This is a genomic window from Sphingomonas azotifigens NBRC 15497, assembly GCF_002091475.1.
Taxonomy (GTDB): domain Bacteria; phylum Pseudomonadota; class Alphaproteobacteria; order Sphingomonadales; family Sphingomonadaceae; genus Sphingomonas; species Sphingomonas azotifigens.
Genome location: NZ_BCTR01000053.1, coordinates 1 through 53,377, shown reverse-complemented (window position 1 = coordinate 53,377; position 53,377 = coordinate 1). Strand labels below are relative to the sequence as shown.

The following is a 53,377-nucleotide window of genomic DNA, read 5'->3' as shown; positions in this document are numbered from 1 at the left end:
CAGACCCTTCCGCTGGCTGGGAGGCAGTCTCCGACCAGTTCATGGCGATCCGCTCACAGATCGGCGCGGCATTGGTTTGCGCCTGGGCGAAGGACCGCTTTCCCGGCTCAGCTGCAATCCTGGACATTGGCTGCGGCTCCGGCGTGCCCATCGCCCGAGCGCTGGTGGATTGCGGCTTCTCGGTTTGGGGTGTCGACGCATCGCCCTCGCTGGTCGCGGCGTATCGACGCGCCCTTCCCGAGATGCCCGCCGCCTGCGAACCGGCGCAGGACAGTCCTTTCTTCGGCCGGACCTTCGTCGGTGCCGTCGCGATCGGGCTCCTCTTCCTGCTCGACGAGGGCGAACAGCGGAAGCTTCTAACCAACGTCGCGAACGTGCTGGAACCCGGCGGGCGCTTCCTGTTCAGCGCCCCTCGCGAGATCTGCCATTGGAACGATGCGCTGACCGCCCGAACATCCATGTCGCTGGGCGAGCATGCCTATTCCGAGCATCTCGCCAGCGTGGGGTTACGGCTAGACGGCTGCCGGTGCGATGAAGGCGGAAACAACTATTACGAAGCGGTCAAATCCCTCTGATAGTGCTTTTCCGTTCTGGCCCAGTCCATCAGAGACTCCAACCTTCGTTGGGGTGACGGCGGGTGGAGAGGCTGCCATGCGCCGATGGGTTCACATCGACGCATGGCGGTATGCTTCTTCGGCATGTCCCTGTCGTGATGGAAACCTGATGTCAGGAACGCGGCCTACTGGTTTTCCTCCTCGTCTGCCTTCGCAGCTGGCGCCGGCGCAGGCTTGCCACACGCGCATCGGGAGGCACCGGGGGGCCGCCGCTTTGGCGCGGTGCTGGCGAATTCGGTGCGGGTCAGCGTGCCCGACTTGTCGGCATCGGCGTCGGTGAACTTGGTGATCGACTTGGCCGCCCATTCCTCGAAGCTCAGCCGGCCGTCGCCATTGGTGTCGAGCTTCGCAAACGCCTTGTGCCGCGCGGCGAAATATTCATCGCGGCTGATCGCCTCGTTGCGATCCTTGTCATAGCGGTCGAAGCGCTTCTGCTCGCGGGTCTTGGCGTCGGCCTCGGGGGCAGCGTCGGGCAGCGGGGCCGCCGCGCTGGCATTGCCCGGCATCGGCGGCAGCACCGCCGCAAGCGGCGTGTGCGCCGGCCCGTGCTGGAACAGCAGAAATCCCCCGAACGCCAGCAATAGCGCCGCCCCGGCGCCCACCGCATATCGCCACATGGCAAGCCTCCCCCCGAAGGTTCGGGCAATCTACGCCGTCAGGGGAAGCCCGCCAAGCCCCTAGCGGCCGCTCAGCCGATGCCAGAGCAGCCGCGCGACTCGCTTGGGCGCGCCGATCGGCAGCGGGCTGGTGGTGGGCACATCCAGATCCATGCGGGCGCGGTGCACCATTGCGCCGAGCGCCCGGCCGCCGCGACTCCAGCGCTTGCCCAGCGCGTCGGCGAGCCGGGGCCGCGCGGCTGCACGCGCCGCATCCGCTTCCGCGCCATCTCCGAGATGCCGGGCGAGATCGGCCAGCGCCCAGCCCTCGCCGCCCAGCGCCAGCGGGTCGCCCGTGGCACCGAGCGCCGTCCCAGCCGCGACGAACAGACTCCCCCGCCCGGCCGCATAGCGGGCCAGCGCAAGGCCATCGAGCGCCTCCTCCTCGACCAGCACTTCCCAGCCATGAACGATCGGCACCAGCGACACGCCGGTCACGCCGCGCGGCAGCAGCTCGGCGGCGAGGCCACGCAGCACCGGCTCCGCCGGTGGCGGCGCGGTGTCGAGCTTGGCCAGCGCCTCGCGCCACCAGGCGAGCCGCAGCTGGCCCACCGCCGGCTGGCTGGTGGTGCGCAGCAGCTGCGCCAGCGCCTCGTCCAGCGCCAGCAGCGCCGCCAGCGCAGGACGGCCGGCAGCGGGCGCATAGGCGAGGATCAGCGCGCGCTCGGGATCTTCGGGCAAGTCGTTCGGGGAAGCGGTCACCCCTCCCCTCTATGGTCTTGCGGGCGAAGGTGGAAGGGGCCGCGCGCTCACGAAAAAGGCCCGCCCGAAAAGTGTCGGACGGGCCTGTTTTCTCGTCAGGAGACGAAGATCAGCGATAGGTGACCTTCTTCACCGTGGCGACGACCTTGTCGGCGTTCACCAGGGCGAGCTTCTCGAGGTTCGCGGCATAGGGCAGCGGCACGTCCTCGTTGGCCACGCGCAGCACCGGCGCGTCGAGATCGTCAAAGCCCTCCTCCATCACGAACGCGGCGACTTCCGACGCGATCGAGCAGGTGGGCCAGCCTTCCTCGACCACCACGATGCGATTGGTCTTCTTCAGGCTCTCCAGCACCGTCTGCTTGTCGAGCGGACGCAGCGTGCGCAGGTCGATCACCTCGGCATCGATGCCCTCGGCCGCCAGCTTCTCGGCGGCTTCGAGCGAGACGCCCACGCCGATCGAGTAGCTGACCAGGGTCACGTCCTTGCCCTCGCGCATGATGCGGGCCTTGCCGATCGGCAGGACATAGTCGTCGAGCTTCGGCACCTCGAAGCTGCGACCGTACATCAGCTCGTTTTCGAGGAACACGACCGGGTCTTCCGAACGGATCGCCGCCTTGAGCAGGCCCTTGGCATCGGCCGCGTCATAGGGCGCGATCACGATCAGGCCGGGGACGCTGGCATACCACGGGCCATAGTTCTGGCTGTGCTGCGCGCCGACGCGGCTGGCAGCGCCGTTGGGGCCGCGGAACACGATCGGGCAGCGCATCTGGCCGCCGGACATGTAGTTGGTCTTGGCCGCCGAGTTGATGATGTGGTCGATCGCCTGCATGGCGAAGTTGAACGTCATGAACTCGATGATCGGCTTCAGGCCGCCCATCGCCGCGCCGGTGCCGACGCCGGCAAAGCCGTATTCGGTGATCGGCGTGTCGATGACGCGCTTGGGACCGAATTCGTCGAGCAGGCCCTGGGTCACCTTGTAGGCGCCCTGATACTCGGCGACTTCCTCGCCCATCACGAAGATGCGCGGATCGGCGCGCATTTCCTCGGCCATCGCATCGCGCAGCGCTTCGCGGACGGTGGTCTTCACCATCTCGGTGCCGGCGGGCACGGCGGGATCTGCCGGGCGGGTCTTCTCGACGGCGGCGGTCAACTGGGCGGTGCCGGTTTCCGGTGCCTTTGCCGGCGCCGGGGTCGACTCGGCCTGCTGGCTGGCGGGGGCCGGTGCGGCGGCGGCCGAGGACGCATCCTCGCCCTCGCCCGCGATCATCGCGATCACGGTGCCGACCTTCACGTTATCGGTGCCCTCGGCGACCAGGATCTTGGCGATCGTGCCCTCGTCGACGGCTTCGAATTCCATCGTCGCCTTGTCGGTCTCGATCTCGGCGAGGATGTCGCCGGACTTCACGACATCGCCTTCCTTGACCAGCCACTTGGCGAGCGTGCCCTCTTCCATGGTCGGCGAGAGCGCCGGCATCTTGAGTTCGATCGCCATCTCAGTAGGTCTCCACCAGCACGTCGGTATAGAGTTCGGCCGGATCGGGCTCCGGCGTCTGTTCGGCGAAGTCCGCCGATTCGTTCACGATCTTGCGGATCTCGGCCTCGAGCGGCTTGAGCTGCTCTTCGGTCACGCCCATCGTCTCGAGCTCGCGCTTCACCGCCTCGATCGGGTCCGACTTGTCGCGGACCGACTGGACTTCCTCGCGGCTGCGATACTTGGCCGGATCGGACATCGAGTGGCCGCGATAGCGATAGGTCTTCATCTCGAGGATGATCGGGCCCTTGCCGGCGCGCACCCAGGCGAGTGCTTCCTCGGCCGCGCCGCGGCAGGCGAGCACGTCCATGCCGTCCACCTGGATGCCGGGGATGCGGAAGCTCTCGCCGCGCTTGTACAGCTGGTCTTCCGCCGAGGAGCGGTTGACGCTGGTGCCCATGGCGTACTGGTTGTTCTCGATCACGTAAATGATCGGGAGCTTCCACAGCTCGGCCATGTTGAACGATTCGTACACCTGGCCCTGGTTCGCGGCGCCGTCGCCGAAATAGGCCATGGCGACGCCGCCATCCTCGTTATACTTGTGCGCAAAGGCCAGGCCCGTGCCGAGCGAGACCTGGGCGCCGACGATGCCGTGGCCGCCGTAGAACTTCTTCTCGGTCGAGAACATGTGCATCGAGCCGCCCTTGCCGCGCGAGATACCCGCGCCGCGGCCGGTCAGCTCGGCCATGATCACCTTGGGGTCGATGCCATAGGCGAGCATGTGGCCATGGTCGCGATAGCCGGTGATCACCGAATCCTTCTCGCCGTCCAGCGCCGACTGCAGGCCGACTGCCACGGCTTCCTGGCCGATGTACAGGTGGCAGAAGCCGCCGATGAAGCCGAGGCCGTAGAGCTGGCCCGCCTTCTCTTCGAAGCGGCGGATCAGCAGCATCTGGCGGTAGAATTCGAGCAGCTGTTCCTTCGAGGCCTTGAACCGTTCCGGTTCGCTGGGCCGCTCGCGATTCGGTACGGCGGGTGGGGTCGGTGCGTTGCGTGCCGGTGCTTTGGCCACGATCAGATATTCCTCATCCGGGGAGGGGAAAGGCGGGTGCCTATACGCGCGTTCTTGCAAAGCTTGCAACCAACGCGCGGGTTCGGCCCACGTTCATCCGCACTAAGGCGGTCCGCCGTGGCTGGCAACAGGTGCCGCTACGGCGATCACTTCTTGTCGAGCGGGATGATCACTTCGTCGGGGCGGACGACGTTGAGCTGCTTGCGGGCAAGCTCGTCGACCATGTCGGGATCGGCGCCATGCTTCGGATCGAGCAGATCGACTCGATTCTTGAGTTCGGCACGCTTCTTGTCGAGCACCGCATATTCGCGCTGCTTGGCGGCAAGCTCGTGCTGCACTTCCTTGGCGGCGACGATCCCGTTGGGCCCCAGAACCGCGTTATAGGCGAAGAAGCCGATGGCGATCAGCGCCGCGGCGGGAAGCCCCGCGCGGCGCAGCAGCGTGGACATGGGCGAAGCGCGCTTCATGCCCGTGTTTTTCGCTGATCGATCGGCGCTTAGCAAGATCGCGGTTCCTACTGGGGGTCAGGCGCGGCGCAGCACCGAACGGCCGGCATAGACCGCCGCGTCGCCCAGCTCTTCCTCGATGCGGATCAGCTGGTTGTACTTGGCGAGCCGGTCCGAGCGCGCGAGGCTGCCGGTCTTGATCTGGCCGCAGTTGGTGGCGACCGCGAGATCGGCGATCGTCGCGTCCTCGGTCTCGCCCGAACGGTGCGACATCACCGCGGTGTAGGACGAACGCTGGGCGAGGCTGACGGCCTCCAGCGTCTCGGTCAGCGTGCCGATCTGGTTGACCTTGACGAGCAGCGAGTTGGCGAGACCCTTCTCGATGCCCATGGCGAGACGCTCCGGGTTGGTCACGAACAGGTCGTCGCCCACCAGCTGCACCTTGCCGCCGATCAGGTCGGTCAGCGCCTTCCAGCCTTCGAAATCGTCCTCGGCCATGCCGTCCTCGATCGAGAAGATCGGATAGTCGGCGGCGAGCTTCGCCAGGAACTCGGCGTTCTGAATCGAGGAGAGCGTCTTGCCCTCGCCCACCATCTTGTAGGCGCCGTCCTTGAAATATTCGGTGGCGGCGCAGTCGAGCGCGAGCATCACGTCGTCGCCCGGCTTGTAGCCGGCGGCCTCGATGCTCGCCATGATGAAGTCAAGCGCTTCGGTGGTCGAGGCGATGTTCGGCGCGAAGCCGCCCTCGTCGCCCACGCCGGTCGCCAGACCCTTCTCGTGCAGCTTCTTCTTCAGCGTGTGGAAGATTTCCGAACCGCAGCGCACCGCCTCGACGATGTTCTCGGCGCCGACCGGCACGATCATGAATTCCTGGAAGTCGATCGGGTTGTCGGCATGCTCGCCGCCGTTGATGATGTTCATCATCGGCACCGGCAGGACGTGCGCGTTGACGCCGCCGACATAGCGATAGAGCGGCAGCCCGCGCGCATCGGCCGCGGCCTTGGCGGCGGCGAGGCTGACGCCGAGGATGGCGTTGGCGCCCAGGCGGCCCTTGTTGGCGGTGCCGTCCAGCTCGATCATGGTGCGGTCGAGATCGGCCTGGTCCTCGGCGTCGAGGCCGAGAACCGCCTCGGCAATCTCACCGTTCACCGCATCGACGGCGCCTTCGACGCCCTTGCCGAGCCAGCGGGACTTGTCGCCATCGCGCTTTTCCACCGCCTCATGGGCTCCCGTGGAGGCGCCCGAGGGCACGGCGGCGCGGCCGAAGCTGCCATCGTCCAGCAGGACATCCACTTCGACCGTGGGATTGCCACGGCTGTCGAGAATCTGGCGGGCGTGGACGTCGATGATTGCGGTCACGTCATGGTCTCCGTAACATGTCAGGAATGAGGCGCGCGGTGCCTCTAGCGGTTCGCAAGGGAACTCGCAAACGGGGCCGTTGTTGTTTCGACGCGACATGGAGGGTTTTTGATCATGGCAGACGAAACGACCAGCATTGCGGGCGATCCGCTCGCAGGGAACATGGGCGCGACCGGCGCGGCAGGCGGCGGCACCGAGGGGGGCAGCGGCCCGGAAGGCAGCAGCTTCACCCGCAGCGCGTCCGACACGATTCGCGAGGAAGCGGCGAAATATGCCGATCAGGCCAAGGAGCACATCCTGGGCTTTGCCGGCACCGGCAAGGAGCGCGCGACCAGCGCGCTCGACGAAGTCGCCGAGATGATGCGCACCGCCGCAGGCGACGTCGATGCCAAGCTCGGCGAGCAGTACGGCCAGTACGCCCGCACCGCGGCGGACGGCATCGCCGGCTTCGCGGAGTCGCTGCGCGGCAAGGAAGTCAACGAGCTGTTCGACGAGGCGACCGAGTTCGTCAAGAAGAGCCCGGCGATCGCGGTCGGCACCGCGGCCGCGCTCGGCTTCGTGCTCGCCCGCGTGATCAAGTCGGGCATCGACGCTTCGGGCACCAGCAACTCGGGCACCCCGACGACAACCGCCTCGACCGGCAACACGCCGTCGACCGACGACCTCAAGATCGAGCCCGCGGGCTTCGGCAGCGGCCCGTCGGCGTCGCCCGGCACCACCCAGAGCTAAGGACGGCAGCACAGGGCATGGACGCCCCCCGAACGGAAGACGCCGGCATCGGTGAGCTGATCGGCCAGCTCACCGAAGACGCCAAGGATTATGCCCGCGCCGAGGTCGACTATGTCAAGGCGGTCGCCCAGGCCAAGGTGGCCGAGGTCAAGGGCGCGGCGATCGCCGCCGTCCTCGCCCTCGCCCTTGCGCTCGCGGCGGCAATCGGCCTGATCGTCGGTGCAATCCTGACGCTGGCGACCCTGGTTGGGCCCGGCTGGGCGACGCTGATCGTAGTCGGCGTCAGCCTCGTCGTCGCCGCCCTGCTCGGCTGGGCGGCGGCGCGCGGCATCCGCAAGGCGATGGGAGCGCGAGCATGACGGTACCCCGCGATCCCGACGCCGCCCGCGCACGCGCCCGCGCGGCCCGCGACAAGCTGATGACGACGGTGGGCACGATCCAGGAACGGCTCAAGCCGCGCAACATCGCGCAGGAAGCGATGGAGAACGCCAAGCAGAGTGTCTCGACCATCGCGCGCGAAGGCACCGAGGCGGTCCGCGAACGCCCGTGGCTCGCCGCCGCGGTGACGAGCGGCATCGGCCTGGTGCTGGCGCGCGGCTGGATCATCGACATTTTCCGCAAGGGCAAACACGAAACCGACGGGCCCAAAAAGGGTTCGGATCCCAAAGACAGCAATGCAGAAGGATGACGCCATGAGCACCGAAACCGAGACCGGATCGCGCCTCACCGAGAACCCCGCGCTGCTGCTCGCCGGCGGCGTCGCGGTGGGCGTGGTGATCGGCATGCTGCTGCCGCGCTTCGAGCGCGAAAAGGCAGCGTTGCAGCCGCTCGGCCGCAAGCTTGCCGACGGCGCCGCCGCGGCGGTGCAGGCCGCGAAGGACAGCGGCCGCGAGCAGATCGAGTCGCTGATCCCCAACAGCGATGCGACCAAGGAACGCGTCTCGGCGCTGTTCGGCACGGTGATCGACGCCGCGAAGGACGCGACCGCCAAGCGGTAACTCGCCTATAAGGGGGTTGAGCGTTATGCTGCAGTGCCGGTAAGGGCTGCGGCATACTCACCCCCCCAGGAGGCGCAATGAGCAAGCTTCACCTGGTCTTCGGCGGCCGCGTTGCCGATCCGACGACCCTTGATTTCGTCGATCCATCGAAGCTCGACGTGGTAGGCATCTTCCCCGATTATGCGAGCGCCGAAAAGGCGTGGCGCGCCGCCGCCCAACGCACCGTCGACGATGCCGAGATGCGCTATGTGGTGGTCCACCTCCATCGCATGCTCGATCCGGACGTTGAAGCCGGCAAGGCCTGAACTCCGGGGCGCGGCGCGCACTCTCCTAATAGGGTGCGATCGCGCAACCAAACCCTTACTCGTCATCCCCGCGAAGGCGGGGATCCATTCGCCTGTGCATTGCAGCAAGAGCCGAGACACCGGCGCCAATGGATCCCCGCCTTCGCGGGGATAACGGTGGTTTGATAATACGGACGTCCGGCCTTCAGGGCTGGAGCACTTACGGTAGCGGCGTCAAATCGGGCTCCACGAAGCCCCGTCGAGCCGCCACTGAGAACAGCCGCCCCCGGCTGTAGAAGCGCAGCGGCCAGTCGCGACGGCCCATTGGCGACGCCAGCAGCCCGTTCACCCGCGCGAGCAGATCGGCTCCGGGCACCTCGGCGAGATACAGCCGCACCCCGGCGACATAGGCGCGCGTGATCGTCTCGTGATAGCCGCTGCTGTCATCGTTGACGCCCCCGACGCTTTCGTTGAAGCGCCGGATGATCCCGCCGATCTCGGCATCCACATCGACATCTGGCCGCTCGCTCAGCAGATACAGGCATGCCGCGAGATGCGCCTCGTGGGTCCAGTCCTCGCGGGAAAGGCTGCAGGCGAGCAGCCCCTCCCCGATCCGGACGATCGCCGCGGTGCTGGCGAAGCACCGCGGCGGAAGGTCACTCCTGTCGCTCAGGCGAGCGCCTTCGCTTTCGGTGCGGCGGCGCGAACGCCGGCTTCGACATGGTCTTCGAACTGCGCGAAATTCTCCACGAACTGGTCGACGAGCTTTTCCGCCGTCGCATCATAGTCCGCCTTGTCCGGCCAGGTCTCGCGCGGGTCCAGGATCGCCGAGTCGACGCCCGGCACCGCCACCGGCACTTCGAAACCGAAATAAGGATCGCGGCGGAACTCGGCCGCGTTGAGGCTGCCGTCGAGCGCGGCATTGAGTAGCGCCCGCGTCGCCTTGATCGGCATGCGGTGGCCGACGCCGTATTTGCCGCCGGTCCACCCGGTGTTGACCAGCCAGCACGCGACATTGCCCTCGGCAATCCGCTTCTTGAGCAGATTGCCATAGACCGACGGGTGGCGCGGCATGAACGGCGCGCCGAAGCAGGTGGAGAAGGTCGCCTCGGGCTCGGTCACCCCGATCTCCGTGCCTGCCACGCGGGCAGTATAGCCCGAGAGGAAATGATACATTGCCTGCTCGGGCGTCAGCCGCGCGATCGGCGGGAGCACGCCATAGGCATCGGCGGTGAGGAAGATCATGTTCTTCGGCACCGGCCCGAGATTGTCGGCCGAGGCATTGGGGATGAAGTCGATCGGATAGGAGCCGCGGCTGTTCTCGGCGAGCGTCGCATCGTCGAGGTCGAGCGTGCGGGTTTCCGGATCCATCACCACATTTTCCAGCACCGTGCCGAAGCGCCGGGTGGTGGCGAAGATCTCGGGCTCGGCCTCGGGCGAGAGGCGGATCATCTTGGCGTAGCAGCCGCCCTCGAAGTTGAAGACCGCGGTGTCCGACCAGCCATGCTCGTCGTCGCCGATCAGCGTGCGACTGGCGTCGGCCGAGAGCGTCGTCTTGCCGGTGCCCGACAGGCCGAAGAAGATCGCGGTGTCGCCCTTGGGGCCGATATTGGCCGAGCAGTGCATCGGCATGATGCCCTGCTCGGGCAGCAGATAGTTGAGCAGGCCGAACACGCTCTTCTTCATCTCGCCGGCGTACGCCGTGCCGCCGATCAGGATCAGCTTGTCGGTGAAGTTGACCGCGATCACCGTCTCGCTGCGGGTGCCGTGGCGCGCGGGATCGGCGCGGAAGCTCGGCAGGTCGATGATCGTGTATTCGGGAACGAAGTCCGCCAGCGCTTCCGCCTCGGGCCGCACCAGCAGCGTCCGGATGAACAGATTGTGCCAGGCAAGCTCGTTGATCACCCGTACCCGCACGCGATGCTCGGGTTGCGAGCCGCCATAGAGGTCCTGCACGAACAGTTCCTCGCGCTTGCCCAGCTCGGTGAGGAAATCTGCCTTGAGCGCGGCGAAATGTTCGGGCGTCATCGCCTGGTTGGTCTTGCCCCACCAGACGCTGGTCTCGGTCTCGGCATCGCGGACGATGAACTTGTCCTTGGCAGAGCGACCGGTGTGCTTCCCCGTAGCAACGACCAGCGGACCCTCGGCCGCCAAACTACCCTCACGGCGCCGGATCGCATGCTCGACCAGCGGTGCGGTAATCAGGTTCCAGTGGAGCGTTGCCGAGGTGGCAATCCCCTGCTCGCCAAGACCATGGCGCGATTGACGCATGCTCACTTCACCCTCCTCAAACACTGTCGCGCGATTTATCTGACAAACCGGACGATTGGCCCGAACCGCAGCTTTATTTCGATCCAGGTCCTGACATGGCGATGCGAAGGGGGTCAATCCGGGTAAGCGTTGTCGGTCTGTTGAGGCGCAAGAAACTTTGGTCTAACGGGGGGCGATGCTGATTTTGCGCCAGCCCCGGGTAGCCGGATGACCGCCACGATCGCGCTGGTCGATGACGACCGCAACATTCTCACCTCGGTGTCGATCGCTCTGCAGACCGAGGGCTTCCTCACCCGCGTCTATTCCGACGGCGAAAGCGCCTTGAAGGCGCTGATCGAGAACCCGCCCGAGCTGGCGGTGCTCGATATCAAGATGCCCAAGATGGACGGGCTGGAGCTGCTCCGCCGCCTGCGCGAGAAGAGCCAGATCCCGGTGATCTTCCTCACCAGCAAGGACGACGAGCTCGACGAGGCGCTCGGCCTCGCGATGGGCGCCGACGACTATATCGCCAAGCCCTTCTCGCAGCGCCTGCTGATCGCCCGCATCCGCGCGATCCTGCGCCGCACCGAGCCCGCCCAGCCGGTGGCCGAGGGCGCCGCACCCGCCGAGCCCGCCGAGGCATTGGAGCGCGGCCGCCTCAGCATGGACCCGGCGCGGCACAAGGTCACCTGGGGCGGCGTCAACGTCACGCTGACCGTCACCGAATTCCTGATCCTGGAGACGCTCGCCCAACGCCCCGGCATCGTCAAGACGCGCAACCAGCTGATGGATGCCGCGTACCAGGACGATATCTATGTCGACGACCGCACGATCGACAGCCACATCAAGCGCGTCCGCCGCAAGTTCCGGCAGGTAGACCCGGAGTTCGACGCGATCGAGACGCTCTATGGCGCGGGCTATCGCTTCTCGGATGAATGACGAGCGCGACCTGGCGCTGCGATGGTCGGGCCGGGTCAGCCTCACGCCGCGGATCCTGGCGGTCAACATTTTCGCGCTGGCGCTGCTGTGCGGCGGCTTCTTCTATCTCGACAGCTATCGCAGCCGCATCGTCGACAGCCGCGTCGAGCAGACCAGCCGCGAGGTACGGCTGATCGCGCAGGCGCTCGCCTCGGCTACCGACAAGCGCCGCGACCTGCTGGTGCTCAGCCTCGCCCGCGACATGGGCACGCGGATCCGCCTCTACGACCCGCAGGGCAAGCTGCTCAGCGACAGCCGCGAGCTCGGCCTGCGCAACCTGGTGCTGCGTGATCCCGACAAGGATCCGGTCGGCCAGACGATCGCGCGCTTCCTCGACGCGGTGATCGACAAGGTCGCCGGTGCCGATCGCGCGCCGCTCTACCGAGAGCGCCCGCGCGATGCCGGGCTCGATTGGCCCGACGTCCGCACCGCACTGGAGACCCATGCGGCGGCAGCATCGGTCTGGCGCGCGCCGGATCGTACCCCGGTCATCACCGCCGCCGCGCCGATCACCGGTCTCGGCGTGGTGATGACCGCCTACAACGCCCGCGACATCACCCAGACCGTCCGGCTGGAGCGCTATCGGCTGGGGGTGGTGCTCGGCATCGTCTCGCTGGTCTCGGTGCTGCTGTCCCTCTTCCTCGCCCGCACCATCGTCCGCCCGTTGCGGCGGCTGGCGCTGGCGGCGATCCGCGTTCGCCTCGGGCGCGCCCGCGAAGTGATCGTGCCGCGCCTCCCCGATCGCCGCGACGAGATCGGCATGCTCGCCCGCGCGCTGTCCGACATGAGCGGTGCACTCCGCGCCCGCATCGACGCCACCGAAACCTTCGCCGCCGACGTCACCCACGAGCTGAAGAACCCCCTCGCCTCGCTCCGCTCCGCCGTCGAGGGGCTCTCGACCGTCAAGGATCCCGCCTTGCGCGACCAGCTGCTCGCCATCGTTCGCGACGATGTCCACCGGCTCGACCGGCTGATCACCGACATTTCCGAGGCGTCGCGCATCGACGCCCAGCTCAGCCGCACCACCTTCGAGCCGTTCGACCTGGGCGACCTCATCGCCGCGCTGATCGGCCAGCGTGAGACCCGCGGCGTGCCCGAGGCAATCCGGCTCCGCTTCGATCGGCCCTATGGCGTCTCGATGGAAGTGATGGGCGACCCGACCCGGCTCGAGCGCGTGTTCGAGAACCTGATCGAGAACGCCCTGTCCTTCTCGCCGCCCGGCGGCCTGATCGCGATTTCGGCGGAGGAGGAAGAGGATACCCTCGCCATCTGGGTGGAGGACGAAGGACCCGGCGTTCCCGAGGAGGCCCGCGAGGCGATCTTCCGCCGCTTCCATTCGGTCCGCCCCTCCAGCGAAGCGTTCGGCCAGCATTCCGGCCTCGGGCTTGCCATTGCCCGCACCATCGTCGAAGGCCATCAGGGAAGCATAATGGTGGAATCGCGGGAGGATCGATCGCAGGGCGCACGCTTCGTGGTGCGGCTGCCATTGGCGGCCCGCGCATGAACCCGCCCATCGACCCGCCCGCGCTCCCGCCCGCCTATAACGAGAGCACCATGCAACGGCGTCGCCCCAAACATATCCTGCTCGTCACTGGCATGTCGGGTGCCGGCAAGTCGACCGTTCTCCGGACGCTCGAGGATCTCGGCTGGGAGGTGGTCGACAACCTGCCCCTGCTCCTCCTCAACCGTCTGCTCGATACCGCGCCGGGCGCCGATGGCGGGGACGACGAGCGCCCGCTCGCGCTCGGTCTCGGCACCCAGACGCGCGGCTTCGATGCCGAGAGCATCGTCCAGCGCATCAAGAAGCTGCGCGAGGACCAGGATCTCGACGTCGGCACCCTCTTCCTCGAATGCAGCGGCGCCGAGTTGCTCCGCCGCTTCTCCGAGACCCGCCGCCGCCATCCGCTGGCGCAAGACCGTCCTGCCGAGGACGGCATTGCCCGCGAGCGCGAGCTGCTCGGCCCCTTGCGTCGCTGGGCCAACCGGCTGATCGACACCACCGACATGAAGGCCAACCAGCTGTCGCAGACGATCCGCGGGATCTTCTCGGCCGACGGCGGCAAGACCACCTTCAGCGTCACCTCCTTCGGCTTCTCGCGCGGGCTGCCACGCGACGCGGACCTTGTCCTCGACATGCGCTTCCTGCGCAATCCGCATTGGGATCCGGCGCTTCGTCCCGGCACGGGACTCGATGCCGACGTCTCGGCCTATATCCGGGCAGACCCCGCCTATGACGCGGCGATGGCGCAGATCGAGTCGCTGCTCCTGCTCCTCCTCCCCCGCTACCAGGCGGAGGGGAAGGCCTATGTGACGATCGCGTTCGGCTGCACCGGGGGGCGGCACCGCTCGGTCCATGTCGCCGAGCGGATGGCGGCTAGGTTGCGCGCCGAAGGATTTTCGCCCACGGTGACCCACAGAGATTTGCAGACCGCGCCACAGGACTCCCTGGAGGGGGCGCCGGTGTCCATGGCTAGGGGCGGAGAATAGAATGATCGGGTTGGTGCTCGTGACGCACGGACGACTCGCCGAGGAGTTCGTCGTCGCGATGGAACATGTGGTGGGGAAACAGGAGCAGGTCGCCGCGATCTGCATCGGCCCCGAGGATGACATGGAGGGCCGCCGCGCCGACATCGCCAGCGCCATCGGCGCGGTCGATTCGGGCGAGGGCGTGATCGTGCTGAGCGACCTGTTCGGCGGCACCCCCTCCAATCTCGCCATCTCGCTGATGAAGGCGGGCAAGGTCGAGGTGATCGCCGGCATCAGCCTGCCGATGCTGATCCGCCTGGGCAGCGCCCGCAAGACCATGTCCGTCACCGACGCGGTGCTCGCCGCGCGCGACGCCGGCCGCAAGTACGTGACGGTTGCGTCGGAAATGCTGGGGCCGCCGCAATGAGCCGGGTGTCGCGCACGGTCCTGATCGAGAACCAGCGCGGCCTCCACGCCCGCGCCAGCATGGCCTTCGTCACCCTCGCCAGCACCCAGCCCTGCGAGCTCACCGTCGAGAAGGACGGCAACAGCGCCGCCGGCACCTCGATCCTCGACCTGATGATGCTCGGCGCCGCCAAGGGCGACACGATCACGATCTGGGCCGAAGGCGACGGCGCGGAAGGCGCGGTGCAGGCGCTGGTCGAGCTGGTCGAAGCACGGTTCAACGAGGAGTGAGGATCTCTTCTTAAGCCCCTCCCCTTCAGGGGAGGGGTTGGGGTGGGGCAGTGTCTCACCGAGACCAACAAGCGTTCTGGAATCCCTCCACCCCAACCCCTCCTCCAAGGAGGAGGGGCTAAGAATGGCCCCAACTAGCCCCCGCCCCCATCCCGCCCTATAGCGGCGCGATGCCACGCGAAATCACCGCCTATTCCAACCCCCTCATCAAGCGCATGCGGAATCTCCGCGACAAGCGCCACCGCCGCGAAGAGGGGCTGTTCCTCGCCGAGGGCCTGCGCATCCTCACCGAGGCGCGCGAGGCCGGCCGGATCCCCGAATACCTGTTCTACACCGCCGAGACCGCCCACCACCCGCTGGTCGTGGCGCTGGTAACCGCCACCGAGGCGCAGGGCGGCGAGGCGATCGAGACCAATGCCGACATCCTCTCGAAGCTGTCCGGCAAGGACAATCCGGGCGCGGTCGTCGGCGTCTATCCGGAGTTCGCGCTCGACCTCGCCGATATCGACCGCAGCACCGCGCCGATCTGGCTGGTCGCCGAGCGCCTGCGCGATCCCGGCAATCTCGGCACCATCCTGCGCACCGGCGACGCGGTGGGCGCCGGCGGGCTGATCCTGCTCGACGACTGCGTCGATCCCTTCTCGGTCGAGGCGGTGCGCGCGAGCATGGGCGCGCTGTTCACCGTCCCCGTCGCCCGCGCCCGCTGGGAGGAGTTCGAGCCCTGGCTGCGCGCCGGCCCCGGCCAGCTCGTCGGCCTCAGCCTCGATACGACCCACGACTATCAGGCCCCGCGCTACGCCCCGCCGACCTTCCTGCTCACCGGCAACGAGGCGCAGGGTATGCCGCCGCATATGGAAGCCGCGTGCGATCTGCTGGTAAAGATCCCCATGCTCGGCAAGGCAGACAGCCTCAATGCGGCAGTGGCAACGGCGGTGATGGCCTATGAAGTACGCAACCAGTTCCGGCGGGGGTGAGGGCAAGGGGGTGACGCCGGCTCGCCCAAGTCCCCCTCACCCTTCCCACTGCCTGCGGCAGCGGGCCCCTTCCCTCTCCCACAAGGGGAGAGGGAGCAACGCACCCCTTCTCCCTCTCCCCTTGTGGGAGAGGGAGGGAGCCGCGAAGCGGCGGAAGGGTGAGGGGGAATTGGGCTGGAGAAATCGCACGGCCCTCCTCCTGGCCCTAACCCTCCTCCCCCTCCCCGCCGCTGCGCAGAGCTCCGAGCCCGCTCCACCCCGCGCCGAAACGCCGCGCCTCGACGCCGAGGAACAGCTCCTCCTGGGCGACTGGCGCATCACTGGCATCGACGGCCACCCGACCGTCCCCGGCAGCCGCGCCCGGCTGAAGCTGGAGGGGCTGCGGATCAGCGGCTATACCGGCTGCAACGCGCTGGGCGGCAACTACCGGGTGGAGCGCGGCTACCTCACCACCGGCGGCGTGATCACCACCCGCCGCGCCTGCTCGGCGGCGCTGATGCGGCAGGAAAAGATACTGCTCGGGCTGCTCGACCAGCGCCTGGCAGTCCGCCAGAGCCATCGCGGGCGGCTGCTGCTGACGGGGCGCGAGGGGAAGACGCTGGTGCTGGTGCGGGCGGCGGGGTGATTCCTATTGAATATTGCGGCGCATAATAACCCTACTCTGCGCCACCACCTTTAAACAAATCGGTGTGCGGACTATAGGTTTTCATCATATTTTCATTGAACCTTATGTAGGTATCAACTTCTTCACCTCCAGCCGGTTCGGCTTTACGAAGATCCGTTTCTGAAATGTTGTTCGACAGGATTGCAGCGTACCTGCCAATCGCTGCAGAAAGCTCATGATCGCACGCTCTCGCAAGAACATTGAACAGGCCTAGTTTGACAAGGAGGTCTTCCGCGCTGAATAGCAAGTGCTCACTTTGTTTTAGCCACGACTCTATCGCCTTGCCCGCCTCAAAATCGCTCAGAACTTCTGTCTCGGTATCTGTATCAGAGATATTATGCCGCTGATCAAATTCGTTGATTCGATCCAATCTTTCGGATCTTGATTCCGAGTTTAGAACTACCTTGAGCCTTTCAAGCCCTAATCCAAGATAAAGCGCGGGGACCAACGCACGAATTTTTGGATTATCGTGAGACCAATACGGGGACACCTCAGCCGCGTACCTGTCCCTTCTTTTCCTCTTACGCTTTGCAAAAAATGATGACACCTTAACCGCGAAGGCAATTCCGGCCGCAATAATCGCAACTGCGATAAATGGATAAGTAGCAGTCCTTAATATTTGAATCAAAAAGGTTCCGGACCATGCAATAGAAGCGATGTTTTCAGAAGGCTTTGCAATATCAGGACGCCCTACTTCGATAGTTTTTAGACCCTCTACTTTTCCAACACTAAAAAATGACAGTTTTGAAGAAATTGGTCGCACTACAAGTAGATCAAATTGAATATAGTCACCTGGATCAATTATAAGTCCCGGTGGCAGGGTGAACGTATTGTTCACCCGCTTGGGCAGCGCCAACTTTCTCAAATGCTCAGAAGTTGCATTGATCCCATATAAACGCACAACTTGACCACCTGACACCGAAAATCCGAGAGGATCTTTTTCTGTAGTATTCCTCTCATTTACACTTATTCCACCATTGTTCCGGATTCGTAGCCGAACGGCAAGCAGATCTCGTTTTGTTAGTGTAAGATCCTGGGAATTCAGCTGCACTGACAAACCAGGAACAGGCTGACGTACTGTAAACACGGGAATCTGGTTCAAGACGTCCAGCGTGAGCGAAACTCGCTTCCCGAACACAAGCTCGGAAACGGGCGGCAAGCTGATAAAAAAGCCCAATATTCCTAAAGCCACACCTAAAGCAGACGCAGCCTGAAAAAGTCTATTCTTAAGTATCGATGTCAGAAACCATCGATCTTCCTGAATATCTGACATTTAGATCATCGCCCCACTTCATACATGCAACGACGACAGGCTTAGCGGGATCAATACAAACAGACATGGCTAAAAAACCGATCGACACGCAGCAGACAACTTCGAGATTGGCACGAGGATTTCTACCGCTGCAAGCCCAAACTCGCGAATCTCACTCCGCCGCAGCCGCTTCCTCCACCTCGCCCCTCTCGGGCGCCGGCAGTTCCGCCGTCGGCGCCCGCGCAATCACGTCGACCGTGTCGATCGTGTCCAGCGTGTTGTTGCCGGTATCCACGTTCAGCGCCTGGAAGCGCCGTGCGGAGACCATCACCCGGCCTTCGAAGCTCGCGACGAACTTGTTGTAATTCTCCACCGCGCTGTTCAGCCCGCCGCCGACGCGCTTGAGGTGGCCCGCCGCCGTCGCCAGCCGCTCGTACAGTTCCTTGCCCAGCTTGCCGACTTCGCGGGCATCCTCGGTCAGCTTCTGCTGGCGCCACATCGCCGCCACGGTGCGGGCGAGCGGCAGGAAGGCCGAGGGGCCGGCGATGATCACCCGGTTGCGCGCCGCGCGCTCCCACAGCTCCATGTCGACTTCCAGCGCGCTCGACAGGAAATTGTCGCCGGGGATGTACATGATCACGAAATCGGGCGCCTTTTCGAACTGCGCCCAATAGGCCTTGCGCGACAGCGCGTCGGCATGGGTGCTCATCGCCTTGGCATGGGCCTTGAGCGCCGCGGTGCGCTCCTCGGCGCTGGTCGCCTCGGCCGCCTGGAGATAGCCGTCGAGCACGCACTTCACGTCGACGATCAGCTGCTGGTCGCCCGGCAGGCGGATGATGAAGTCCGGCCGCAGCATCCCGTCCTCGGTGGTGACCGAGACCTCCGCCGCGAAATCGACATGGCCCGAAAGCCCGGCGATCTCGATCAGGTTGCGGAACTGCTGCTCGCCCCAGCGGCCCCGCGTCTTGGGCGCGGCGCGCAGGGCATTGACCAGCTTGGAGGTTTCCGCGCGCGTCTCGCCCAGGCTGGCATGGACGGCGCTGATCGCCTCGCGCAGTTGGCCGTAGCTGTCGCTGCGATCCTTCTCGACGCGCTGGAGGCCTTCCTCATAGCGCTTGAGCGTGGTGTCGATCGGCTGCAGCAAGGTGCGCAGCCGCTCCTCGTTCTTCTCGCCGGCCTGGTGGAAGCGCGCCTCGGCGCGTTCGAGAAAGGCGCGCTGCGTCTCGTCGAGCATGGTCGAGGCGAGTTCGCGGAACTGGCCGGCCATCACCTCACGCGCGTTGACGAATTCGGTGAGCCGCTCCTCGAACGATCCCGCCTTCGCCTTGAGCTCGGCAAGCTCGATGCGCGCGGCGTCGCGCTCGTTGCGGAGCATCGCGGCTTCCTCGCGCAGGCGGGGGAGCTGGGCAACGCGTTCCTCGGCCATGGCGAGATCGGTGATCGCGGCCTTGAAATCGGCTTCGCGCCGGGCGCTCTCCGCCCGCGCCTCGCTCGTGCCGCGCGCGCCGATCAGCCAGCCGACCACCACGCCCGCAACCAGCGCCACCATCACGAAACCAACGACGAACGGATCCAAAACACGCCTCCCGGGGAACAGGACGCGAACTTACCTGTCTGGGGACGGGGCCGCAAGGGTGGCGGCGGTCGGTTGGGCGCGGGTGGGCGAGGGTTCGGTGGATAAATGGCGCCGCGCCGCCCACCCCTCCGTCATTCCGGCTTTCGCCGGGATGACGGCAATTAGGGAATGGCAGCCCTCAGGCCGCCTTGCGGGCCTTGTTGAGCTTCTTCATCAGCATGTCGCGCTTGAGCCGCGAGAGATGGTCGAGGAACACGATCCCCTCCAGATGGTCCATCTCGTGCTGGATGCAGGTGGCGAGCAGGCCCTCGAACAGCTCGTCATGGGCCACGCCCTTCTCGTCGAGCCAGGTCACCCGGCAGCGCGCGGGGCGCTCGACATCGGCGAACTGGTCGGGGACCGACAGGCAGCCCTCGGTATAGACCGAAAGCTCCTCGGCGGGCTCGTGGATCTCGGGGTTGATGAAGACGCGCGGGTGCCGGATCGGCTTGCCCTCCTCGTCCTCTTCCTCCTGCAGGTCCATCACGATCAGCCGCTTGGGCACGCCCACCTGGATCGCGGCGAGGCCGATGCCCGGCGCATCGTACATCGTGTCGAACATGTCGCCGATCAGCGTGCGCACGTCGTCGTCGATCGCCTCGACCGGGGTGGAGACGAGACGCAGACGCGGATCGGGTACTTCGACGATGGGAAGGATGGCCATCGCCCAAATTTAGGAGAGCAGCCCTCCAGCGTCAAGCAACCGGCCGCCGCGCGCGGAGCGCCTGGGCCAGCGTGCCCTCGTCGAGATAGTCGAGCTCGCCGCCCACCGGCAAGCCATGGGCGAGTTGGGTGACACGCACCGGGAAGGTCTCCAGCCGCTCGGAGACGTAATGCGCGGTCGTCTGCCCTTCGAGCGTGGCGTTCATCGCGAGGACGACCTCGTCGATCCCCCCCGCCCCCACCCGGCGGACCAGCGCGTCGATGCGCAGATCCTCGGGCCGCACCCCGTCGAGCGCGGAGAGCTTGCCGCCCAGCACGTGGAAGCGGCCCGGGAACAGTCGCGCGCGATCGAGCGCCCAGAGGTCGGCGACTTCCTCGACCACGCACAGCGAACGGTCGTCGCGGCGCGGGTCGGCGCAGATCGAACACGGGTCGTGCGTGTCGACATTGCCGCAGATATGGCAGGTCGTGAGCTTCTGGCTGACCGCGCTGAGCGCCGCGAGCAGCGGATCGAGCGTCGTCTCGCGCTTCTTGAGCAGGTGGAGCACCGCCCGCCGCGCCGATCGCGGCCCGAAACCGGGCAGCCGCGACAGGGCCTGGGTCAGCGCTTCGATTTCGGGAGAGGCCATGGCGCACCACATAGGGGCTTGCATGCGCGCCTGCCAAGCGGTTGAGGAGACACATGCGCATCCTCTTCATGGGAACCCCCGATTTCGCCGTGCCGGTGCTCGACGCGCTGGTCGAGGCCGGGCACGACATCGCCGCCGCCTACAGCCAGCCGCCGCGCCCCGGCGGCCGGCGCGGCAAGGCGCTGACGCCCTCCCCGGTCCATGCCCGCGCCGAGGCGCTGGGGATCGAGGTGCGGACGCCGCTGAGCCTCAGGGGCGCGGAAGAGCAGGAAGCGCTGGCGGCGCTCGATGCCGATGTCGCGGTGGTCGCGGCCTATGGCCTGATCCTGCCCAGGGCGGTGCTAGCGGCGCCGCGGCTGGGGTGCCTCAACGTCCATGGTTCGCTGCTCCCCCGCTGGCGCGGCGCGGCACCGATCGAGCGGGCGATCCTCGCCGGCGATGCGGAGACCGGCGTCGGCATCATGCAGATGGAAGCCGGGCTCGATACCGGGCCGGTACGGCTGGAGGGGCGCACGCCGATCGATCGGAAGACGGCGGGCGACCTGCGCGCGGAGCTGAGCGCGCTGGGCGCGCGGCTGATGGTGGAGGTTCTCGCCGACTTCGACGCGTATCCGGCCGTGCCGCAGCCCGAGGAAGGCGTCACCTACGCCGCCAAGATCGACAAGGCCGAGGCGCGCCTGGATTTCACCCGTAGCGCCGTAGACGTCGAGCGCGCCGTTCGGGCGTTCAACCCAGCCCCCGGCGCCTTCTTCGAGCTGGATGGCGAACGCTTCCGTATCCACGCCGCGGATCTGATCGACGCGAGCGGCCCGCCGGGCACGGTGGGCGACGACCTGCTGATCCATTGTGGCGAGGGCGCGATCCGCCCAACCTCGATCCAGCGCGCCGGTCGCGGGGTGATGACGGTCGCCGAACTGCTGCGCGGCTTCCCGATTCCGGCAGGAACCCAGCTTTGACGCGCTTCGCCCTCACGGTGGAATTCGACGGCCGCCCCTTCATGGGCTGGCAGCGCCAGGAGCACGGCCCCAGCGTCCAGCAGGCGATCGAGGACGCGGCCTATGCAGTGACCGGCGAGGACGTGGTAGTCCATGCCGCCGGCCGCACCGACGCGGGCGTGCACGGCCTCGGCATGCGCGCGCATGTCGACATCGCCAAGCCCATCACGCCCTTCCGGCTGATGGAGGCGCTCAATGCCCGCATCCGCCCGCATCCCGTCGCGATCCTCACCTGCGAGGAGGTGCCGGAAGATTGGCATGCGCGATTCTCGTGCCTTAGCCGTCATTATGAATATCGGATCGTAACCCGCCGCGCCCCGTTGACGTGGGAAAAGGGGCTCGCCTGGCGCCTCTCCGGGCCGCTGGACACCGCGGCGATGCAAACGGCCGCGGCGTATCTGGTGGGCCGCCACGACTTCACCACCTTCCGCTCGGCGCACTGCCAGGCGGAGAGCCCGGTGCGCACGCTCGACCGTCTAGACGTGGTGGAAACCGGCGATCGCATCAGCGTGTTCGCGTCGGCGCGGTCGTTTCTGCACCACCAGGTGCGCTCGATGGTCGGCTGCCTGTCGCTGGTCGGCCAGGGCAAATGGACGCCGGAGGACGTACGCGACGTGCTGGAGGCGCGTGATCGCACGACCCTGGGGCTAAACGCCCCGCCCGATGGCTTGTTTTTCCTGCGCGCAGAATATCCTAGCGACTAAACTTTGCAGCCATTTCGACATGGGTCGACCAGCGAAACTGCCCTACCGGCTGCGCCCAGTCGAGCCGATACCCGCCCTTACACAGCATTTCGGCATCCCGCGCGAAGGTACTGGGATTACACGAAACATAGGCCACCACCGGCGCCTTGGCGCTGGCCAGTTCACCGGCCTGCTCGCGCGCGCCCGCCCGGGGCGGATCCAGCACGATCGCATCGAACCGGTCGAGCTCGGCGGCCATGAGCGGGCGCCGGAACAGATCGCGGTGATCGCCGAAGACCTGCCGCCCCGCCGTACCCGCTGCCGTTTTGAGTGACAGGATCGCGTCTCGCGCGGCCTCGCCGGCATAGACCCGCGCCTGGTCCAGCGCGAAGGTGAAGGTGCCGAGCCCGGCGAACAGATCCGCAACCGTCCCCGCCCCGCCAACGATCTCGCGGACCGCCGCCACCAGCGCCGCCTCACCCTCGGGCGTCGCCTGCAGGAAGCTGCCGCTCGGCAGCGGCACGGCGACACCGCCGAGCGTGATCGTCACCGGCACCGGCTCCCAGCGCGCGGTGGGGCCGAAGCCCTCGTCGATCGCGAAACGCGCCAGCTTTTGCGCTTCGGCAAAGGCGGTGATCGCTTCCGCCGCCGCCAGGCCCTCGGGATCGATACCCTCGACGAGCACGTCGCGCCCCTGGTCGCTCAGCGCCAGATGCACGTTCACCCGGCGCGCATCGGGCAGCAGCGTCGCGAACAGGCGGCGCAGCGGCGCCAGCAGCGCGAACAGCGCGGGCGCGAGGACATGGCATTCGGCCAGATCAATCAGCTTGTGGCTGCCCGCCTCGGTAAAGCCGATCCGCACCTGCTTGCCGCGCCGCTCGGCATGGAGCGTCGCGCGACGACGGGTGCCCGGCGGCGAGAGCATGGGCGTGCGGATCTCGGTTTCCAGGCCCTGCGCCGCGAGTGCGGTGCGCACGCGCTCGGCAAGGAAGCCGCTCCACGCCGCATCGTCGAGATGCTGGAGCTGGCAGCCGCCGCAGCCCGGGAAATGCCTACATGGCGGCGGCTGGTGATGCGGTCCGCGGCGGATCTCGCCATTCTCGCCTACCCAGTCGCCCGGCGCGGTGAGCGGGAAGTGCCGGCCGTCGCTGGTCACCCCATCGCCCCGCGCGGCGACGCGCACCACTTCGACTTCGCTCAAAGACATTCCGAACACGCTTCCGCCAGTTGAGCGACGAGCTGATCGGCGAAAAAGGCCGGGCCTGCAAGCTGCGCGGCGCGGCCGTGCAGCCAGACCGCCGCGGCCGCCGCCTCCACCCCGGTCGCGCCCTGCCCGATCTGGGCGCCGAGCACCCCGGCCAGAACATCGCCGGTACCCGCGGTCGACAGCCAGGGCGATGCGCCGGCGTGCACGCGGACGCTGCCATCAGGTCCCGCGATCACCGTGTCGCCGCCCTTGTGAACGACAGTTGCGCCACTCGCCGCAGCGGCCTCGAGCGTGCGGTCGATCTTGCTGCCGCTGCCGCCGAACATCCGGTCGAACTCCCCGGCATGCGGCGTGATCCACACCGGCGCCTCGCGCGCGGCGAGCGCCGCCGCCGCGCCGGTGCCGAGCAGGCTCAGCGCATCGCCGTCCAGAACCAGCGGCTTTTCGGCGGCGAGGCCGGCCCGCAAAAAGGCTTCCGCCCGCCGATCACGGCCAAGGCCCGGACCGAGCACCACCGCATCGATTCGATCACCGGCGAGGAAATCGGCAAGGTCATCGGCGTCGTCGATCGTCCGGCGCACCAAGGCATCCGGCGCCGGGCCAGCGGGCTCCGGACCGGCGAGCATCACATAGCCCGCCCCGCTTGCCATCGCGGCGCGCGCAGCGAGCCGGCCCGCGCCGGGCATGGCGCCCTCCACCACCGCGACCAGCCCGCGGCTGTACTTGTGGCTCTGCGGGCCGGGCGACGCCAGCCTCGGGCGGGCGACCGTCCGCCAGCCAGCATCGACCGGGATGCCGATATCGGCGAGCAGCACATGCCCGCAGCGCGACAAGCCTTCGTCCAGCACGTGCGCAGGCTTGAGCGCGCCCATCGCCACCGTTGCGTTCACCCCGCGCGGAGCGCCGAGGTCCGCGCCGCTATCGGTGTCCATGCCGGAGGGCAGGTCGATCGACAGCGTGAAGTCGGCGCCGCGGACCAGTTCGGCGAACACCGCGGCGATGCTGCGCTCGAGCGGTCGGGTCACGCCGATGCCGAACAGTCCGTCGATCACCACCGGCCGGACGGGGGCGCCGTAGAGCGAGGTGGTCGCCCCTTCCCAGCGCGCGTGCATCCGCTCGGCCGCGCCGGGCTTGGGCGCACCCGCGGCGGCGACCAGCACGTCGAGCCCCGCCGCGCGCAAGAGCCGTGCAACGACATAGGCGTCGCCGCCATTGTTGCCGGGGCCCGCGAGCACCAGCACGGGTCGGCCGGCGGCGAAGCGCACCGCCTCGCGCGCCACCGCGGCGCCGGCGCGCTCCATCAGCTCGTCTTGGGAAACGCCGCGCGCGAACACCGCCTCCTCGGCGGCACGCATCGCGTCGGCGGTGAGAATGGGGGCACCGGGCGGGATCATTGCCCCGCTGTAGCGCGCTTGCCCGGGAGTCGATAGCGCATCCCGCCGATCGTCACGTCGGTGGCGTCGCCAAGATGCTGGACGGTGGCGAGTTCCGCACCATCCGCAGCCGAAATCGTGTTGGCCTCGATCCGCAGCCGGCGAAAGCCGCCATCGGGATGGTGGAGGATCAGCAGCCCGTCCTCGCCGCGCTCGATCGTGCAGACCGGCAGCAGCGTCTCGCCGACCGGCCCGCAGGATATCGTCTCGCCGGCCTGCGCAACGGGCTGCGATGCCGGATCGGCACCGCAGCCCGCGAGGACCAGCAGCAGGGCGAGACTAGATATCCGCGTAGACATGGCGCTCGGCCTTGGCGCCGGGGTGCGTCACCGCTCCCTGATAGGCCGGGCCGACATTCTGCGAATAGCGATAGAGCGCGCCCGACTGATAGTCGTTGACCCGCGGCTGCCACCGCGCGCGGCGCTCGGCGAGCACGTCCTCGGCAACGTCGAGGTCGATGGTGCCCGCTTCGGCATCGATGCGGATGATGTCACCGTCCTCGACCAGCGCGATCGGGCCGCCCTCCGCCGCCTCCGGCCCGACATGGCCGATGCAGAAGCCGCGCGTGCCGCCCGAGAAGCGCCCGTCGGTGATCAGCGCCACCTTCTCGCCCATGCCGAGACCGTAGAGCGCCGCGGTGGTCGAGAGCATCTCGCGCATGCCCGGGCCGCCCTTCGGCCCTTCATAGCGGATGATGATGACCTCCCCTTCGTTGATCTGGCGGTTCTCCACCGCCTGGAAGGCATCCTCCTCACAGTCGAACACGCGCGCCGGGCCGGTGAACTGGAGCCGGTGCATGCCTGCGACCTTCACGATCGCGCCCTCGGGCGCCAGCGTGCCGCGCAGGCCGACGACACCGCCGGTGGGGGTGATCGGCGTCTTCACGTCGTAGATCACCTTCTGGTCGGGGTTCCAGGTGACCTGGTCGATATTCTCGCCGAGCGTCTTGCCGGTCACGGTCATGCAGCTGCCGTCGAGCAGGCCGTTGGCCAGCATCGTCTTCATCAGCATGTAGACACCGCCGGCCGCGTGCATGTCCTTCGCGACATACTTCCCACCCGGTTTCAGGTCGGCGATGTAAGGCGTTGATCTGAAAGCTTCGGCAACGTCATGGAGGTCGAACTCGATACCCGCCTCGTTGGCCATCGCCGGCAGGTGCAGCGCGGCGTTGGTCGAGCCGCCGGTCGCCGCGACCACGCGCGCGGCGTTGATGAAGGCGGCGCGCGTCGCGATGTCGCGCGGGCGCAGGTTCATCTCCAGCAGGTTCATCACCTGCGCGCCGGCGGCAATCGCGATCTCTTCACGGCTCTTGTAGGGCGCCGGCACCATGTTGCTGTTCGGCAAGGACAATCCCATCGCCTCGCCGACGCACGCCATGGTGTTTGCGGTGAACTGGCCGCCGCACGCGCCGTGGCCCGGGCAGGCGACCTTTTCGAGCGCGGTCAGATCCTTGAGCGGACAGTTGCCAGCGGCGAACTTGCCCACCGCCTCGAACACGTCGACCACGGTAACGTCGCGGTCCTCGAACCGGCCCGGCAGGATCGAGCCGCCATAGACGAAGATCGACGGGATGTTGAGGCGGAGCATCGCCATCATCATGCCGGGCAGCGACTTGTCGCAGCCCGCGAAGGCGACCAGCGCGTCATAGCAATGGCCGCGCACGCTGAGCTCCACCGAGTCCGCGATCACCTCGCGGCTGACGAGCGAGGACTTCATCCCCTGATGGCCCATGGCGATGCCGTCGGTCACCGTGATGGTGTTGAACCGGCGCGGCATGCCGCCATTGGCGATCACGCCCTGGCGGGCAGCATCGGCCTGGAAGTCGAGAGTGGTGTTGCACGGCGCGCTATCGTTGCCGGCGCTCGCCACGGCGACGAACGGCTTGGCGATATCCTCTTCGGGAATCCCCATGGCATAGTAATAGCTGCGGTGCGGCGCGCGCTCGGGCCCCACGGAGACGTGGCGGCTGGGGAGCTTGGACTTGTCGAATCGGTTGGTCATGGCGCGCAAGCCTATGTCGCGAGAACACCCTTTTGCGCAAGAGTGTTGCGCAGAAAAAGCGCAAGCGCGTGCAGCCGCTCGGCCCATCGTGTGACGCCGGCGGGGTCGCGGATCAGGTCGTTGCGGATTTCGATGGCGATCGACGGGATACCCTGTGCCTCGGCATGGCGGTTCAGCGTCGCGTTGAGCAGGCGCCCCGAATAGGGTTCGTTGTCGCCGGTCACCAACCCCTGCGCACGGAACCAGTCGACCGCCGGCCGCGCGGCGCGGGCGTCGCGGTTGTAGAGCACGCCGACCTCCCAAGGGCGCGGCGTGCCGCCATGCTCCAGGCACGGCGTGAAGCTGTGGATCGACAGGATCAGTGCCGGCCGCTGGCGGCGCACCTCGTTGCGCAGCAGCCGGTGATAGGGGGCGTGGAACCGAGCGATGCGTGCGGCCCGGTCGACCGCGTCATTACCGGGGATCCAATGTCCGTCGGTCCGGTGCGGGATCAGCCCGGCATGGTCGGGCTCGCGGTGGAGATCGATCACCAGCCGCGAGACGGTGGCGAGGATCGCCGGCGCATCGAGGCGGGCGGCCAACGCCCGCGTCACCTCGGCCGCGCCGATGTCGATGGCGATGTGCAGGTCGAGCAGCGCGGGGTCGACGCCGAGATCGATATCGGCGGGCACCGCGTTCGAGGCATGGTCGCACAGCAGCAGCACGTCCTGCGCGCCGCCGGCCAGGACCTCGGCGACGCTCATCCGAACACCGGCCGCCGACGCGCCTGGAAGGCGGCCAGGCCTTCGGCGAGTTCGTCGCCGCCGAACGCCGCCTCGAACGCGGTATCGAGCGCGGCATCGTCCGGCTGGCGGAGCGCGCGCTTGAGCTGGCGAATAGCGGCGGGCGCATTCTCGGCGATGCGTTGCGCGAGCGCGTTCGCGGCATCGCCGGCCTCGGGCGCGCGCCGTTCGACGAGGCCGATCCGCGCGGCCGCATCGGCATCGATCGCCTCGCCGGTGAACAGCAGTTCGCCGGCCCGCCCCCGCCCGACCTGCGCGGAAAGCCGCGCCACGTCCTCGCGCGGATAGCCGATGCCGAGCCGCGCGGGCGTGACCGCGAACTGCGCGCCATCGCCGGCGATCCGCAGATCGGCGGCAAGGATCAACGCCACCGCAGCGCCGAAGCAGCCCCCGTCGATCGCGGCGATCACCGGCATCGGCAACGCGGCGACCGCCTCAATGCCGGCGCGCATCGACGATCGGAAATGGCGACGCGCCGCGGGCTCGGCTTGCAGCGCGGGAAATTCGCCTATGTCTGCACCGGCAGAAAACACCCCCGGCATATCGGAGCGGAGCACCACCGCCCGCGCCGCGCCGACCTGCCCGGCAGCAGCGGCCAGCGCCAGCCAGCCGGCAATGGATACGGCGTTGCGGGCTCCGCCGCGTGCAAGCGCGATCGTGGCGACCGGCCCATCCCAATGAACTTCGATCATGGCAGGGCTGTGCCCGATCCGGGCGGGCAAGTCACGCGATGGCGCGCGGGTGGACTCCCGATGGAGGAGCGCACCCGCGGGCCAAGGGCGGACGTTCGCGTCGCGTGTGATCCGCCGACGCAATTCTGTCGCGAAACGGTAAAGATTCGCTTAGCACATCAACGCAATCGGGTCGCCGCGCACCACCAGCCGGTGTCGCTGAGCCCCTCGGCAGCGGCATCGCGCGCCGCCGCGCTCTCGAACAGCGCGAAGCAGGTTGCCCCCGATCCCGACATCCGCGCGAGGAGCGCGCCCGGGCATGCGGCGAGCGCCGCCAGCACTGAATCGATCGCCGGCGCCAGTGCGCGCGCGGGCGGCTCAAGATCGTTGCGGCCCGCCCGGGCAACCGCAAGCAGGTCGCCGGTTCCGATCGGCCCGCGATCCACCCCGTCCCAGCCGCGGAACACCGCGGCGGTCGACACCGCCACGCCGGGGTTCACCAGCAGCACCGGCGTGCCGGCAAGCCCCTCGACCGGCGCGAGCTGCTCGCCCCGCCCACGGCCGAGCGCGGTGCGCCCGAGCAGGCAGGCGGGCACGTCCGAACCCAGCCCATCGGCGATGGCGAACAGGCGCGGATCGTCGTGCGCGACATCGTGCAGCGTCGCCAACGCCCGCAAGGTCGCTGCCGCATCGGCCGAGCCGCCGCCGATGCCGGAGGCGACCGGCAAATGCTTGTCGAGCGTGATCGCGTGCGGGCCCCCACCGAACGCCGCGCCAAACCGCGCCGCCGCGCGCGTCACCAGATTGTCGCCCTCGCCCGCAAGCGTCGCGGCAAACGGGCCGGTCAGCGCGAAGCTGTCGGTCTCGGCGGTCGCCACCCGCACCCTATCGCCATGCTCGACAAAGGCGAACAGCGTCTCCAGCTCGTGATAGCCATCCGGCCGACGGTGGCGGACGTGGAGCGCGAGGTTGAGCTTGGCCGGCGCGGGCTCGGCAACGGTACGAAGATCGGACATCGCCGCGCTCCTAGCGCGTTCAGGAGGTGCCCGTCAGCCCCTCGTCGAGCTTGCGGGCGATCCGCGCAGCGTCAACGGGCGCGGCATGCAGCGCCGCCGCCTGCCAGGCATAGCGCGCCTCGAAGGTCCGCCCCAGCCGCCAATAGGCGTCGCCGAGATGCTCGTTGGCGACGGTTCCTGCCGGATCGCTGCGCGTCGCCGCCTCGAGCAGCGGCACGCCACGCGCCGTCTCACCCTGCTGGACATAGGCCCAGCCCAGCGCGTCGGCGACTTCGGCATCCTCGGGCGCCAGCCGCCGGGCGCGCTCGAGCAGCCGCAACGCCTCGACGCCGTCGCCGCCATGCGCGATCAGCGCGACGCCCAGCGTGCGCAACGGCTCGGCCCGGTTCGGCGCGAGATCGGCGGCCCTGCGCAGTTCCGGCAGCGCCTGGTCCCAGCGTCCGGCCCGCTCCAGCGCCACGCCGCGATCGAGATGAAGATCGGCATCGCCCTCGCCGCCGCGCCGCAAGGCATCGGCATAGACGCGCGCCGCCGCGTCATAGCGTCCGGTATCGCCAAGCAGCTGGGCGTAGCGCTCCACCTCCAGCACGGTGGCGCGGCGATCCTCGGCAAGCGCACGGGCGTCCGCAAGCGCAGCATCGGTACGGCCCCTGTCCTGCAGCACCGTCACCCGCACGCCAGCGGCGCGGCGGGCGAACGGGCTGTCCTTGGGGATGACGGCGAGCGTCTGCAGCGCCAGATCCGCCGCCCCGGCACCGTCCACCGCCTGGGCGAGCACGATGCGCGCCCGTTCCTCGCCGGGATCGAGGATCAGCGCACAGCGGCTGAGCACGATCGTCAGCGTCGCCAGCCGGTCGCCGGCGAGATCGCTCGCCATCGCGCGAAACAGACGGGAGAGACTGTAACGGATCGTCACCGGCTGCGGGGCATCGAGCCGGCGCGCCACTGCCTCCAGCTCCGGGCCGCCACCCGCCAGCAGGGCATGCCCCTCGCGCCCGCGCACCACGGCAAGATCGATCCGCGCGTCCGCGTCGCCATCGCCGGCCAGCGCCGCGATCGCGCCGACCGCGGCGGAATCGCCCTTGCCCTGCGCCATCAGCATCAAGGCGCGCTGCGTGCCGGCATAGCGGCGGGCGAGCGCCCCCAGCTCCAGTCCGTCGAGCACCGCCACCCCGTCCAGCCCGCGTGCCTGCGCCAGCCAGGCGGTGAGGACCGGCATCAGGAAATCGAACGGCGTGCCCTTCAACCGCTTCACCGCATCGGCGGCGTGCGGTTGATCGCCGGCGGCGAGCGCGACCGCCATGTCGAACAGCGCGGCATCGGGCGGCGCAACGCCGGCCTTCTCCATCACGGCCGTGGCCCGCGACGCGAGCGCGACATCGCCCGCCATCAGCGCCTGGCGATAGGCGCGCAGCGCGATCACCGGATCGTCGGGGGTTGCCGCCAGCGCGCGGCCATAGCCCTGCGCCGCCAGGGTCGCCGCCCCTGCCGCATCGGCGGCACGCGCACGGACATAATCGGCGAGATCGGCGGGCTGCGCCGCCGCCGGAACCGCGTGGAACGCGGCCAGCAGCAGCGCGATACCGGTGCTACATGTTCGGATAATTGGGGCCACCGCCACCTTCGGGCACCACCCAGTTGATGTTCTGGGTGGGATCCTTGATGTCGCAGGTCTTGCAGTGCACGCAATTCTGCGCGTTGATCTGGAACCGCAGATCATCGCCTTCCCCTACGACTTCATACACGCCGGCCGGACAATAACGCTGCGCAGGCTCGGCGTACATCGGAAGATTGTAGCCGATCGGGATATCCTTGTCCTTGAGCGTCAGATGGACCGGCTGGTCCTCCTCATGGTTGGTGTTCGAGACGAACACCGAGGAGAGTCGATCGAAGGTGAGCACGCCGTCGGGCTTGGGATAGTCGATCTTGGGCGCCTGGTCGGCGCGCAGCAGCCCCTCATTGTCGGGCTTGTGCTTCATCGTGATCGGCCAGCGCAGCCCCAGATGCTCGCTCCACATCGCCGCCCCTGCGAGCAGCGTACCCCAGGTGTCGCCGAACTTCTTGACCAAGGGCGCCACGTTGCGGACGCCGCGCAGCTCCTTGTAGACCCAGCTCGCCTCGTACGCCTGCGGGTAGGCGGTCAGTTCGTCGCCGGAGCGGCCCGCCTGGATTGCCGCGAACGCCGCCTCGGCCGCCATCATCCCGCTCTTCATCGCGGTGTGGGTGCCCTTGATCCGCGGCACGTTGAGGAAGCCGGCGGAATCGCCGATCAGCGCGAGGCCGGGCGCGACCAGCTTCGGCACCGACTGCCAGCCGCCGTCGGAAATCGCCCGCGCACCATAGGAGACGCGCTTGCCGCCCTTCAGCAGCTCGGCGATCTCAGGATGGGTCTTCCAGCGCTGCATTTCCTGGAAGGGCGAGAGCCACGGATTCTTGTACCCGAGCCACACCACGAACCCGAGCGCGACCTGCCCGTCCGCCTGATGGTAGAGGAACCCGCCGCCATTGCTGCCATCGGTCAGCGGCCAGCCCTGGGTGTGGATCACCCGGCCGGGCACATGCTTGGCGGGATCGATGTCCCACAATTCCTTGATACCGATGCCGTAAACCTGGGGCTGGCTCTCGGCGTCCAGGTCGAACTGGCGGATCATCTGCTTCGAAAGATGCCCGCGGCAGCCCTCCGAGAGGAAGGTGTATTTGGCGTGGATCTCCAGGCCCGGCTGATAGTCCGGCTTGTGCTCGCCGTCCTTGGCGACGCCCATGTCGCCGGTGGCGACGCCCTTCACGCTGCCGTCGTCGTTGTAGAGCACTTCGGCGGCGGCGAAGCCGGGGAAGATCTCGACGCCCAGTTCGCCCGCCTTCTCCGCCATCCAGCGGCAAAGATTGCCGAGGCTGCCGGTATAGGTGCCCTTGTTGTGCAGATAGGGCGGCGTGAGGAATTCGGGATAGGCCGACTTGCCCGTCTCGCTCAGCACCCAGTGATGGTTCTCGGTCACCGGCGTGCGCGCCAGCGGACATCCCTCGTCGCGCCAGCTCGGCAGCAACTCGTCAAGCGACTTGGGGTCGACCACCGCGCCGGAGAGGATATGGGCGCCCACTTCGGAGCCCTTTTCCAGCACGCACACCGAGAGCTCGGCACCCGCATCGTTCGCCAGCTGCTTGAGCCGGATCGCCGCGGAAAGCCCGGCAGGCCCTGCGCCGACGATCACGACGTCATAGGGCATTGACTCCCGTTCGCTCATCCTTCTTCCCCTAAGTCCTTCGTTTTGCCGCGACCCGGATCACACTCGTCGCGCGCGCGCAACGTTCCGTCTATCCGGCGATGAAGCCAGATTGACCCCGGCGTCAACAGGGATTCAAAGGATGGGTATGGGGGCGGAACCACACAATAGCTGGCGCGACACGATCGCGAGCGCGCTCGACTGGTGGGATGCCGCCGGGGTGGACATGCTCGTCGAGGACGAGGTGCGCGACTGGTTCGCCAAGCCCGCGCCCCTCCGCGCCGAGCCGCAGCCCGCGCCTGCCGTAGCGGCCGCACCGGCCACGCTACCTCAGACGCTGCCCGAACTGATTGCCTGGCGCACGGGCGAAGCCGCGCCCGAAGCCGGGTGGCACACGCCATTCATCACACCCGTGATCGCCGCCGAGGCCGCGTGGACGATTTTCGTCGACATGCCCGAGCCGGAAGATCGCGAGACGCTGTGGAGCGGTCCGGCCGGCGCGCTGCTCGACCGGATGCTGGCGGCCGTGGGGCTCTCTCGCGACTCGGTGCAGCTGGTGCCGCTGTGCTTCGCCCGCCCGCTGACCGGGCAACTCCCGGCCGACGCAGCGCCGAAGCTGGTCGAACTGGCCCATCATTTCCTGTCGCTCGTGCAGCCGACCAAGCTGCTGCTGCTCGGTCATGCGGCGACACGTGCCGTTCTCGGGCCGGAAGCTTGGCCACCGGAACTTCGTTTGCATGACGTTAACCGCTACGAGACGACAACCCAGGTGGTGGCGACCTATCATCCGCGCTCGCTGATCGAGCGCCCGGCCGCCAAGAGCGAAACCTGGAAACATCTGTTGCTGCTGAGCCGGGGACCGAGCCTTTGACCTTGCGCATCCTGCTTGCCGCCACGCTGATGACGGCGCCGATCGCCACGCCGGCCCTGGCCGCGTTGCCCGACGACACCAGCCCCGCGGTCATCGACGAGGACGCCCCTACCCCCGCCGCCAAGCACAAGGGCGACGGCATCCCGCCCCAGCTCGATGCCGATCAGCGCGCCGATTACCGCTTTGTCTTCGACGCGATCCGCAACGGCCGCTGGGCGGACGCGCAGATCAAGCTCGATTCGATGAAGCCGGGCCCGCTCCATGCGATCGCCCGCGCCCAGCTCTACACCGCCAAGGGCTCGCCCCGCGTCGAAGCCGACCAGCTGGTCGCGCTGATCACCGAAGCGCCGGAGCTGCCCCAGGCCGAACAACTCGTCCGCCTCGCCAAGACGCGCGGCGTCAGCGATCTGCCGATGCTGCCGGTCGCCCAGCGGCTGATCTGGTTCGACGGCGCCCCGATCCGCAAGCGCGCCCGCTCGATCCGCAGCGACAATGCCGCGACCGAAGTCGCGATCCTGATGGCGCCCTATGTGAAGACGGACAACGGCCCCGCCGCCGAGGCGGTGGTCGCCCGCTTCGCCAACGACCTGACGCCCGAGGCGCTGACCGAGTGGCAGCAGAAGGTCGCCTGGATCTATTATGTCGCCGGCGACGATGCCAATGCTCGCCGCATGGCCGCCAAGGCCGAGCAGGGCCTGGGCGAATGGGCCGCGCAGGCCGATTGGGCCGACGGTCTCGCCGCCTGGCGCCAGCAGGATTGCGCTGGCGCCACCGCTGCCTTCGAGCGCGTCGCCACCCGCGCCGGTGATACCGAACTGCGCGCCGCCGGCCTGTTCTGGGGCTCGCGCGCCGAAATGGCATGCGGCCGCCCCGATCGCGTCGCCGCCAAGCTGCGCGCCGCCAGCCAATATGGCGAGACCTTCTACGGCCTACTCGCCCGCTCGAGCCTCGGCCTCGAAGAAAAGCGGCTTGAGGGCGACCGGATGGTCAACAAGGACTGGGCTGCGCTCGAGCGTCGCCCGAATATCCGTGTCGCCGCCGCGCTGGCCGAGATCGGCGAGACCGGGCTTGCCGACCAGGTGCTGCGCCACCAGGCCAAGTTCTGCACGCCCGACGATCACGGCGCGCTCACCCGCCTCGCCGCCGAGCTGAGCCTGCCCCAGACCGAGCTGTGGCTCGCGCACAATGGCCCGGCCGGCGCCAAGCCGATCGTCGAGGCGCGCTATCCGGTGCCGAACTGGTCGCCCGACGGCGGCTGGCGCGTCGACCGCTCGCTGGTCTTCGCCCACACGCTGCAGGAATCGAACTTCCGCACCGAGGTGCGCAGCGCCGCCGGCGCGATGGGGCTGATGCAGGTGAAGACAGGTGCCGCGATCGACGTGGGCCGCCGTCGCGGTGTTACCTATGCCGCCAGCGACCTGACCAAGCCCTCGGTCAACATGGAGATCGGCCAGTCCTATCTCGAGCAGCTGCGCGACATGCCGCAGACCCAAGGGCTGCTGCCCAAGGTGATCGCGGCGTACAATGCCGGTCCCAGCCCGGTCGATGCCTGGAACCAGGCCTCGCGGGACGGCGGCGATCCGCTGCTCTATATCGAGAGCATCCCCTATTGGGAAACGCGCGGCTACGTCATCACGGTGCTGCGCAACTACTGGATGTACGAGCTGCACGACGGCAAGCCCTCGCCCAGCCGCGTCGCGCTGGCGGGCGGCATGTGGCCGCGCTTCCCGGGGCTGCCGGGCGCCAAGGCGGTCAAGCTCAACACCCGGCGTGCGCCGGCGCTGACCTTCCCGGCGCCGCAACCGGTGGAGCCCTCGCCGATCCAGAAGCAGTTCCAACTTCCGGCTACCGGCGCCAGCGTGGCGATCAGCGCCGCCAAGCTGCCGAGCGAGGTCGCGCGTGGCAATTGACGAGAGCATCGCCTTCCGCCCCGTCCGCATCGCCGTTCTCACCGTCTCCGACACCCGCACCCTCGCCGAAGACCGCTCGGGCGACCGGCTCGTCGAGCGGCTGACCGAGGCGGGCCATCTGCTCAGCGACCGCGCGATCCTGCGCGACGATGTCGACGCGATCGCGGCGCAGTTCGAGGCGTGGATCGCCGCACCCGGCGTCGAGGTGATCCTCGCTACCGGCGGCACCGGCGTGACCGGACGCGACGTGACGCCCGAGGCGCTCGCCCGGGTGTGGGACAAGGAAATCCCCGGCTTCGGCGAGCTGTTCCGCTGGCTCAGCTACGCCAAGATCGGCACCTCGACGATCCAGTCGCGCGCCACTGCCGGGGTCGCCCGCGGCACCTATATCTTCGCGCTGCCGGGCTCGACCGGCGCGGTCACCGACGCCTGGGACGGCATCCTCGCCACCCAGCTCGACATCCGCCACAAGCCCTGCAACTTCGTCGAGCTGATGGGACGGCTGCAGGAGCGGTAAGCACGTCTCATCGCGTACGGACAAGCTGCTACCGCTCTTCCACAGATAGCACGTCATCCCCGCGAAGGCGGGGATCCATTGGCGCTAAACCCGCGGTTCCTTCCCCGAAACGCACAGGCGAATGGATTCCCGCCTTCGCGGGAATGACGGTGGATTGGCGATACGCGAAGTCCCTTCCTCTCCAACGAGGGAACTGCGGTCACTCCTCCATCACCCACGCCGCCAGCTCATGCCCCTGCTGATCGCGGAAGTGGAACCGCCGGCCACCGGGAAACGAAAAGATCGGCACCGTCACGACACCCCCCGCCGCTTCCACCGCCGCCAGAGTCGCCTCCAGATCCTCCACCGCGATCACCGGCAGCAGCTGGGTCCGCCCCTGCGCATCGCCGTCGATCCCGACATCGGTATCCCCGCTCATCGTCGCCGCATAGCTCGGCCCGAAATCGGTGAACTGCCAGTCGAACACCGCGCCGTAAAAGCCCTTGAGCGCGCCCACGTCACCCGCAGGCAGTTCGAGATAGTTCAGCCGCGCCATCATCCATTCTCCTCAATGTTCTTGCTTCGTTCTATCGCTCGGCCTAGCATTGAGCAATGGCAAAGAGTCGCCCCGTCCGCGGCGCCACGTTCAACGACGCGAGCGCGCGCTTCAACCTCCCCGCCAGCGAGGCCGACGGCGACTGGCTCGACGCGCAGGAGGCGATCGACGGTGCCCCGCCGCCGCTCCGCACCACGGTGACAGTAGAAACTCCGCGCACGATCATCAGCCGCAACCAGTCGCCCGACATCAGCTTCGAGCAATCGGTGAACCCCTATCGCGGCTGCGAGCATGGCTGCATCTATTGCTTCGCCCGGCCGAGCCATGCCTATCTCGACCTCTCCCCCGGCCTGGATTTCGAGAGCAAGTTGTTCGTCAAGCCGACCGCGCCCGAGCTGCTCCGCGCCGAACTCGGCAAGCGCGGCTATGTCTGCAAGCCGATCGCGTTCGGCACCAATACCGATCCCTATCAGCCGATCGAATCGACCTGGCGGATCACCCGTGGGTGCCTCGAACTGCTCGCCGAATGCCGCCACCCGGTGACGATCACCACCAAGTCGAACCGTGTGGTGAAAGACCTCGACCTGCTCGCTCCCATGGCAGCGCAGGGGCTGGCGGCGGTGATGCTGTCGGTCACCTCTCTCGACCCCAAGATCGCGATGACGGTGGAGCCCCGCGCGCCGCATCCCGAGCGCCGACTGGCGGCGATCCGCACGCTCAGCGATGCAGGCGTGCCGGTGTTCGTCTCGATGTCGCCGGTGATCCCGCACGTCACCGATCACGAGATGGAGCATATCCTCGAACGCGCCGCGGAAGCGGGCGCGCGCGGCGCCTTCTTCCTGCCGGTGCGCCTCCCCTGGGAAGTTGCCCCGCTGTTCCGCGCCTGGCTCGACGCGCATTTCCCCGATCGCGCCGGCAAGGTGATGGCGACGATCCAGTCGATCCGCGGCGGCAAGGACAATGATCCCGGCTTCTTCACCCGCATGCGCGGCCAAGGGCCGTGGGCGGCGCTGCTGCACACCCGCTTCATCCGCGCGGTGAAGCGCTATGGGCTGGACGGCGAGCGGATGCGGCTGCGCACCGACCTGTTCCGCCCGCCGGCGGGGCCGCAGGGGGAGCTGTTCTAGCGCAGCAGCGCCAGCGGGACCGCACCCGCCATCGCCGCATAGCCGGCGATTGACGGATGCAGCCCATCGCCGCTGTCATAGTCCTTGCGCAGCCGCTTGGGATCGGCCGGATCGCGCATCGCCGCGTCGAAATCGATCACCGCGTCGAAATTGCCCGGCGTGCGGATCCAGCGGTTGACCGCCTGGCGATCGGCCTCGTTCTGGGCATCGGGGTGGTAATAGCCCGAACCGGCATAGGGCATGATCGTCGCGCCGATCGCCTTGATCCCGCGAGCATGGGCGCGCGCGACGATCTGGCGATAGGCGTCGATCATCCGCGCGACCAAAGCCGTGTGCGCCGCTGCCGGCACCGGCGCCTCGCGGGTCAGCGTGCCGAGATCGTTGACGCCTTCCAGCACGATCAGGTGCGTCACGCCCGGCTGGCCGATGACGTCATGGTCGAACCGCGCCAGCGCGTTCGGTCCAAGCCCATCGTTGAGCAGCCGATTGCCGCCAATCCCGGCGTTGAGCACCGCCACCTCGGCCATGCCCGGCGCAGCCCGTAGCCGGCGCTGGAGCGCGTCGGTCCAGCGCGCATTGGTGTTGGGCTTCACGCCATAGCCGTCGGTGATCGAGTCGCCGAACGCCACGATCGCGCGGGCCTTGGGCGCCACGGCCTCGATGCCGGCGATCTGGAACCAGTGATCGACCGTCTTGGCGCCGGCCAGGTCCGGATCGGCGCTGTGGTTGCCATGGACGAGATAGGAGGTCGCGCGCGAACCCGGATGGCCGGTCTGCTGCGCCGGCGGCTGGGCGAGGTAGAGCGAGATGGCGAGATCGGCCCCGGCCTGGCTCTTGAAGTCCACCGGATCGCTCCAGTAATCGGCGCCCACCGGGATCGTCACCACCGTCGCGCCGCCGAAACGCAGCGGGCGCAGCGTCGCCGCATCGATGCGCGGGCTGGCGGCATCCACCGCACGCGCGATCGTCGCGCCATCGATGGTCAGCGGGCTGGTGCCGAAGCGGTTGGACAAGCGCACCCGCAGCCGCGTGGCGGGGCCCTGCAGGCGGACCACCTGGCGCAGCGTCGCGTCGGTCAGGTCCGCAGGCGCCAGGGCGTTGGGTCCGTCGAGCGCGAGTTGCGAGGTCCACCAGGCGGTCGTCCAGCGATCCCCCGGCGCCGCCTGCGCCGTGGCCGCCGTGAGCAGCCCCAGCGCGATCCAGCGCATCATCTTCGCCATCCACCCTCTCCTAACCATCTGATAGCGGTACCATAGTAGCGCGCCGCGATAGGGCAAGCGTGCCGGACTAACGGGTGTTCTATTGCAGCAATGCAGTAGGCAACTTAAGCAGCCGCATCCTCCCCATAAGGAACCTCGATGCGTTCGCTGCTCTTCGCTTCCTCCGCCTTGCTGCTCCCCGTCGCTGCCCTCGCCCAGACGCCCGCCCAACCCACCGGCAAGCTGCCGGATGCGGCCACGCCGATCGCCTATCGCCTCGATTTCACCATCCTGCCCGATCAGGACCGCTTCTCGGGCCACACCGAGATCGACGTCGATCTCAAGGCGCCGGCGCGCAGCATCTGGATGCATGGCCATGCTCTGCATGTCGCCAAGGTCGTGGCGCGGGCCGGCAGCAAGAAGGTCAAGGCGCGCTTCACCGAGAAGAACGCCACCGGCCTTGCCGAGCTGGACTTCGGCAAGACGCTGCCCGCCGGCCGCGTGACACTCGTCTTCGATTATGACGCCGCCTTTGCCCAGGGTCTGCAGGGCATCTACCGCCTCAAGGTCGAGAATAGCTGGTACAGCTGGACCCAGTTCGAATCGATCGGCGCGCGCTCTGCCTTCCCGTCGTTCGACCAGCCCGGCTACAAGACGCCGTTCACCATCTCGATCACGACCAAGCCCGGTCTCACCGCCGCCAGCAACGCGCCCGAGAGCGGCACCAGCAAGGTGAACGCGCTGGTGCGCCACCAGTTCGCCCCGACCAAGCCGCTGCCGACCTATCTGGTCGCGCTGGTCACCGGCCCGTTCGCCACCGCCGCGACGCAGATCCCGCCGACGCCGCAACGCGCACAGCCGATGCCGCTCGGCGTGATCGGCACCAAGCCCAACGCCGGGCAGCTCGATTTCGCGCTGCACGAATCGGGCAAGATCGTCGCGCTGCTCGAAAACTATTTCGGCCAGCCCTTCCCCTTCCCCAAGCTCGACCAGATCGGCTCGCCTATCATGCCCGGCGCGATGGAGAATGCCGGCGCCGACATCTATGGCGACGGTATCCTGTTCCTCGACGAGAAGGCGTCGAGCGCCCGCAAGCAGGAATTCGGCATGGTCGTCGCGCACGAGCTGGCGCATCAATGGTTCGGCGACCTCGTCACCCCGGCCTGGTGGGACGATATCTGGCTGAACGAGAGCTTCGCCAACTGGATGGGCTATCGCATCGGCAACGAATGGCGCCCGGGGCTGCAGATCGAGCTCAACGCGATCGAGGAAGGCTTCGACGCGATGGATCTCGACTCGCTCGCCGTCGGTCGGCCGATTCACCAGCCGATCCCGAACGACGGCGATATCGACGCGGCGTTCGACCAGATCACCTATGGCAAGGGCGGCCAGGTCGTCGCGATGATCGCCGCCTATATGGGCGACGAGACGTTCCGCGCGGGCGTGCGGCTGCACATGCAGCGCCACGCCTATGGCAATGCCAGCACCGACCAGTTCTTTGCATCGCTGGCCGATGCCGCGCACGATCCGCGCGTGCTCGCCTCGCTCAAGAGCTTCGTCGACCAGCAGGGCGTGCCGCTGGTGACGCTGCACCGCGCGGGCGATACGCTCACCGCCACCCAGTCCCGCTACAGCTTCTTCGGCACCACGCTGCCCGCCGAACAGTGGATCATCCCGCTGTGCCTGCGCCAGGGCGAGACCAAGAGCTGCGCGCTGCTCGACAAGCCGAGCATGACCGTCTCCGCCAAGGGCAGCGGCGCGCTCGTGCCGAACGCCGGCGGCTGGGGCTATTACCGCTTCGAGCTCGACCCCGCCGATTGGGACGCGCTGATCGCCGCCGCCCCCACCCTGCCGGCGGCCGAGCTGCTGGCGGTGGACGACAGCACCTGGGCGAGTTTCTATGCCGGCCGCAGCCCAGTAACGCGGACCATCGCGCTTGCCCGTGCGACCGCGAGCAACCCCTCGACCAAGATCGTGTTCGACAATGCCGATCGCCTGCGCGACCTGGAGAAGCACGGGCTGATCACCGCCGAGGCGCTGCCCGCCTATCGCAAGCTGTTCGTCGACCTGTACGGGCCGATGCTGGCGAAGCTGGGCTTCGATCCCGCGGCTGGTGTCTATGCCAAGGAGGAAGCCGACCAGCGCGAGCTGCGGCGCGATCTGGTCAAGCTGATTGCGGTCACCGGCCATGACGCCGCCCTGCGCGGCAAGCTGCTGACGGCGTTCGATGCGTTCGTCGCCGGGGACGACAAGGCATTGTCGCCCGCCTTCCGCGGCATGGCGGCGGGCATCGCGCTGAACGAGCGCGGGGTACCCTTTGCCGAGCAGCTGCTCGCGAAGAGTGCCGGCAAGCCGGATCTGTTCCAGGCACTTGGCGAGGGCATCACCGCGTCGAACAATCCGGACGTCGCGCGCTGGTTCCTCAACGACTTCAAGGATCCGCGCCTGGACGATTCGCAGCGCGTGTCCGCCGTGGCCGGCCTGCTGAGCTCGTCCTACACGCGTGACGTCGCCGCCGACTTCATGATCGCGCACTTCGACGAGTATGTGAAGAATGGCGGCGGCGGCGGGGTGTTCTCCGGCCGTGCGGCGCTGATGTTCAGCGCGCTCTGCTCGAATGCACAGGCCGATGCGGTCGACGCGAAGCTGCGGCCGAACACCCAGGGCAGCACCCTCGCGCTCGATCGTGCGATCGAGCTGATCCGCACCTGCGCCCGCACCCGCGACGCCCGGGCGGGCGAAGTGAGCGCGGCGATCCGCGCGGGGAAGTAATGATGATACGCCCTCCTCGACCGGGGAGGGCGCACCGGGCGCCGGGACCACGTAACCCAACCACCAACGTCATCCGCGTGAAGGCGGGGATCCAGCGGCGCTGATGTCGCGGCTCCTTCCGCAAGCGTCCTGGCAAATGGATTCCCGCCTTCGCGGGAATGACGAAGGGGGCGTGACGGGCACCCCGCTCACGCCGCCTGCAGCGAATAATCCTTGTAGCGCTTGCGGATTTCCATCTTGAGCAGCTTGCCGGTGGCGGTGTGCGGCAGGCTGTCGACGAAGTGGATCTCGTCCGGCAGCCACCATTTCGCGACGTGCTGGCCGAGATGCGCCAGGATCTCCGCCGCGCCCACCGCGCTGCCGGGCTTGCGCACGACGAGCAGGATCGGCCGCTCCTCCCAGCGCGGATGATGCACGCCGATCGCCGCCGCCTCGGCGACGCCCGCGCAGCCCACCGCGCAATTCTCCAGCTCGACCGAGCTGATCCACTCGCCGCCCGATTTGATCACGTCCTTGGCGCGATCGGTGATCTGCATCACGCCGTCCGGGTGGAGCACTGCGACATCGCCAGTGTCGAACCAGTTGTCGGCATCGATCGCCGGCTTCTCCTCACGATAATATTGCGCGACTACCCAGGGACCGCGCACCTGCAGCCGACCGGACGTCTGGCCGTCGCGCGGCAGAACATTGCCCTCGTCGTCCACCGTGCGCAGCTCGACTCCCCACGGCACTTTCCCCTGCTTGCTGACCTGGTCGACCTGCGCCTCGAAGCTGAGCTCGTCCCAGTCGGGCGAGGGCGCGCCCATCGTGCCGATCGGGCTGGTCTCGGTCATGCCCCAGGCATGATTGACCCGCATCCCCATGCCCATCAGCCGCTCGATCATCGCACGCGGCGCCGCCGAGCCGCCGATCGTGGCGATCTTGAGATGCTGCGGGGTGATGCCGGTCGCGTCGATATGCTGGAACATCGCGAACCACACGGTCGGCACGCCCGCCGAATGGGTCACCTTCTCGCGGTTCATCAGCTCGCAGAGGATCTTGGGATCGTTGAGCGCGGAGAACACCAGCTTCGCCCCCACCGCCGGCGCCGCCCAGGGCAGCCCCCAGCCGACCGCGTGGAACATCGGCACGATCGGCATCGCGACGGACTGGGTGGAGAGATCGAACTCGGCCGGCTGCAGCTCGGTCAGCGCGTGGAGCACGGTGGAGCGGTGGGTATAGACCACGCCCTTCGGGTTGCCCGTGGTGCCGCTGGTGTAGCAGAGCATCATCGGCTCACGCTCGCTGCCGGTCACCCAAGCATAGTCGCCGTCCTCGGCGGCGATCCACGCCTCGAAGCCCTCGGGGCCGAGATCGTCGAAGCAGATATAATGCTCGATCGTCGTCCAGTGCGGCTTGAGGCGTTCGACCACGGGCGCGAACATCCGGTCGTAGAGCAGCACCCGGTCCTCGGCATGGTTGCCGATAAAGGCGAGCTGGTCGTCGAACAGCCGCGGGTTGATCGTGTGGATCAGCGCCCCCATGCCGGTCGCGCCGTACCAGGCGACAAGATGGCGGCTGTGGTTCATCGCCAGCGTCGCGACCCGGTCGCCCTTGCGGATGCCGAGCCGCTCCAGCGCCTGCGCCATCCGCCGCGCATCATGCGCGATGCCCGACCAGGTCGTACGGGTCTCGCTGCCGTCCGCCCAGCGCGTGACGATCTCGCGAGGGCCATGTTCCCGCGCCGCGTGATCGAGCAAGGTGGATACCCGAAGTTCGAAATCCTGCATGCCGCCCAGCATATGCCTCTCCATTGCGTGGCTATTTTGCGGGCAGGATACGCCTTCATGCGCGGGAGTCGAGAGGGGCAGGCGTTACATCCTGTTGCTGCGCGGGCGCAGCATACCTGTTCGTCGATGCGCGGGATGCCCCCTCCACCACGCCGCTAGCGCGGCGCGGTCCCCCTCCCCCGGCTTCGCCGAGGGAGGAGACGCTCCGTACTGCGTTTCCTCCCTCGGAGCTATGCTCCGGGGGAGGGGGACCATTCGCGCCAGCGAATGGTGGAGGGGGCTAGCGGGCGATCAGGTTACGAGAGTCCAACCTCAGGCCGCGGCCTGCAGCTTCATGCTCGCCGGCACCAGCGACGCCGCCGTCACGCCGGGCATGCCCTCGATCCGCGCCGCCAGCTCGGTATCCAGCCGGAAGCCGCGGCCGAGCATCACCGTCGCCTCGCCACCCTCGATCGGCGCGTGGAGCAGGATCTCGCCCCGCCCGCCGCCGCGCAGCTCGCCGACCAGCTCGGCGAGTTGCGCCGGCACCGCCGGATCCTCGATGCGGATTTCCATCACCAGCTGGGTCGTGCCCGCCAGCGTATCGAACGGCTGCACGCGCTTGACCGCCGCCCGCGGGGTATCCTCGCCGGGGCGTTTGTCGAGCTCCAGCGTCAGGATCGCGCAGCCGGTGCCCTTGGCGCATTCCTCCATGTCCTTGGCGATCAGCTCCTCGAAACACGAGGTCTGGATCTGCGCGCTGCGGTCCGAGATCGTCGCCATCAGATAGCGATTGCCGCGCGCCGAGGTGCGGTAGCGGCAATCCTCGATCAGCGCGGCGATCTGGGCGTTGACCCGCGCACCCTCGGGGATCTGCATGTCGGGGAGGCTCGCGATGTCGCGCACGCCCTGGCCGCGGAACAGATGCTCGTAGCGATCGAGCGGATGCGCCGAGAAATAATAGCCGAAGGCATCCTTCTCGGCATTGATCTTGTCGGACATCGACCAGACCGCGTCCTTGGGAACAGTGATGCCGCCGCCCGCCGGCTCGGCATCACCGAACAGCCCGCCCTGCCCACTCATCCGCGTGGCATGGTCGCGCTGGGCGACCGCCAGGATGGTCTCCGCCGCCGCATGCACGCCCGCGCGATTGGGCTCGATGCTGTCGAACGCGCCCGCCGAAGCCAGCGTTTCGAGCTGGCGCTTGTTGAGCACCCGCGGATCGACTCGCTTGGCGAAATCGTCGAGGCTGGCGAAGCGGCCATTCTTCTCGCGCTCCTCGACCAGCAGCTCCATCGCCCGCTCGCCGACGCCCTTGAGCGCGCCGAGCGCATAACGCACCGCCAGCCCCTCGCCGCTCGCCTGCACGGTGAAGTCGGCCTCGCTGGCGTTGATGTCGGGCGAGGTCGCCTCGATGCCCAGCCGCCGCATGTCGTCGGCGAACACCGCCAGCTTGTCGGTTTGGTGGATGTCGTACGCCATCGAGGCGGCGAAGAATTCGTGCGGGTGGTGCGCCTTGAGCCAAGCCGTCTGATAGGCGAGCAGCGCATAGGCAGCGGCGTGCGACTTGTTGAAGCCATAGCCGGCGAACTTGTCGATCAAGTCGAACAGCTCGTTGGCCTTGGCCGCCGGGATGTCGTTCACTTCCTTGCAGCCCTTGACGAAGATGCTGCGCTGGGCATCCATCTCCGCCTTGACCTTCTTGCCCATCGCGCGCCGCAGCATGTCTGCGCCGCCGAGCGTGTAGCCGGCGAGGATCTGCGCGGCCTGCATCACCTGTTCCTGATAGACGAAGATCCCGTAGGTCTCCTTCAGGATCGGTTCGAGCAAGTCGTGCGGGTAGAGGATCGGCTCGCGACCCGCCTTGCGCGCGCCGAAGGTCGGGATGTTGTCCATCGGACCCGGGCGATAGAGCGAGACGAGCGCGACGATGTCGCCGAAATTGGTCGGGCGCACCGCGGTCAGCGTGCGGCGCATGCCTTCGGATTCGAGCTGGAACACGCCCACCGTGTCGCCGCGCTGGAGCAGCGCATAGACGCCCTCGTCGTCCCAATCGAGCCGATCGAGGTTCACCTCGACACCGCGCTTGGCGAGCAGCACCACCGCCTTTTTGAGCACCGACAGCGTCTTGAGGCCGAGAAAGTCGAACTTCACCAGCCCGGCGCCTTCGACATTCTTCATGTCGAACTGGGTCACCGGCATGTCCGAGCGCGGATCGCGGTAGAGCGGCACCAGCTGCGCGAGCGGCCGGTCGCCGATCACCACGCCGGCGGCGTGGGTCGAGCTGTGGCGCGGCAGCCCTTCCATTCGCATCGACAGGTCGACGAGGCGCTTCACATCCTCGTTGCCGTTATACTCGGCGAGGAATTCGCTCACGCCGTTCAGCGTGCGCTCGAGGGTCCAGGGGTCGGTCGGGTGGTTGGGGATCTGCTTGGCGAGGCGATCGACCTGGCCATAGCTCATCTGCAGCACGCGGCCGACGTCCTTGATCACCGCGCGCGCCTTCATCGTCCCGAAGGTGATGATCTGGGCCACGTGATCGCGGCCGTATTTCTCCTGCACATAGCGGATCACTTCGCCGCGCCGGGTTTCGCAGAAGTCGATGTCGAAGTCGGGCATCGAGACGCGTTCCGGGTTGAGGAAGCGTTCGAACAGCAGGCCCAGCTTCAGCGGATCGAGATCGGTGATGGTCAGCGCCCAGGCGACCGCCGAGCCCGCGCCCGAGCCACGCCCCGGCCCCACCGGAATGTCGTTCGACTTCGCCCATTGGATGAAGTCGGCAACGATCAGGAAGTAGCCCGGGAACCCCATCTGGATGATGATGTCGAGTTCGAACTGGAGGCGCTTGTTATAGACCTCCACTTCCGCCGGATCGGTGATGCCGGCGAAATCGAGCCGGTCCTTCAGCCCCTGCCAGCTCCGCTCGCGCAGCATCGCCGCCTCGCCTTCGCGGTCACCGGCGAGGCTGGGCAGGATCGGCTTGCGCTTGGGCGCGGCATAGGCGCAGCGCTGGGCGACGACGAGGGTGTTCTCGATTGCCTCGGGCAGGTCGGCGAAGCTGGTCTTCATCGTCTCGGCCGGCTTGAGCCAGGCCTCGGGCGAGGAGCGCGGGCGGTCGTCGGTCTCGAGATAGGTCGAGTTGGCGATGCAGAGCATCGCGTCGTGCGCGTCGTAGAAATCGGCCTCGGCGAAGCACGCCGGGTTCGTCCCCACCAGCGGCAGGTTGCGCGCATAGGCAAGGTCGATCAGCTTGTCCTCGGCGCGCGTTTCGATGTCGTTCTGGCGGCGCGCAATCTCGATGTAGAGCCGATCCGGGAACAGCGCCTCGAGCTGGGTGGCATAGGCCTCGGCGGTCTTGTCCTGCCCCTCGGCATAGAGCCGGGCGAGCGCGCCCTCGGCGCCCGCGGTCAGGCAGAGCAGGCCGTCGGTATGCCCCTCCAGCGCCGCGAAGGGCACATGCGCGTCCTCCTCGATCGGGCGATCGAGATGCGCCTGCGAGACGAGGTGGCAGAGATTCTCATAGCCGGTCTGGTCCTGCGCATAGAGCGCGAGCCAGTCGATCGGGACGTTGAGCCCTTCCGCGAGGTTCGAGCGCTTCACCGCCAGCAGCGTGCCGACGATCGGCTGGATGCCCGCCTTCTTGGCAGCGTCCGAAAAGCTCATCGCGGCATAAAGGCCGTTGCGATCGGCGACGGCGATGGCGGGGAAACCGTGGCTCTTGGCGTGCTTGGCGATCGCCTTGGGGTCGATCGCCCCTTCCAGCATGGTGTAGCAGGAGAAAACCCGAAGCGGGACGAAACCGGAATGCGCCATGCCCGAACCTAGGGGCGCAGCACTGAAATTGCCAACCCGGCGACGGGCTTCTCCACAGCTTTTGCGCCGAAGCACAGGATACCGCCGGAACGGATCGATCTAAACCTGCAACATGATGCAGCTATGGTAAACGAAGGACGCGGCCGGGACACTCACACACCTCCCGTCCCGGCCGTGCTTTTTCCCGTCTCTGCGGTGCCTAGAGCAGCTTCTCGATGTCCGTGGCGATGGCGCTGGGCGCGGTCGTCGGAGCATAGCGCTCGACCACTTCGCCCGCGCGGTTCACCAGGAACTTGGTGAAGTTCCACTTGATCGCCTGGGTACCCAGCACCCCCGGCGCTTGTGCCTTGAGCGACTGGAACAGTGGCGCGGCATTGCTGCCGTTCACGTCGACCTTGGCGAAGATCGGAAAGGTGACGTCGTAGCTCAGCGAGCAGAAATTCGCGATCTCCTCGGCATTGCCGGGCTCCTGCGCGCCGAACTGGTTGCAAGGAAAGGCCAGCACCGCGAAGCCACGGTCGCGATAGGTCCGCCAGAGCTGCTCCAGTTCCTTGTACTGCGGCGTGAACCCGCATTTCGACGCGGTGTTGACCACCAGCAGCACCTGGCCGGTGAAGGCCGACAGGTCGCTGGTCGTGCCGTCCGGCAGGGTCACCGGGATCTGCGTGATCGCTTCGCTCATGCCATCTCCTCCAGCCGTCCTTCGTGCAGCCGCACGACACGGTCCATCCGCGCCGCCAGCCGCTCGTTATGGGTGGCGACCAGTGCCGCCGATCCTTCGTTGCGGACGAGGCTGAGGAACTCGCCGAACACCCGGTCCGAGGTCGCCTCGTCGAGATTGCCGGTGGGCTCGTCGGCCAGCACCAGGGGCGGGCGGTTGGCGAGCGCGCGCGCCACCGCGACGCGCTGCTGCTCGCCGCCCGAAAGCTGGTTGGGCCGGTGCGTCAGCCGGTGGCCGAGCCCGAGTTGGGTGAGCAATTCGGTCGCGCGCGCCTGCGCCTCGGCGCGCGTGCCGCCGCGGATCATCTGCGGCAGCACGACATTCTCGGTCGCGTCGAAATCGGGCAGCAGATGGTGGAACTGGTAGACGAAACCCAGCTTGTCGCGCCGCACCACCGTGCGTGCGCTGGCGGAAAGCTTCGCCGCCTCTTCGCCCACGATGCGGATCGAGCCTTCGAACCCGCCTTCGAGCAGGCCCACCGCCTGCAGCAGGGTGGACTTGCCCGAGCCCGAGGGGCCGAGCAGCGCGACGATCTCGCCCGGCTGCACCGCGAGGTCGACCCCGCGCAGCACGTCGATCCGCACCCCGCCCTGCTCGAAGCTGCGGCGCAGGTCGCGCGTCTGGAGAACCGGATCACTCATAACGCAGCACCTGGACAGGATCGGTGCTCGCCGCCTTCCACGCGGGGTAGAGGGTGGCGAGGAAGGTGAACAGCAGCGCCATCGCGCAGATCGCGAAGGTCTGGAACGGATCGGTCTTGGCCGGCAGCTCGGTGAGGAAGCGCATCTGCGGGTCCCACACCTTCTGCCCGGTCACCGCCCCGATCGCCCACACCACCTGCTCGCGGAAGGTGATGAAGAAGAAGGCGAGCACGCCCCCTGCCCCCACGCCCAGCGCGCCGATCGTGGTACCGACGGTGACGAAGATCCGCATCAGCCCGCCCCGCGTCGCGCCCATCGTCCGCAGCACGGCGATGTCGCGGGTCTTCGCGCGGACCAGCATGATCAGCGACGAGATGATGTTGAACGAGGCGACCACCAGGATGATCGACAGGATCGTGAACGAGACGATCCGGTCGACCGACAGCGCCTCGAACAGCTCGCGGTTCATCTGCCGCCAGTCGGTGATCTGGCCGATATTGGCCACCTTGTCGGCCAGCGGTCCGACCACCTGCTGGATCTGGTCGGGATTGTTGGTGTCGATGCGGATCATCTGTACGCTGTCGCCGAGCAGCAGCAGCGTCTGCGCGTCCTGCATCGGCATGATGATATAGGCCTTGTCGTAGTCATAGACGCCGACCTCGAACACCGCGGCGATGCGGTATTTCACGATCCGCGGCATCGTGCCGAACGGCGTCGCCGCGCCTGCGGGATTGATGATCGAGATTTCCGAGCCGATCGTCGCCCCCAGCGCTTCGGCGAGCCGCGAGCCGATCGCGATCTGCTCGCCGCCTGGCTTGAGGTTCTTGAAGGATCCGAGGATTTCCTTCCCCTTCAGCGTCGGGTTGTTGAGGATGTCTTCCATCCGCAGGCCGCGCACCAGCGCGAACTCGACGCGGCCGTTGAAGCTGGCGAACAGCGGCTGCTCGACGAGCGGCGTCGCGGCGGTGACGCCGGGAATCGCGCGTGCCTCGTCGGCGATGCGGCGCCAGTCGCGCAGCTGGCCGTTGTAGCCCTGCACCACCGCATGGCCGTTCAGTCCGGAGATCTTGTCGAACAGTTCGGCACGAAACCCGTTCATCACGCTCATCACCACGATCAGCGCGGCGACGCCGAGCATCACGGCGACCAGGCTGAAGCCGGCGACGACTGCGATAAAGGCTTCGCTGCGCCCGGGCAGCAGATAGCGGCGGGCGATCATTCGCTCGTAGCGCGAGAGTAGCATGGGGATCCTCTAGGGCCGGTTGCGCGGCGTGGGAAGCGTTCTGTTGCCGATTCGACACAGGCTTGCCGCAATCTGCTGACGCCAAGCTGTCGACCGGTGACAAAGGCCGTCCGTGCTTCTACCAAGAAAGCGTCGAAGCGCAGGCGCAAAAAGGCCACGGTTCGGGGAGGTTCCCAGCTCCACTTGCAGCAAAGCGCAAGTGTTCGAAGCGGGATCCTGTTCAAGGGGGCTGACGAGCATTCGTCACGCAGGCGCCCGGGCCGGCAACGGTCCGGGCGTTTTCGTTTTCCGGGCCGCGAGCGCTGGGCTCTACCCTGCGCATACTTTACAACTGCACGTAAGCTTCTCGTACTCCTGCGCCTATCGGGCGGAGCAGGTCGCCCCGCCCCGCCCGCTAACCTCCCCCGGCCATGGCGGGAGGCCAGCTTGTGCCACGATCAGAACGAACCGCCGATCGTGAAACCCCAGGTGCGCGGGTCGCCCGGCTGGCCGACGATCAGGCCGGTATTGCCCGATTGCACCGAAAGCAGTTCGAAATAGCGCTTGTCGAAGGCGTTCCGCACCCAGGCGAAGGCATTCACCTTACCCTTGCGATAGCCGAGCCGGAAGTTGGACAGCGCATACCCCTGGATCCAGGTATAGGCCGAGGGCGAAGGATTGGACGAGAAGCGCGAGCGCCAGCTGCCATCATAGCCGAGATACACCTGGCCGCCCTCGACCGGCGCATTCACTTCGCCGCCGAAGCCCAGCGCCCATTTCGAGATGCCCGGCAGCACCTGCCCGGAAATGTTGCACGAGGACGGGCTGAAACCCTGCTGGCCGGCCGGGGCCGCCGTCTGGGTCGCGGGATTGGTGATCGCGGTGCCGCCGGAAAGCTCGGGCGGGCACGGCGCGTTGGTGAACCTGGTGTATTTGGCGTCGGTATAGGCACCGTTGAAATAGACGTTCGCGCGTTCGCTCGGGCGGAACGAGGAGTCCCATTCAAACCCGCGCGAGCGCACCTTGCCGGCATTGGCGAGATAGCCGCGGATTACGTTGATCGCGTTGTTGTTCACCGTCGCCTGATAGTCGCTGATCTCGGTCCAGAAGCCCGCGAGATTCAGCGTCAGCCGGCGGTCGAGGAACTGGTTCTTCAGGCCGATCTCGAAATGGTTGACCTTTTCCGGCTTCACCGTCTGCGTCGACAGGTCGACCGCGGTGTTAGTCTGGTTGAGCGGCAGCCCCGAGAGATTGATCCCGCCCGACTTGAACGAGCGGGCATAGGTGGCATAGCCATGCACGTCCCGGCTGAAGTCGTACGAGACCGTCAGGTCGCCCGACACATTCCACTGGTCGAATTTCGGGCTGTAGCGCTGCGGCGCCAGCGTGTTGAACTGGTCCGCCGTCGCGGTGCCGGCGCCGAGCAACGCGGCGGCATTGTCCGCCGTCGCCACGAAATTGTAGCGCGCGTTGTGGATGCTGACGATCGACTCGTAGAAGCCGCTCTTCTTGTCGTAGTTCACGCGCAGGCCCGGCTGGATGCGCAGGCTGGGCAGCGCCTCCCAGTTGAGCTTGCCGAACACCGCGAAGCTGGTGTTGCTGAAGTTGATCGTGTTGTTGCTGGTCAGCCCGTTCAGCGTCGCCGGGTTGTTCGCCGCTGCGCCCGTCGGATTGAGCAGCCACCGGCTCGCCGCCGGGCCCTGGACCTGCGAGCCCTGGGTGTCGATCGTCTGGTGGAACAGGAAGATGCCCGCGGTGTAATCGAGCTTGTTCCTGCCGTTGGAGGCGATCCGCAGCTCCTGCGACACCTGCTTCTGCTGCGACGGATTCTGCGACACGGTGGTGATCGGCAGGCCGACGAAATCGCGGTCGTTGGCCGGCTGCCAGTCCCAATAGCGCCAGGCGCTGACCGAGGTGACCGTCGCCGGGCCCAGATCCCAGTTCGCCACCAGCGAGGCGCCGCCGATCTCCTGCCGCGAATTGATGTCGGCATCGAGATCGGTCTTGCGATCGAACGGATTGGTGCTCGGCGGCGCATAGCCGAACGCCGCCGCCAGCGCGGCATATTGCCGGTTGAGCGGCCGCTGGGTCGCACCGGTGCGGACATAATATTGGACGCAGCACAGCGGGTTCTGCAGGTTGAAATCACCCGACAGCGTCAGGTCGAGATTGGGCGCCGCGCGCCACAGCAGCTGGCCCCGCACGCCGTAATTGTCGAGCCGGTGCAGGTTGGTGTCGGACTTGGTGTCGTAGATCGTGCCCTTGCGCTTGGTCACCGAGGTCGACAGCCGCACCGCCAGCTTGTCGTCGGCGATCGGCGCCGAGGCGGAGGCCTTGAGCTGGAGGAAGTCATAGCCCCCGGCACTCGCCTCGTAGCGCACCTCGGGGGTGAAGCTCGGCTTGCGGGTGGTGATGTTGATCGCGCCCGCCGTGGTGTTCTTGCCGTAGAGCGTGCCCTGCGGTCCGCGCAGCACCTCGACGCGCTCGACATCGACGAAGTCGAAGGTCGAGGCGCCGACCCGGCCGATATAGACGCCGTCGACATAGAAGCCGACGCCCTGCTCGATCCCGTCATTGGTGAGGCCGAACGGCGCACCGAGCCCGCGGATGTTGATCGCGGTGTTGCGCGGGTTGCTCGAATAGAATTGCAGCGCCGGCTGCGACTGCTGGATGCGCGCGACGTTGAACGCCCCCGCCTCGGCCAGCGTCGCACCGCTCAGCACCGAGAGCGCCACCGGCACTTCCTGGATGCGCTCCTCGCGGCGCCGCGCGGTCACGACGATATCGCCATCCTGCTGCTGGGGTTGCTGGGCAGTGGAGGCCGGCACCTCGGGATCGGGCGCGGCAGGCATCGCGGTGGATAGCAGCAGCAGCGGAATCAGCGGCAGGCTCATCATGTTCCCCTAGTTCGTTGTCGCAATCTCCACTTTATCGATGGGGTTTAGCGAGGAAGGAGATGTTTAGTCGGGACTAGGCTGCATTGGGCACCTCTTGAAACCGCGAACCGCAACACCAGATTCGGGGAGCGAGGCGCCGAACGGGCTTCGCACCGGTGTCGCGGCAGTTGGCCGGGCACCGAGATGATCGACGTTCAAATTGCTCACAGGAGAATCTGAAGATGCGTCAGCTCGACTTTACTCCCTTCCGTCGCTCGGCGATCGGGTTCGACCGGCTGTTCGACATGCTCGAAGCCAGCGCCCGCCAGGCGAATTCGGAAAACTATCCCCCCTTCAACCTCGAGCGTCTTGCCGAAGACCGCTATCGCATCACCATCGCGGTGGCCGGCTTCAAGGCGGACGAGATCGACATCACCGCGCAGCAGAACCTGCTGCTGGTCGCCGGCAAGAAGGCCGGGGAGAATGAGAACAACCAGGGCAATTATCTGCACCTGGGCATCGCCAACCGCAGCTTCGAGCGCCGCTTCGAACTCGCCGATTTCGTGCGGGTGGAAAGCGCCAACCTGGCCGACGGCCTGCTGACGATCGAGCTGCTGCGCGAAGTGCCCGAGGCGATGAAGCCCAAGAAGATCCAGGTGGGTACCGGCAGCGAGCCGGCCGCGATCGACCATCGCACGGCCAACGCAGCGTAACCCCATCTGAGAGCTCGCGGCGTCCCCCTCCCTTAGGCGCCGCGACGGGGCGCCCGGGCTTCGGCCCGGGCGCCTTTTCTTTTGGAAGCGGGCAGCGCTGCCGGGGAGGGAGCAAAGTCTTTTCCGACACTTGCGGCGGACAATAGCAGACGTTTTTAGTGCCGTCTTTTAGTCACCTTGCGACC

The 53,377-nt window shown here is 67.5% G+C and carries 50 protein-coding genes; 21 read left to right on the top strand and 29 right to left on the bottom strand.

Going from position 1 to position 53,377, the window contains the following annotated elements:
* Positions 1-575 (top strand): class I SAM-dependent methyltransferase (locus SAZ01S_RS16925; RefSeq protein WP_139810120.1); only part of this gene is annotated, 575 nt, incomplete at its 5' end.
* A gap of 164 nt (positions 576-739) precedes the next feature.
* Here the strand turns inward: SAZ01S_RS16925 and SAZ01S_RS16920 are convergent.
* The 6 genes from SAZ01S_RS16920 to eno form a co-directional block, all read right to left on the bottom strand.
* On the bottom strand, positions 740-1,231 hold the full coding sequence (locus tag SAZ01S_RS16920; protein ID WP_084583455.1) for an EF-hand domain-containing protein: 492 nt from the start codon (positions 1,229-1,231) through the stop codon (positions 740-742).
* A 60-nt stretch (positions 1,232-1,291) separates the two neighbouring features.
* Entirely contained in the window at positions 1,292-1,972 is a 681-nt protein-coding gene (locus SAZ01S_RS16915; RefSeq protein WP_084583454.1) for a squalene/phytoene synthase family protein, read from the bottom strand.
* Positions 1,973-2,081: 109 nt separating this feature from the next.
* Positions 2,082-3,464, bottom strand: a complete 1,383-nt coding sequence (locus SAZ01S_RS16910; protein WP_084583453.1) for a pyruvate dehydrogenase complex E1 component subunit beta — start codon at positions 3,462-3,464, stop codon at positions 2,082-2,084.
* A 1-nt stretch (position 3,465) separates the two neighbouring features.
* Positions 3,466-4,515 (bottom strand): pyruvate dehydrogenase (acetyl-transferring) E1 component subunit alpha, encoded by a 1,050-nt coding sequence (pdhA, locus tag SAZ01S_RS16905; protein WP_019367919.1) that lies wholly within the window; start codon positions 4,513-4,515, stop codon positions 3,466-3,468.
* 146 nt (positions 4,516-4,661) lie between these two features.
* Positions 4,662-4,964: an FtsB family cell division protein gene (locus tag SAZ01S_RS16900; RefSeq protein ID WP_174596143.1), complete on the bottom strand. Its 303-nt coding sequence runs from the start codon at positions 4,962-4,964 to the stop codon at positions 4,662-4,664.
* Positions 4,965-5,039: 75 nt separating this feature from the next.
* On the bottom strand, positions 5,040-6,320 hold the full coding sequence (eno, locus tag SAZ01S_RS16895) for a phosphopyruvate hydratase (protein ID WP_084583451.1): 1,281 nt from the start codon (positions 6,318-6,320) through the stop codon (positions 5,040-5,042).
* Between the two features lie 114 nt (positions 6,321-6,434).
* On the opposite strand from eno, the gene SAZ01S_RS16890 reads away from it, so the two are divergent.
* The 5 genes from SAZ01S_RS16890 to SAZ01S_RS16870 all read left to right on the top strand — a co-directional run bounded on the left by SAZ01S_RS16890 (position 6,435) and on the right by SAZ01S_RS16870 (position 8,352).
* A complete protein-coding gene (locus SAZ01S_RS16890; RefSeq protein ID WP_084583450.1) occupies positions 6,435-7,049 on the top strand; it encodes a hypothetical protein in 615 nt (204 codons plus the stop codon).
* Positions 7,050-7,066: 17 nt separating this feature from the next.
* Positions 7,067-7,408 (top strand): phage holin family protein, encoded by a 342-nt coding sequence (locus tag SAZ01S_RS16885; protein WP_084583449.1) that lies wholly within the window; start codon positions 7,067-7,069, stop codon positions 7,406-7,408.
* Positions 7,405-7,737 (top strand): DUF3618 domain-containing protein, encoded by a 333-nt coding sequence (locus SAZ01S_RS16880; RefSeq protein ID WP_084583448.1) that lies wholly within the window; start codon positions 7,405-7,407, stop codon positions 7,735-7,737. The genes SAZ01S_RS16885 and SAZ01S_RS16880 overlap by 4 nt, the downstream gene beginning before the upstream one ends.
* A gap of 4 nt (positions 7,738-7,741) precedes the next feature.
* Positions 7,742-8,047, top strand: a complete 306-nt coding sequence (locus tag SAZ01S_RS16875) for a hypothetical protein (RefSeq protein ID WP_084583463.1) — start codon at positions 7,742-7,744, stop codon at positions 8,045-8,047.
* Positions 8,048-8,124: 77 nt separating this feature from the next.
* On the top strand, positions 8,125-8,352 hold the full coding sequence (locus SAZ01S_RS16870; RefSeq protein WP_084583447.1) for a DUF4170 domain-containing protein: 228 nt from the start codon (positions 8,125-8,127) through the stop codon (positions 8,350-8,352).
* Positions 8,353-8,551: 199 nt separating this feature from the next.
* On the opposite strand, the gene SAZ01S_RS16865 is transcribed toward SAZ01S_RS16870, so the two are convergent.
* On the bottom strand, positions 8,552-8,839 hold the full coding sequence (locus tag SAZ01S_RS16865) for a hypothetical protein (protein WP_369688886.1): 288 nt from the start codon (positions 8,837-8,839) through the stop codon (positions 8,552-8,554).
* 161 nt (positions 8,840-9,000) lie between these two features.
* On the bottom strand, positions 9,001-10,602 hold the full coding sequence (locus SAZ01S_RS16860) for a phosphoenolpyruvate carboxykinase (RefSeq protein WP_084583445.1): 1,602 nt from the start codon (positions 10,600-10,602) through the stop codon (positions 9,001-9,003).
* A 207-nt stretch (positions 10,603-10,809) separates the two neighbouring features.
* Here SAZ01S_RS16860 and SAZ01S_RS16855 point away from each other — a divergent pair, with 207 nt between their 5' ends.
* The 7 genes from SAZ01S_RS16855 to SAZ01S_RS16825 all read left to right on the top strand — a co-directional run bounded on the left by SAZ01S_RS16855 (position 10,810) and on the right by SAZ01S_RS16825 (position 16,320).
* Positions 10,810-11,520 (top strand): response regulator transcription factor, encoded by a 711-nt coding sequence (locus tag SAZ01S_RS16855; RefSeq protein ID WP_084583444.1) that lies wholly within the window; start codon positions 10,810-10,812, stop codon positions 11,518-11,520.
* A complete protein-coding gene (locus tag SAZ01S_RS16850) occupies positions 11,489-13,063 on the top strand; it encodes a sensor histidine kinase (RefSeq protein WP_084583443.1) in 1,575 nt (524 codons plus the stop codon). The genes SAZ01S_RS16855 and SAZ01S_RS16850 overlap by 32 nt, the downstream gene beginning before the upstream one ends.
* 50 nt (positions 13,064-13,113) lie before the next feature.
* Positions 13,114-14,046 (top strand): RNase adapter RapZ, encoded by a 933-nt coding sequence (gene rapZ / locus SAZ01S_RS16845; protein WP_084583462.1) that lies wholly within the window; start codon positions 13,114-13,116, stop codon positions 14,044-14,046.
* A gap of 1 nt (position 14,047) precedes the next feature.
* A complete protein-coding gene (locus tag SAZ01S_RS16840; RefSeq protein ID WP_064312096.1) occupies positions 14,048-14,452 on the top strand; it encodes a PTS sugar transporter subunit IIA in 405 nt (134 codons plus the stop codon).
* Positions 14,449-14,721: an HPr family phosphocarrier protein gene (locus tag SAZ01S_RS16835; RefSeq protein ID WP_084583442.1), complete on the top strand. Its 273-nt coding sequence runs from the start codon at positions 14,449-14,451 to the stop codon at positions 14,719-14,721. Before SAZ01S_RS16840 ends, SAZ01S_RS16835 begins: the two co-directional genes overlap by 4 nt.
* A gap of 170 nt (positions 14,722-14,891) precedes the next feature.
* Positions 14,892-15,695 carry a TrmH family RNA methyltransferase gene (locus SAZ01S_RS16830; protein ID WP_084583441.1) on the top strand — a complete coding sequence of 268 codons (804 nt, stop codon included), beginning with the start codon at positions 14,892-14,894 and terminating at the stop codon, positions 15,693-15,695.
* 169 nt (positions 15,696-15,864) lie between these two features.
* A complete protein-coding gene (locus SAZ01S_RS16825) occupies positions 15,865-16,320 on the top strand; it encodes an META domain-containing protein (RefSeq protein ID WP_084583440.1) in 456 nt (151 codons plus the stop codon).
* A 31-nt stretch (positions 16,321-16,351) separates the two neighbouring features.
* On the opposite strand, the gene SAZ01S_RS23760 is transcribed toward SAZ01S_RS16825, so the two are convergent.
* The 4 genes from SAZ01S_RS23760 to recR all read right to left on the bottom strand — a co-directional run bounded on the left by SAZ01S_RS23760 (position 16,352) and on the right by recR (position 20,518).
* The gene (locus SAZ01S_RS23760; protein WP_139810118.1) at positions 16,352-17,632 is read right to left on the bottom strand and encodes a hypothetical protein; all 1,281 of its coding nucleotides are present in this window, start codon (positions 17,630-17,632) and stop codon (positions 16,352-16,354) included.
* Between the two features lie 151 nt (positions 17,633-17,783).
* The gene (locus SAZ01S_RS16820) at positions 17,784-19,187 is read right to left on the bottom strand and encodes a DNA recombination protein RmuC (RefSeq protein WP_174596141.1); all 1,404 of its coding nucleotides are present in this window, start codon (positions 19,185-19,187) and stop codon (positions 17,784-17,786) included.
* Between the two features lie 178 nt (positions 19,188-19,365).
* The gene (gene def, locus SAZ01S_RS16815) at positions 19,366-19,890 is read right to left on the bottom strand and encodes a peptide deformylase (protein WP_084583439.1); all 525 of its coding nucleotides are present in this window, start codon (positions 19,888-19,890) and stop codon (positions 19,366-19,368) included.
* Positions 19,891-19,921: 31 nt separating this feature from the next.
* Positions 19,922-20,518 carry a recombination mediator RecR gene (recR, locus tag SAZ01S_RS16810; protein WP_084583438.1) on the bottom strand — a complete coding sequence of 199 codons (597 nt, stop codon included), beginning with the start codon at positions 20,516-20,518 and terminating at the stop codon, positions 19,922-19,924.
* A gap of 53 nt (positions 20,519-20,571) precedes the next feature.
* On the opposite strand from recR, the gene fmt reads away from it, so the two are divergent.
* Positions 20,572-21,474, top strand: coding sequence for a methionyl-tRNA formyltransferase (gene fmt, locus SAZ01S_RS16805; protein WP_084583437.1), 903 nt, complete (start codon positions 20,572-20,574; stop codon positions 21,472-21,474).
* Entirely contained in the window at positions 21,471-22,217 is a 747-nt protein-coding gene (gene truA, locus SAZ01S_RS16800) for a tRNA pseudouridine(38-40) synthase TruA (protein WP_084583436.1), read from the top strand. Before fmt ends, truA begins: the two co-directional genes overlap by 4 nt.
* On the opposite strand, the gene SAZ01S_RS16795 is transcribed toward truA, so the two are convergent.
* From SAZ01S_RS16795 to SAZ01S_RS16755, 9 genes are all read right to left on the bottom strand, one after another.
* Positions 22,207-23,397 (bottom strand): class I SAM-dependent RNA methyltransferase, encoded by a 1,191-nt coding sequence (locus SAZ01S_RS16795; RefSeq protein WP_174596140.1) that lies wholly within the window; start codon positions 23,395-23,397, stop codon positions 22,207-22,209. The genes truA and SAZ01S_RS16795 overlap by 11 nt on opposite strands.
* Positions 23,394-24,797, bottom strand: coding sequence for an NAD(P)H-hydrate dehydratase (locus tag SAZ01S_RS16790; protein WP_084583434.1), 1,404 nt, complete (start codon positions 24,795-24,797; stop codon positions 23,394-23,396). Before SAZ01S_RS16790 ends, SAZ01S_RS16795 begins: the two co-directional genes overlap by 4 nt.
* Positions 24,794-25,135, bottom strand: a complete 342-nt coding sequence (locus SAZ01S_RS16785; protein ID WP_245824965.1) for a hypothetical protein — start codon at positions 25,133-25,135, stop codon at positions 24,794-24,796. The genes SAZ01S_RS16790 and SAZ01S_RS16785 overlap by 4 nt, the downstream gene beginning before the upstream one ends.
* Positions 25,116-26,837: a dihydroxy-acid dehydratase gene (gene ilvD / locus SAZ01S_RS16780; RefSeq protein WP_084583433.1), complete on the bottom strand. Its 1,722-nt coding sequence runs from the start codon at positions 26,835-26,837 to the stop codon at positions 25,116-25,118. Before ilvD ends, SAZ01S_RS16785 begins: the two co-directional genes overlap by 20 nt.
* An 11-nt stretch (positions 26,838-26,848) precedes the next feature.
* Positions 26,849-27,580 (bottom strand): N-formylglutamate amidohydrolase, encoded by a 732-nt coding sequence (locus SAZ01S_RS16775; protein WP_084583432.1) that lies wholly within the window; start codon positions 27,578-27,580, stop codon positions 26,849-26,851.
* The gene (locus SAZ01S_RS16770) at positions 27,577-28,311 is read right to left on the bottom strand and encodes an enoyl-CoA hydratase/isomerase family protein (RefSeq protein WP_084583431.1); all 735 of its coding nucleotides are present in this window, start codon (positions 28,309-28,311) and stop codon (positions 27,577-27,579) included. The genes SAZ01S_RS16775 and SAZ01S_RS16770 overlap by 4 nt, the downstream gene beginning before the upstream one ends.
* Before the next feature lie 158 nt (positions 28,312-28,469).
* Positions 28,470-29,306 (bottom strand): 4-(cytidine 5'-diphospho)-2-C-methyl-D-erythritol kinase, encoded by an 837-nt coding sequence (locus SAZ01S_RS16765; RefSeq protein ID WP_084583430.1) that lies wholly within the window; start codon positions 29,304-29,306, stop codon positions 28,470-28,472.
* A gap of 19 nt (positions 29,307-29,325) precedes the next feature.
* A complete protein-coding gene (locus SAZ01S_RS16760; RefSeq protein WP_245824963.1) occupies positions 29,326-30,921 on the bottom strand; it encodes a tetratricopeptide repeat protein in 1,596 nt (531 codons plus the stop codon).
* Positions 30,896-32,548 carry an electron transfer flavoprotein-ubiquinone oxidoreductase gene (locus SAZ01S_RS16755; protein WP_084583429.1) on the bottom strand — a complete coding sequence of 551 codons (1,653 nt, stop codon included), beginning with the start codon at positions 32,546-32,548 and terminating at the stop codon, positions 30,896-30,898. Before SAZ01S_RS16755 ends, SAZ01S_RS16760 begins: the two co-directional genes overlap by 26 nt.
* Positions 32,549-32,669: 121 nt before the next feature.
* On the opposite strand from SAZ01S_RS16755, the gene SAZ01S_RS16750 reads away from it, so the two are divergent.
* Genes SAZ01S_RS16750 through moaB form a run of 3 tightly spaced genes read left to right on the top strand, consistent with a single transcriptional unit; the run spans position 32,670 to position 35,825 of the window.
* Complete coding sequence (locus SAZ01S_RS16750) at positions 32,670-33,398, top strand: uracil-DNA glycosylase family protein (RefSeq protein ID WP_245824961.1); 729 nt, start codon at positions 32,670-32,672, stop codon at positions 33,396-33,398.
* Positions 33,395-35,308, top strand: coding sequence for a lytic transglycosylase domain-containing protein (locus SAZ01S_RS16745; RefSeq protein ID WP_084583427.1), 1,914 nt, complete (start codon positions 33,395-33,397; stop codon positions 35,306-35,308). The genes SAZ01S_RS16750 and SAZ01S_RS16745 overlap by 4 nt, the downstream gene beginning before the upstream one ends.
* Positions 35,298-35,825, top strand: a complete 528-nt coding sequence (gene moaB, locus SAZ01S_RS16740; RefSeq protein WP_084583426.1) for a molybdenum cofactor biosynthesis protein B — start codon at positions 35,298-35,300, stop codon at positions 35,823-35,825. The genes SAZ01S_RS16745 and moaB overlap by 11 nt, the downstream gene beginning before the upstream one ends.
* 199 nt (positions 35,826-36,024) lie before the next feature.
* Here the strand turns inward: moaB and SAZ01S_RS16735 are convergent, their stop codons facing one another.
* On the bottom strand, positions 36,025-36,360 hold the full coding sequence (locus SAZ01S_RS16735) for a VOC family protein (RefSeq protein ID WP_084583458.1): 336 nt from the start codon (positions 36,358-36,360) through the stop codon (positions 36,025-36,027).
* A gap of 56 nt (positions 36,361-36,416) precedes the next feature.
* Here SAZ01S_RS16735 and SAZ01S_RS16730 point away from each other — a divergent pair, with 56 nt between their 5' ends.
* A complete protein-coding gene (locus tag SAZ01S_RS16730) occupies positions 36,417-37,487 on the top strand; it encodes a PA0069 family radical SAM protein (protein ID WP_084583425.1) in 1,071 nt (356 codons plus the stop codon).
* Here SAZ01S_RS16730 and SAZ01S_RS16725 read toward each other — a convergent pair.
* Positions 37,484-38,707: an SGNH/GDSL hydrolase family protein gene (locus SAZ01S_RS16725; protein WP_084583424.1), complete on the bottom strand. Its 1,224-nt coding sequence runs from the start codon at positions 38,705-38,707 to the stop codon at positions 37,484-37,486. The genes SAZ01S_RS16730 and SAZ01S_RS16725 overlap by 4 nt on opposite strands.
* 138 nt (positions 38,708-38,845) lie before the next feature.
* Here SAZ01S_RS16725 and SAZ01S_RS16720 point away from each other — a divergent pair, with 138 nt between their 5' ends.
* Positions 38,846-41,458: a M1 family metallopeptidase gene (locus SAZ01S_RS16720; RefSeq protein ID WP_084583423.1), complete on the top strand. Its 2,613-nt coding sequence runs from the start codon at positions 38,846-38,848 to the stop codon at positions 41,456-41,458.
* 188 nt (positions 41,459-41,646) lie between these two features.
* Here the strand turns inward: SAZ01S_RS16720 and SAZ01S_RS16715 are convergent, their stop codons facing one another.
* From SAZ01S_RS16715 to SAZ01S_RS16690, 6 genes are all read right to left on the bottom strand, one after another.
* Complete coding sequence (locus SAZ01S_RS16715) at positions 41,647-43,239, bottom strand: long-chain fatty acid--CoA ligase (protein ID WP_174596142.1); 1,593 nt, start codon at positions 43,237-43,239, stop codon at positions 41,647-41,649.
* 300 nt (positions 43,240-43,539) lie between these two features.
* Positions 43,540-47,019, bottom strand: coding sequence for a DNA polymerase III subunit alpha (gene dnaE / locus SAZ01S_RS16710; protein ID WP_084583421.1), 3,480 nt, complete (start codon positions 47,017-47,019; stop codon positions 43,540-43,542).
* A gap of 199 nt (positions 47,020-47,218) precedes the next feature.
* Positions 47,219-47,701, bottom strand: coding sequence for a glutathione peroxidase (locus SAZ01S_RS16705; RefSeq protein ID WP_084583420.1), 483 nt, complete (start codon positions 47,699-47,701; stop codon positions 47,219-47,221).
* The gene (locus SAZ01S_RS16700; protein WP_084583419.1) at positions 47,698-48,381 is read right to left on the bottom strand and encodes an ABC transporter ATP-binding protein; all 684 of its coding nucleotides are present in this window, start codon (positions 48,379-48,381) and stop codon (positions 47,698-47,700) included. Before SAZ01S_RS16700 ends, SAZ01S_RS16705 begins: the two co-directional genes overlap by 4 nt.
* Positions 48,374-49,624 (bottom strand): lipoprotein-releasing ABC transporter permease subunit, encoded by a 1,251-nt coding sequence (locus SAZ01S_RS16695; protein ID WP_084583418.1) that lies wholly within the window; start codon positions 49,622-49,624, stop codon positions 48,374-48,376. Before SAZ01S_RS16695 ends, SAZ01S_RS16700 begins: the two co-directional genes overlap by 8 nt.
* Positions 49,625-50,061: 437 nt before the next feature.
* The gene (locus SAZ01S_RS16690; RefSeq protein WP_084583457.1) at positions 50,062-52,497 is read right to left on the bottom strand and encodes a TonB-dependent receptor; all 2,436 of its coding nucleotides are present in this window, start codon (positions 52,495-52,497) and stop codon (positions 50,062-50,064) included.
* 224 nt (positions 52,498-52,721) lie between these two features.
* On the opposite strand from SAZ01S_RS16690, the gene SAZ01S_RS16685 reads away from it, so the two are divergent.
* On the top strand, positions 52,722-53,192 hold the full coding sequence (locus SAZ01S_RS16685; RefSeq protein WP_084583417.1) for an Hsp20 family protein: 471 nt from the start codon (positions 52,722-52,724) through the stop codon (positions 53,190-53,192).
* The last annotated feature ends 185 nt before the right edge of the window (positions 53,193-53,377 follow it).

Excerpts from the sequence above, each read along its gene's own strand:
- SAZ01S_RS16860 (WP_084583445.1), bottom strand. The coding sequence starts at position 10,602 with ATGCGTCAATCGCGCCATGGTCTTGGCGAGCAGGGGATTGCCACCTCG.
- SAZ01S_RS16835 (WP_084583442.1), top strand. The coding sequence starts at position 14,449 with ATGAGCCGGGTGTCGCGCACGGTCCTGATCGAGAACCAGCGCGGCCTC.
- recR (WP_084583438.1), bottom strand. The coding sequence starts at position 20,518 with ATGGCCTCTCCCGAAATCGAAGCGCTGACCCAGGCCCTGTCGCGGCTG.
- SAZ01S_RS16695 (WP_084583418.1), bottom strand. The coding sequence starts at position 49,624 with ATGCTACTCTCGCGCTACGAGCGAATGATCGCCCGCCGCTATCTGCTG.
- SAZ01S_RS16730 (WP_084583425.1), top strand. The coding sequence starts at position 36,417 with ATGGCAAAGAGTCGCCCCGTCCGCGGCGCCACGTTCAACGACGCGAGC.
- SAZ01S_RS16920 (WP_084583455.1), bottom strand. The coding sequence starts at position 1,231 with ATGTGGCGATATGCGGTGGGCGCCGGGGCGGCGCTATTGCTGGCGTTC.
- SAZ01S_RS16910 (WP_084583453.1), bottom strand. The coding sequence starts at position 3,464 with ATGGCGATCGAACTCAAGATGCCGGCGCTCTCGCCGACCATGGAAGAG.
- SAZ01S_RS16725 (WP_084583424.1), bottom strand. The coding sequence starts at position 38,707 with ATGGCGAAGATGATGCGCTGGATCGCGCTGGGGCTGCTCACGGCGGCC.
- SAZ01S_RS16685 (WP_084583417.1), top strand. The coding sequence starts at position 52,722 with ATGCGTCAGCTCGACTTTACTCCCTTCCGTCGCTCGGCGATCGGGTTC.
- rapZ (WP_084583462.1), top strand. The coding sequence starts at position 13,114 with ATGCAACGGCGTCGCCCCAAACATATCCTGCTCGTCACTGGCATGTCG.
- SAZ01S_RS16890 (WP_084583450.1), top strand. The coding sequence starts at position 6,435 with ATGGCAGACGAAACGACCAGCATTGCGGGCGATCCGCTCGCAGGGAAC.
- def (WP_084583439.1), bottom strand. The coding sequence starts at position 19,890 with ATGGCCATCCTTCCCATCGTCGAAGTACCCGATCCGCGTCTGCGTCTC.
- SAZ01S_RS16790 (WP_084583434.1), bottom strand. The coding sequence starts at position 24,797 with ATGATCCCGCCCGGTGCCCCCATTCTCACCGCCGACGCGATGCGTGCC.
- ilvD (WP_084583433.1), bottom strand. The coding sequence starts at position 26,837 with ATGACCAACCGATTCGACAAGTCCAAGCTCCCCAGCCGCCACGTCTCC.
- SAZ01S_RS16775 (WP_084583432.1), bottom strand. The coding sequence starts at position 27,580 with ATGAGCGTCGCCGAGGTCCTGGCCGGCGGCGCGCAGGACGTGCTGCTG.
- SAZ01S_RS16755 (WP_084583429.1), bottom strand. The coding sequence starts at position 32,548 with ATGAGCGAACGGGAGTCAATGCCCTATGACGTCGTGATCGTCGGCGCA.
- SAZ01S_RS16735 (WP_084583458.1), bottom strand. The coding sequence starts at position 36,360 with ATGGCGCGGCTGAACTATCTCGAACTGCCTGCGGGTGACGTGGGCGCG.
- SAZ01S_RS16770 (WP_084583431.1), bottom strand. The coding sequence starts at position 28,311 with ATGATCGAAGTTCATTGGGATGGGCCGGTCGCCACGATCGCGCTTGCA.
- SAZ01S_RS23760 (WP_139810118.1), bottom strand. The coding sequence starts at position 17,632 with ATGTCAGATATTCAGGAAGATCGATGGTTTCTGACATCGATACTTAAG.
- SAZ01S_RS16765 (WP_084583430.1), bottom strand. The coding sequence starts at position 29,306 with ATGTCCGATCTTCGTACCGTTGCCGAGCCCGCGCCGGCCAAGCTCAAC.
- SAZ01S_RS16720 (WP_084583423.1), top strand. The coding sequence starts at position 38,846 with ATGCGTTCGCTGCTCTTCGCTTCCTCCGCCTTGCTGCTCCCCGTCGCT.
- SAZ01S_RS16715 (WP_174596142.1), bottom strand. The coding sequence starts at position 43,239 with ATGCTGGGCGGCATGCAGGATTTCGAACTTCGGGTATCCACCTTGCTC.
- SAZ01S_RS16885 (WP_084583449.1), top strand. The coding sequence starts at position 7,067 with ATGGACGCCCCCCGAACGGAAGACGCCGGCATCGGTGAGCTGATCGGC.
- dnaE (WP_084583421.1), bottom strand. The coding sequence starts at position 47,019 with ATGGCGCATTCCGGTTTCGTCCCGCTTCGGGTTTTCTCCTGCTACACC.
- SAZ01S_RS16900 (WP_174596143.1), bottom strand. The coding sequence starts at position 4,964 with ATGTCCACGCTGCTGCGCCGCGCGGGGCTTCCCGCCGCGGCGCTGATC.
- SAZ01S_RS16855 (WP_084583444.1), top strand. The coding sequence starts at position 10,810 with ATGACCGCCACGATCGCGCTGGTCGATGACGACCGCAACATTCTCACC.
- SAZ01S_RS16840 (WP_064312096.1), top strand. The coding sequence starts at position 14,048 with ATGATCGGGTTGGTGCTCGTGACGCACGGACGACTCGCCGAGGAGTTC.
- fmt (WP_084583437.1), top strand. The coding sequence starts at position 20,572 with ATGCGCATCCTCTTCATGGGAACCCCCGATTTCGCCGTGCCGGTGCTC.
- SAZ01S_RS16870 (WP_084583447.1), top strand. The coding sequence starts at position 8,125 with ATGAGCAAGCTTCACCTGGTCTTCGGCGGCCGCGTTGCCGATCCGACG.
- SAZ01S_RS16705 (WP_084583420.1), bottom strand. The coding sequence starts at position 47,701 with ATGAGCGAAGCGATCACGCAGATCCCGGTGACCCTGCCGGACGGCACG.
- SAZ01S_RS16785 (WP_245824965.1), bottom strand. The coding sequence starts at position 25,135 with ATGTCTACGCGGATATCTAGTCTCGCCCTGCTGCTGGTCCTCGCGGGC.
- SAZ01S_RS16830 (WP_084583441.1), top strand. The coding sequence starts at position 14,892 with ATGCCACGCGAAATCACCGCCTATTCCAACCCCCTCATCAAGCGCATG.
- SAZ01S_RS16750 (WP_245824961.1), top strand. The coding sequence starts at position 32,670 with ATGGGTATGGGGGCGGAACCACACAATAGCTGGCGCGACACGATCGCG.
- SAZ01S_RS16850 (WP_084583443.1), top strand. The coding sequence starts at position 11,489 with ATGGCGCGGGCTATCGCTTCTCGGATGAATGACGAGCGCGACCTGGCG.
- SAZ01S_RS16700 (WP_084583419.1), bottom strand. The coding sequence starts at position 48,381 with ATGAGTGATCCGGTTCTCCAGACGCGCGACCTGCGCCGCAGCTTCGAG.
- SAZ01S_RS16880 (WP_084583448.1), top strand. The coding sequence starts at position 7,405 with ATGACGGTACCCCGCGATCCCGACGCCGCCCGCGCACGCGCCCGCGCG.
- SAZ01S_RS16875 (WP_084583463.1), top strand. The coding sequence starts at position 7,742 with ATGAGCACCGAAACCGAGACCGGATCGCGCCTCACCGAGAACCCCGCG.
- SAZ01S_RS16690 (WP_084583457.1), bottom strand. The coding sequence starts at position 52,497 with ATGAGCCTGCCGCTGATTCCGCTGCTGCTGCTATCCACCGCGATGCCT.